30 protein-coding genes and 1 pseudogene (1 of these 31 running past the window's edge) are annotated in these 57,671 nt (G+C 61.3%); 14 read left to right on the top strand and 17 right to left on the bottom strand.

Translation table 11 applies throughout. The annotated features are described in order from the left end of the window. From peaA to peaD, 4 genes are all read left to right on the top strand, one after another. A protein-coding gene (peaA, locus tag QF010_RS30475) for a quinohemoprotein amine dehydrogenase subunit alpha (protein ID WP_429510714.1) crosses the window boundary here: on the top strand, positions 1 to 852 show its 3' portion. 729 nt of this gene lie to the left of the window's left edge; the window shows 852 of its 1,581 coding nt (coding positions 730-1,581); its start codon lies beyond the left edge, outside the window; the stop codon is at positions 850 to 852. 81 nt (positions 853 to 933) lie between these two features. Further along, positions 934 to 2,364 (top strand): quinohemoprotein amine dehydrogenase maturation protein, encoded by a 1,431-nt coding sequence (gene peaB / locus QF010_RS30470; RefSeq protein WP_010458403.1) that lies wholly within the window; start codon positions 934 to 936, stop codon positions 2,362 to 2,364. A gap of 1 nt (position 2,365) precedes the next feature. Next, the gene (gene qhpC, locus QF010_RS30465; protein ID WP_008027961.1) at positions 2,366 to 2,689 is read left to right on the top strand and encodes a quinohemoprotein amine dehydrogenase subunit gamma; all 324 of its coding nucleotides are present in this window, start codon (positions 2,366 to 2,368) and stop codon (positions 2,687 to 2,689) included. Positions 2,690 to 2,714: 25 nt separating this feature from the next. Next, entirely contained in the window at positions 2,715 to 3,833 is a 1,119-nt protein-coding gene (gene peaD, locus QF010_RS30460; RefSeq protein ID WP_033061171.1) for a quinohemoprotein amine dehydrogenase subunit beta, read from the top strand. 166 nt (positions 3,834 to 3,999) lie between these two features. Here peaD and QF010_RS30455 read toward each other — a convergent pair whose 3' ends face one another. The 3 genes and pseudogenes from QF010_RS30455 to QF010_RS30445 all read right to left on the bottom strand — a co-directional run. Next, positions 4,000 to 4,401 carry a lysozyme inhibitor LprI family protein gene (locus tag QF010_RS30455; RefSeq protein WP_429534558.1) on the bottom strand — a complete coding sequence of 134 codons (402 nt, stop codon included), beginning with the start codon at positions 4,399 to 4,401 and terminating at the stop codon, positions 4,000 to 4,002. A gap of 60 nt (positions 4,402 to 4,461) precedes the next feature. Continuing rightward, positions 4,462 to 4,860, bottom strand: a complete 399-nt coding sequence (locus QF010_RS30450; protein ID WP_033061168.1) for a GFA family protein — start codon at positions 4,858 to 4,860, stop codon at positions 4,462 to 4,464. Between the two features lie 55 nt (positions 4,861 to 4,915). Further along, positions 4,916 to 5,062, bottom strand: a pseudogene (locus tag QF010_RS30445) (ADP-ribosylglycohydrolase family protein); the annotation flags it as partial. Positions 5,063 to 5,259: 197 nt separating this feature from the next. On the opposite strand from QF010_RS30445, the gene QF010_RS30440 reads away from it, so the two are divergent. Beyond that, on the top strand, positions 5,260 to 5,748 hold the full coding sequence (locus QF010_RS30440; protein ID WP_429534557.1) for an SRPBCC family protein: 489 nt from the start codon (positions 5,260 to 5,262) through the stop codon (positions 5,746 to 5,748). A 658-nt stretch (positions 5,749 to 6,406) separates the two neighbouring features. Here QF010_RS30440 and inhA read toward each other — a convergent pair. Next, complete coding sequence (inhA, locus tag QF010_RS30435; RefSeq protein ID WP_429534556.1) at positions 6,407 to 7,102, bottom strand: isonitrile hydratase; 696 nt, start codon at positions 7,100 to 7,102, stop codon at positions 6,407 to 6,409. 90 nt (positions 7,103 to 7,192) lie between these two features. Between inhA and QF010_RS30430 the strand changes: the two genes are divergently transcribed. Then, the gene (locus tag QF010_RS30430) at positions 7,193 to 8,176 is read left to right on the top strand and encodes a GlxA family transcriptional regulator (RefSeq protein WP_429510709.1); all 984 of its coding nucleotides are present in this window, start codon (positions 7,193 to 7,195) and stop codon (positions 8,174 to 8,176) included. Here QF010_RS30430 and QF010_RS30425 read toward each other — a convergent pair. The 5 genes from QF010_RS30425 to QF010_RS30405 form a co-directional block, all read right to left on the bottom strand. Next, positions 8,145 to 9,047, bottom strand: a complete 903-nt coding sequence (locus tag QF010_RS30425; protein ID WP_429510708.1) for an alpha/beta fold hydrolase — start codon at positions 9,045 to 9,047, stop codon at positions 8,145 to 8,147. The two genes, QF010_RS30430 and QF010_RS30425, sit on opposite strands and share 32 nt — an antisense overlap. Positions 9,048 to 9,075: 28 nt before the next feature. After that, positions 9,076 to 9,708 (bottom strand): BRCT domain-containing protein, encoded by a 633-nt coding sequence (locus QF010_RS30420; RefSeq protein WP_429510707.1) that lies wholly within the window; start codon positions 9,706 to 9,708, stop codon positions 9,076 to 9,078. An 11-nt stretch (positions 9,709 to 9,719) separates the two neighbouring features. Next, positions 9,720 to 10,103: a hypothetical protein gene (locus QF010_RS30415; RefSeq protein ID WP_429534555.1), complete on the bottom strand. Its 384-nt coding sequence runs from the start codon at positions 10,101 to 10,103 to the stop codon at positions 9,720 to 9,722. Between the two features lie 290 nt (positions 10,104 to 10,393). After that, positions 10,394 to 12,220, bottom strand: coding sequence for a glycoside hydrolase family 15 protein (locus tag QF010_RS30410; protein ID WP_429534554.1), 1,827 nt, complete (start codon positions 12,218 to 12,220; stop codon positions 10,394 to 10,396). Positions 12,221 to 12,369: 149 nt separating this feature from the next. Beyond that, on the bottom strand, positions 12,370 to 13,893 hold the full coding sequence (locus QF010_RS30405) for a family 2 encapsulin nanocompartment cargo protein terpene cyclase (protein ID WP_429534553.1): 1,524 nt from the start codon (positions 13,891 to 13,893) through the stop codon (positions 12,370 to 12,372). 200 nt (positions 13,894 to 14,093) lie between these two features. Between QF010_RS30405 and QF010_RS30400 the strand changes: the two genes are divergently transcribed. The 5 genes from QF010_RS30400 to QF010_RS30380 all read left to right on the top strand — a co-directional run bounded on the left by QF010_RS30400 (position 14,094) and on the right by QF010_RS30380 (position 40,197). Further along, positions 14,094 to 15,266 carry an MFS transporter gene (locus QF010_RS30400; protein ID WP_429534552.1) on the top strand — a complete coding sequence of 391 codons (1,173 nt, stop codon included), beginning with the start codon at positions 14,094 to 14,096 and terminating at the stop codon, positions 15,264 to 15,266. Between the two features lie 81 nt (positions 15,267 to 15,347). Continuing rightward, complete coding sequence (locus tag QF010_RS30395; RefSeq protein WP_033061154.1) at positions 15,348 to 16,082, top strand: thioesterase II family protein; 735 nt, start codon at positions 15,348 to 15,350, stop codon at positions 16,080 to 16,082. A 254-nt stretch (positions 16,083 to 16,336) separates the two neighbouring features. Beyond that, positions 16,337 to 27,310, top strand: a complete 10,974-nt coding sequence (locus QF010_RS30390; protein WP_429534551.1) for an amino acid adenylation domain-containing protein — start codon at positions 16,337 to 16,339, stop codon at positions 27,308 to 27,310. Beyond that, on the top strand, positions 27,310 to 39,072 hold the full coding sequence (locus QF010_RS30385) for a non-ribosomal peptide synthase/polyketide synthase (protein WP_429534550.1): 11,763 nt from the start codon (positions 27,310 to 27,312) through the stop codon (positions 39,070 to 39,072). Before QF010_RS30390 ends, QF010_RS30385 begins: the two co-directional genes overlap by 1 nt. A 168-nt stretch (positions 39,073 to 39,240) precedes the next feature. Then, a complete protein-coding gene (locus QF010_RS30380; RefSeq protein WP_429534549.1) occupies positions 39,241 to 40,197 on the top strand; it encodes an alpha/beta hydrolase in 957 nt (318 codons plus the stop codon). Between the two features lie 353 nt (positions 40,198 to 40,550). Here QF010_RS30380 and QF010_RS30375 read toward each other — a convergent pair whose 3' ends face one another. The 5 genes from QF010_RS30375 to pvdM all read right to left on the bottom strand — a co-directional run bounded on the left by QF010_RS30375 (position 40,551) and on the right by pvdM (position 48,719). Then, positions 40,551 to 43,028 carry a TonB-dependent siderophore receptor gene (locus QF010_RS30375; RefSeq protein ID WP_429534548.1) on the bottom strand — a complete coding sequence of 826 codons (2,478 nt, stop codon included), beginning with the start codon at positions 43,026 to 43,028 and terminating at the stop codon, positions 40,551 to 40,553. 251 nt (positions 43,029 to 43,279) lie between these two features. Then, positions 43,280 to 44,929, bottom strand: coding sequence for a cyclic peptide export ABC transporter (locus QF010_RS30370; protein ID WP_033061147.1), 1,650 nt, complete (start codon positions 44,927 to 44,929; stop codon positions 43,280 to 43,282). A gap of 105 nt (positions 44,930 to 45,034) precedes the next feature. Then, positions 45,035 to 45,913: a dihydropyoverdine dehydrogenase gene (pvdO, locus tag QF010_RS30365; RefSeq protein ID WP_429534547.1), complete on the bottom strand. Its 879-nt coding sequence runs from the start codon at positions 45,911 to 45,913 to the stop codon at positions 45,035 to 45,037. Between the two features lie 145 nt (positions 45,914 to 46,058). Then, entirely contained in the window at positions 46,059 to 47,339 is a 1,281-nt protein-coding gene (pvdN, locus tag QF010_RS30360) for a pyoverdine-tailoring periplasmic protein PvdN (protein ID WP_429534546.1), read from the bottom strand. 30 nt (positions 47,340 to 47,369) lie between these two features. Continuing rightward, positions 47,370 to 48,719 (bottom strand): pyoverdine-tailoring dipeptidase-like protein PvdM, encoded by a 1,350-nt coding sequence (gene pvdM, locus QF010_RS30355; protein ID WP_429534545.1) that lies wholly within the window; start codon positions 48,717 to 48,719, stop codon positions 47,370 to 47,372. A gap of 267 nt (positions 48,720 to 48,986) precedes the next feature. Here pvdM and pvdP point away from each other — a divergent pair, with 267 nt between their 5' ends. After that, a complete protein-coding gene (pvdP, locus tag QF010_RS30350) occupies positions 48,987 to 50,606 on the top strand; it encodes a pyoverdine maturation tyrosinase PvdP (RefSeq protein WP_429534544.1) in 1,620 nt (539 codons plus the stop codon). A gap of 139 nt (positions 50,607 to 50,745) precedes the next feature. Here pvdP and QF010_RS30345 read toward each other — a convergent pair whose 3' ends face one another. Genes QF010_RS30345 through QF010_RS30335 form a run of 3 tightly spaced genes read right to left on the bottom strand, consistent with a single transcriptional unit; the run spans position 50,746 to position 55,294 of the window. After that, positions 50,746 to 52,140 carry an efflux transporter outer membrane subunit gene (locus QF010_RS30345; protein ID WP_429534543.1) on the bottom strand — a complete coding sequence of 465 codons (1,395 nt, stop codon included), beginning with the start codon at positions 52,138 to 52,140 and terminating at the stop codon, positions 50,746 to 50,748. A gap of 7 nt (positions 52,141 to 52,147) precedes the next feature. Next, a complete protein-coding gene (locus QF010_RS30340) occupies positions 52,148 to 54,121 on the bottom strand; it encodes a MacB family efflux pump subunit (protein ID WP_429534542.1) in 1,974 nt (657 codons plus the stop codon). Next, positions 54,122 to 55,294 (bottom strand): efflux RND transporter periplasmic adaptor subunit, encoded by a 1,173-nt coding sequence (locus tag QF010_RS30335; RefSeq protein WP_429534541.1) that lies wholly within the window; start codon positions 55,292 to 55,294, stop codon positions 54,122 to 54,124. A 293-nt stretch (positions 55,295 to 55,587) separates the two neighbouring features. Here QF010_RS30335 and QF010_RS30330 point away from each other — a divergent pair, with 293 nt between their 5' ends. Both QF010_RS30330 and QF010_RS30325 read left to right on the top strand, forming a co-directional pair. Continuing rightward, positions 55,588 to 56,070 carry a sigma-70 family RNA polymerase sigma factor gene (locus QF010_RS30330; protein WP_033061135.1) on the top strand — a complete coding sequence of 161 codons (483 nt, stop codon included), beginning with the start codon at positions 55,588 to 55,590 and terminating at the stop codon, positions 56,068 to 56,070. 145 nt (positions 56,071 to 56,215) lie between these two features. Next, entirely contained in the window at positions 56,216 to 57,553 is a 1,338-nt protein-coding gene (locus QF010_RS30325) for a lysine N(6)-hydroxylase/L-ornithine N(5)-oxygenase family protein (RefSeq protein WP_429534540.1), read from the top strand. Positions 57,554 to 57,671: the final 118 nt, after the last annotated feature.

Raw genomic sequence — 57,671 nt, 5'->3', positions numbered from 1 at the left:
AAAGGCCAATACGCCGATGGCAGCCCGTTCAACGGCGATGGCAGCGCGATTCTCTACACCGGCTACGAATGGCGCGGCAACGTGACCATCGACGGCGTGACCATGCGCCAGGTGTTCGCCGCCCAAGGCAACGCGATGCAGGGCCGGATGTTCGAGGCCGAGCATGATGAGCGAGGCCTGGACTTCGTCGCCGCCAAGCAGGGCAGTAGTCGTTTGCTGGCGGTGCAGCCGGGTTACCTGAAGGCTGGCGCCGAAACTGAAGTGACCCTTGTCGGCAGCGGTCTCACCGGCAAACCGAACTTCGGCAAAGGCGTGGAAGTGGTCGAAGTGCTGGAGCAAAGTCCGGAGCGCATGCGGGTCAAACTCAAGGCCGCAGCCAATGCCCAGCCTGGTTTACGCGCAGTCTCCGTCGGCGCGCTGAAAGGCCCGACCTTGTCGGTCTACAGCAAGATCGCTGAAGTCAAAGTCGTGCCTGAGTTCTCGGTGGCGCGAATCGGTGAGGGCGGTGGTTCGACACCGAAAGTCCAGGGCCGTTTCGATGCCGAAGCCTGGGGCAAGGGCACCGACGGCAAGCCATATCGCATCGGCGTGTTCCCGGCGCAGTGGTCGGTCGAAGCCTTCGACGACCGCGCCAAGGAAGACGAAGACGTCAAGTTCGCCGGCACCATGCAGGCTGACAGCGGCGTGTTCACACCGGGCGATGCCGGGCCGAACCCGCAACGCAAGATGTCCACCAACAATGCCGGCAACCTCAAGGTGATTGCCGCCGTCGACGACGCAGGGAAATCCCTGACCGGCGAAGGCCACATGATCGTCACCGTGCAACGCTGGAACAATCCACCCATTCCATGAGTTGGCTGATTTCAAACGATTCAGACACTTTTTCGGAATGATCGCAGGCCCCGCCAATCGGGGTTTGCACAGGAGGTTGCAATGGGCGCTATTTTGAATCTGGTCGAACGGAACCTGCACGAAGTGCACGTCGATGCCGACCGCATGCTGTTTCACATCCCCAGCAGTTCGCTGTTCGCCAGCGATGAGCTGACGGGCACCATCATTGATACCTTGCGCGGTCCCGGCTGTTCGTCCGAGGACCTGATCCAGCGTTTGGCTTCGCGTTTTAACGGCGAGGAAATCACCGAGACCCTGCGCGAGTTGATGTCTCTGGAACTGGTCAGCGACGGCTCGCCGCTGACCCCCGACATCGGCACCAAGCGGGTCGAGCGCACGGCGATCAATACCGTGGTGCTCAACGTCAACACTGGGTGCAATCTGAGCTGCACCTACTGCTACAAGGAAGACCTGGACAAGCCGTCGGCCGGCAAGAAAATGGACGTGGAAACGGCCGTCGCCTCTGTAGAAATGTTGCTGCGTGAATCCCCGGACGAAGAGCGTTTCACTGTGGTGTTCTTCGGCGGCGAGCCGCTGAGCAATCGCAAGCTGATCGAGTACATGGTCGACTATTGCGAGAAGCGTTTCCGCGAGGCGGGCAAGTTCGTCGAGTTCGTCATGACCACCAACGCCACGCTGCTCACCGAGGAGACCGTGGACTATCTGAATGCCCACCGTTTCGGCCTGTCAGTCAGTATCGACGGACCGAAAACCGTGCATGACCGCAACCGCATCACCGTGGGCGGGCAGGGCACGTATGACGTGGTGCGACGCAAGGCTGAAATGCTGCTGTCGCGCTACAACAGTCGTCCGGTGGGGGCCCGCGTCACCTTGACCACCGGCGTCACCGACGTCGAAACCATCTGGGATCACCTGTTCAACGAACTCGGTTTTGCCGAAGTCGGCTTTGCCCCGGTGACCTCCGGCGACATCAGCACCTTCAACCTGTCCAGCGACGAACTGATCGAAGTCTTCGCCAGCATGAAGAGACTCGGCCGGCGCTATCTGGAAGCAGCACTGGAGCACCGCAACATCGGTTTCTCCAACCTGCACCAGTTGATCACCGACATCCACGAAGGCCACAAAAAAGCCCTGCCTTGCGGCGCTGGCCTGAAGATGTTGGCGGTGGATCACAAGGGCGAATTGAATCTGTGCCACCGCTTTACCGGCTCATCGTTGCCGACTTTCGGCAACGTTCATAGCGGGGTGAAACAGGTTGAGTTGAACGACTTCCTATCCCAGCGCCTGGACCGCACCAACACCGGTTGCGAGGACTGCCAGATCCGCAATCTCTGCTCCGGCGGCTGCTACCACGAGAGCTATGCCCGTTACGGTGACCCGACCCACCCGACCTATCACTACTGCGAACTGATGCGTGACTGGGTCGACTTCGGCATCGAGGTCTACACCCGGATCATGGCCCACAACCCTGCGTTTATCAGCAGCTACATCACTCCGCGCAAGGCTCACTGATATGAAACATCTCAAGGCAATCAATAATAAAGCGCTGAAACTGGATGAGGCCGCGGCCGAAAACCGCATCGAAGAAGTGGTGGCGATGAGTTCCGTCGCCGGCTGCGCCTCGACCACCGACCCGGGTTGGGAAATCGACGCCTTTGGCGGTGTGTCGTCGCTGTGCCAGCCGATGGAAGCTGACCTTTACGGTTGTTCCGACCCTTGCTGGTGGCCGGCCCAGGTGCCCGACATGATGAGCACCTACCCGGACTGGAACAAGGATGCCCAGGCGTCCAACGACAACTGGCGCAACCTTGGCACTGTCTTCCCTAAAGACAAGTGATCGGACAGAGAAGAAGGATTCCAGCATGCCTAGCATCAAAGCCTGCGGCCTGGCCGCGTTCGCCGTCCTGAGCGCCTGTTCGCTCACTGTTCTGGCCGATGAAAACACTGCTCTCGAAACCGGTCACGAGTACATGTTGACCACCAATTACCCGAACAACCTGCACGTCATCGACGTGGCTACCGACACCTTGTTCAAGACCTGCAAAATGCCGGATGCCTTCGGTCCCGGCACCGTTCAGTTGTCGCCGGACCGCAAGACCGCTTACGTGCTGAACAATCACTACGCGGATGTCTACGGCGTCGAACTCGACAGCTGCAAGCAGGTATTCCACGCCAGCATCACCCAGAAACCGGGGGAGAAAGCGCGGTCCATGTTCGCCTTCACCCTCAGCCACGACGGCAAGGAACTGTTCACCATTGCCAACCCGACGTTGATGCTCAACGACCGCTACGAAGTGCAGCAACCGCGGCTCGATGTGTACGCCACCGACGCCGGCATGGACGCCAAACCCGTGCGCAGTTTCCCGGCGCCACGGCAGTTGACCATCATGCAGAGCGGTGACGACGGCACGCTGTACGTGGCGGGGGCGGATGTCTACAAGGTCGATGTGAAGACCGGCAAGTTCGACGTGCTGATCCCCAGCCGCCACTGGAAACGCCCGGGCTATAGCGCGCCGGACGTGCTCTACGTGTGGAACCAGCAGACTTATCGCCATGACTTCTCGCTGCTCTACACCGCGGCGAAATTCAAGGACAAAAAGCAGGACCCGCTGACCGCCGAGTACCTCTACGGGCTGTTCAGCATCGATCTGAAAACCGGCAAGACCGAAACCACCGACTTCGGCCCTCTGACGGAAATCTACTTCAGCGGCATGCGCTCGCCGAAGGATCCGAACCTGATGTTCGGCGTGCTCAACCGTTTGGCGAAGTACGACATCAAGGAGAAGAAAATGCTCCAGGCGGCGACGCTGGATCACTCCTACTACTGCATTTCGTTCAACAAGGACGGCAGCAAGATTTACCTGGCGGGGACGTTTAACGATGTGGCGATCTTTGATCCCGAGAGCATGAAGCAGATTGGCAGCATCAAGTTGCCGGGTGGGGATATGGCGATCACGACCGCACAGCTATTTGTCCGATAACCTCGGTGCCTGAACTGGCGCCTTCGTCGGATCGCCGCCCGGAGCAAGCCCGCTCCCACATGGGTTTATGTTGAACACAAAATTTGTGTACGACGCAGATCCACTGTGGGAGCGGGCTTGCCCCGGGCGGCGTTCCGACGATGAGGCCCTCAAGGTCACAGAATCATCAAACCCCAGGCACAGGACAACTCAAATCCCCCTCCTGACACTTCAAATAATTCTTGAAAGTCTCAACCCGCGCCTTGGTCAACTCAGTCACACAGTTGCTGTAGATCAGCGGATACACACTCCCGCCTTCCACCCCGGCGCTCGCGAACTTGCACTCGGCATCCCGAAACGCAACCCACGACCGCTGCGCCCCGATCAGCAGCTTTTTGCTTTCGGGGTTGCTCTTCAAACGCTCGTTGATCTGCTGGTAAAGCGCATTCAACTCCTTGTCCGCCGTCTTGTGCTGCTGCGCCGCGCACTGATTCATCGTCGCCTGATCGGTGGCGTTGTCGCAGTCCACTGCATAAGCGGCAGTAGTGAACAGCAGAGGCGTCAGTGCCAGGAGAAAGCGTGGGAGCATGGGAATTCTCGCTTTGACGTGGAAAGTTGGGGGGCAGTGTAGCGCTATGTATGGGCCTGGCTATGCCTGCCATTCAGGGCATTTTTTAATCGATTCATAGCCAAGCCATGGCACATCATGTGATGTCCAGATATGCGCCTGAGGCGTCATTTTCGGGTCATTATCCAGTGTCGCCACACGAACAATGACGTGGGGTTGGGCCAAGCGTTCAGCCATCAAGTGTGAACCGCAGACCGAACAGAAATGCCGAAGCTTGCCCGGCGACGATTCGTAGCTGCTCAGGCGGTCCTGCCCTTTGGTCCAGCGAAAATGTTCGCGCATGACCCCCGCTGTCGAGGCGAATGCCGCCGCGTGCGCCTTGCGACAGGTTTGGCAGTGGCAATGACTGATGGGCATGTCGAGGCTATCGAGTTCGTATTCGATGGCTTTGCACAAGCAACTGCCATGCAGGCTATTCATCGCGTGCTCCTGATTGCGTGAGGGTGGCTGCCCGCAGCAAAGCGTCAGCCGTGGCCTCCAGATTGAAAGGGCCGCCACCCACCATGTCGGTCAGGTGCTTGAACGAGCCGCGTGGCTGGAACTCGACGCTGGTGCCAACGGCATCACCGCAGGCCAGGCCCAGCAGGGCTCCGCGATAACGCTCCGTCAGTGAAAGCTGCATGAATCGTCCTTGTCTGAGTCAATTTCGTTTTTTCACGTTAGCAGTTTCGGTCTACTCGTTTGGTTTTCAAACCAGCAGTTACACTTTGAAATGCAGCTGAATATTTCGTACAGGGTTGATTGCGATACCCGATTGATACAACTTTAGGGTTGGTCTTGTGGTCTTACAGGCCTACTGTTCAGTACAGGAGGTGACTTATGAATCCAGCATCAGATCGCATCGAAAGGAAGATCCTGCTCAAAACGCCGCGCTCGCAGGTCTGGCGTGTGCTGGCCAATGCCGAAGCCTTCGGACAGTGGTTTGGCGTGGCGCTGGAGGGCAAGCGTTTTGTCGCCGGTGAGTGGACCCAGGGGCAGATTACGTACCCGGGTTATGAGCACTTGTTGTGGAATGTACTGGTGGAGCGGGTCGAGCCCGAACGGGTGTTTTCGTTTCGCTGGCACCCGTATGCCGTGGAGCCTGAGCTCGATTACTCCCAGGAACCCACCACGCTGGTGAAGTTCGAGCTCGAAGACATGGATGAAGGCACGTTACTCAAGGTCACTGAGTCCGGTTTCGATCACATCCCCCAGACGCGCAGGCTCAAGGCGTTCCGTATGGACAGCCGCGGTTGGGATGAACAGATGAACAACATCGAAGAGTTCCTCAAAGTCAGTGCCAGGCAACGCGAGCGTCAGGAAGAGTGATGGCTGCATGTTCGAACCTTGGTTGAAACGCTGGGCGTTTATCGACGACGATACCCTGGCGGAAGCAGGTCAGCTGCAGGCCGCTAAACTCGCGGGTTTAATGCTCAAAACCTGAGTCGTCTAAGGGTTTTCGGAAGGGTAGGTATAGCGAATGTCCTACACGCGATGGTAGCTATGTCGTCTATTGCACATTGGATCCGAAGCGTAATCTGGCTTCATCAACCGAAGCACAGGAAGTGCTCGGGATCATGGATGATCGACCATAAGCAAGGAATCGCTGCCGACAGGGAGTCGTAATGGTCTTGGGAAACCCGCTTCGGCGGGTTTTTTTTGGTCTGTCGAAAAGGCCTTGGCAGATGAGTTTCGTGTAGCAGAAGAGAGCTTCATGGCTGAATGGGCAATGGCTTACACCAGAGCGCTGGTATGTCCTCTGTTTACCCTTCACCGATGTGTTTATTCTGGATCCATCAACTGAGTCGCAGGAAGCGCTCAGGATCACGGATGATCGACCATTGGCCAGGATGGCTGCCGACAGGATGTCGAAATGGTCTTGAGAAACCCGCTTAGGCGGGTTTTTTTGTGGGCGATGGAAAATCGTCGGCGCATCATTTTTGGCCGGGGAAACGGCAACCAGGCAGTGGCTGCCGGTCGGGATGGATCAGCGTGCTGACAACTGATCGAGTTTCGCCGCTACACGTTCAGTGATTTCCGAGCGCAGTTTCAATGACCCGGCGGCACGTTTGCGGGCCTCCTCCAGCACACTGACCGGAGCCGTCTCAGGGCTGCCCGACACAAACGGCGGCGCCGGGGCATATTCCAGCTGCAACTGCACCAGCTCTGCCGTGTCTTTATCGAACAGCTCCGCGGCCAGCGTCAGGGCAAAATCGATGCCCGCCGTGATCCCGCCACCGGTCAACAGATTGCCGTCGCGCACCACCCGATCCTTCACCGGGATTGCCCCCAACGGCGCCAGCAATTCGTGATAAGCCCAGTGAGTGGTGGCGCGTTTGCCCTTCAGCAAACCTGCCGCACCTAGCACCAGCGCGCCGGTACACACCGACGTGACGTAACGCGCGGTGGCGGCCTGCACCTTGATGAAGGCCAGTGTCGCTTCATCTTCCATCAACGGCCCGACGCCGCTGCCACCGGGAATGCAGATCACATCCAGCTTCGGGCAATCATCGAACGTGGTGGTCGGTTTCAGCACCAGGCCCGTGCTCGCGGTGACCGGCATCAGGTCCTTCCAGATCAAATGCACCTTCACGTCCGGCAGCGAGGCCAGTACGTCGTAAGGGCCGGTGAGGTCCAGTTGCTGAACCTGTGGAAACAACAGAAAACCGATCTGCAACGTCATGGCATTTTTCTCATGAAGTGGGTGGACGGCTTCACTTTAGGCTCGTAGGATTTGGCGTATACGCCAATAACCCCACGAATTACGCCAATCATGCCGAAAACCATTCACGTGCTCGCGTTTGCCAATGTGCAATTGCTCGACGTCACCGGGCCGTTGCAGGTGTTCGCCTCAGCCAACGATATTTCCCGCCAGCAAGGTTTTCCGCCACCTTATGCGCCGTCGGTGATTGCCAGCGGCGGTGGGGCGGTGATGTCGTCGGCGGGGCTGGCGCTGTTGGCCGAGCCGTTGCCCGAGGAGGGCAGTGACACATTGATCATTGCCGGTGGCTGGGGCGTTTACGACGCGGCGCAAGACGAACCGCTGGTGACGTGGGTACGTGAACACGCGACGGGGTGTCGACGGGTAGCGTCGGTGTGCACCGGGGCATTTTTGCTGGCGGCCAGCGGCTGGCTCGATGGCCGGCGGGTGGTCACTCACTGGACCCGTTGCGAGCAGTTGGCGCAACAGCATCCGCGGCTGCAGGTTGAACCCAATCCGATTTTTATCAATGACGGTCCGGTCTGGACGTCGGCCGGGGTCACCGCCGGTATCGATCTGGCGCTGGCCATGGTCGAAGAAGATCTTGGCCGCACGATGGCCCTGGAAGTCGCCCGGCAATTGGTGGTGTTCCTGAAACGACCCGGCGGGCAGTCGCAGTTCAGCGTGACCCTCTCTTTGCAAAAGGAAGGCAACCGTTTCGACGAACTTCATGCCTGGATCAGCGAAAACCTCACCAAGGACTTGGGCATCCCGACCCTCGCCTTGCAAGCCGGCATGAGCGAACGCAGCTTCGTCCGCCATTACCGCGCCGACACCGGCCAGACTCCGGCCCGGGCCATCGAACTGATTCGGGTCGAGACCGCCCGACGTTTGCTCAGCGATACCGGCGTGCCGATCAAACGGGTGGCGGTGCAATGCGGTTTCGGCAGTGAAGAGACGCTTCGACGCAGTTTTCTGCGGGCCATGGGCGTGACCCCGCAGGCCTATCGCGAGCGTTTCAGCGTCAGCCCTCCAGCAGATCCAGTAATGCTCTGACCGTCGCCTCGGGCGCTTCTTCGGGAATGTTATGCCCGACGCCCGCCAGCACTCGCCGCTCATAACGCCCCGTGAAATGGACGATGTCTTCGTCTATCTCCGGTGCCGGTCCGACGCCATCGTCGGCACCGCACAGCGAAATCGTCGGTACGCTGATCGGCGGCTGTCGGGTCAGCGCTTCTTCGATCCACTCCAGCGCCGGGTCGCCGGGCGCGTACATGAACCGGTGGCGGTAGGAGTGAATCACCACCTCGACGAAATCCGGGTTATCGAAGGCCGGTGCACTTAACGGATACAACTCAGGACCTTTTGCCCAAGTGGGTGACCACAGCTTCCAGAGTAATTCGCACAAATCCCGGCGATTTTTCGTCAGGCCTTCGACGCCGCGTGGCGAGTGGAAGTAGTACTGATACCAGAGGCGGTGCTCGGTTTGGGGGGCCAACGGTTCGGTGGCATGGGGAATGTCCTGAAGGTTGTAACCGTCACCGGTCACCAGGCAACGAACCCGCTCAGGCCATAGCGCCGCCACAATACACGCCGCCCGACCGCCCCAGTCATAGCCGCACAGAGCGGCTTGTTGAATGGCCAGCGCATCCATCAGGTCCAGCAAATCCTGAGCGAGGGCGGCTTGTTGTCCGGAGCGCAGGGTGTCGGGGTGGTTGAACCGGGTCGGGCCGTAACCGCGCAGGTACGGGACGATCACGCGGTAGCCCTTGGCGGCCAGGGCTGGGGCGATTTCGTCGTAGGCGCGCGGGGAGTAGGGGAAGCCGTGGAGGAGGATGATCGGGTCGCCGGTGGTGGGGCCGTGTTCTTCGTAGGCGAGCGACAGACTTGGAGTTTTGGTGAAGTGGATCAGCGCTTCATTGTTCATGCGACACTCCAGAGTGACTGCATTGGCCTTACCCGAAGAGCACCTTTTGCCAATGCTCTTCACTGATGATGGCGATGGGGACGCCGTTTTCTCTCAGCTCAACGGCTTTTTTGATTTTTGTTCCATAAGTGCTGTGAAGCCACTGCTCATTGCCGATGCTTCCCACTATCAAGTAGTGGATCTTCTTGCTGACGGATCCACCGATTAGCCCACCACGCTCAATAATCAGTGATTCGCAGTCCTTGCGCGGTCCGTACGCCATGACTCCGGTAAAAAGGAAAACTCGCTCAGTCCAACTCAATGTGGGCGCCGGGTTGTCGAGGGGAAGGCTGCTCGGTGTAGTAAAGGTTTGAGCCGAGCCAAGTGATAGGCCCGCGAACTGATGAAGCATCTCCAACAATTCTGCGGACTCCTCGGTATCAAGCACTCCGTCGCTCAGCATGCTGGCGAGGCGTTTGTAGAGGATGTTTACGACCGGATCGGAAAGATGGTCCAGATGGGTTTCGATCCAAGTCTTAAGAAACTCGGATTCCTGCTGGTTGATCGTGCCGTCGGCAGCGAGCCCCGCGGCGATCCCCACTAGGGCGTCTGCTGAGCGCCGGTCGATTCGTGCTTCGTGGAAGAATCTGCTGTTCTGAAATTCCTGATGTAAATCGACCATGTCCTTTCTCCCTAGACTTCCGCAACTTGATTGAAGTACTTCGACCGATCCGGCGTAAACGTCACCACCATGTGGGTCCGCGAACAGGTCAACGCCCGTTCTTCACCCAAATCAACATCCAGATCTTCCCCGCGCAACCCTTGCCACTGAGCGAGGTATTTGAGGGATCCATACTTTTCGAGTTTTTTCAGGCTGCGGCTGACGCCACCTTTCCAGCCCAGTACCGGCAGTTCGCCGGCAAGGCAGCGTTGGGCGAGTTCGGGGAAACGGGCGGCGCGTTGGCGGCCGATTTCCCAGCATTTGATCAGGCCTTTGTCTTGGGCTTCCCACAATTCGTCGCGGTTCAGTCCGGACCTGAGAGGGGTGTCAATGCTGCGGTGGATGCGCTGGGTCATTCTGGTTCCTTGAATTCGGGTTTTGTTGGACAGCTCCGCTGTACCCGTTGACGGTCGATGGTAGGGGGGGATGTAACGGCTGGCAACAAAGGATTTTCCGGTGGCGGATGCGGGTCTTGTTTAAGCAATGTAAGGCTTTGGCCTACGCAAAACCTGTGGCGAGGGAGCTTGCTCCCGTTCGGCGGCGAAGCCGTCGTAGACTCCGCCGCTGCGTTTTATCTGACACACCGAGTGAGGCTGCTTCGCAGCCCAGCGGGAGCAAGCTCCCTCGCCACAGGGGCTACCTGGTTTCACGGCTGCCAGAAACTCTTCTCCCCACTCAATTTCCGATCCAGAAAACACGCCGCACTGATCAGTGCCAAATGCGTCAGCGCTTGCGGCGTATTGCCCAGATGCCGCGCATGGCTGTCGAACTCTTCGGCGTACAACCCCAGCGGGTTGGCGTACCTCAGCAACTGTTCAAATTCCAGATGGGCCTTTTCCACCCGGCCGGCGCGGGCCAGGCATTCGACGTACCAGAATGAGCACGCGGCGAAGGCGCCTTCGGTGCCGTCGAGGCCGTCGATTCGGGTGTCGTCATTGCGATAGCGGTAAACCATGCCGTCGCGCACCAGATTCTTTTCGATGGCGTCGAGGGTCGCGAGCCAGCGCGGGTCTTTGGCGCTGACGAAGCGCACCAGCGGCATCAGCAACATTGAACCGTCGAGGGCGGTGCCGCCGATGTACTGGACGAAGTGGCCGCGTTCTTCGTTCCAGAAGTTTTCCCAGATGTCAGCGTAGATCGCCTGTCGGGTCTGGTCCCAGCGGGCGAACGGGGCGGGCAGTGAGCGTTTTGAGGCGAGGCGAATGGCCCGGTCCAGTGCCACCCAGCACATTAGTCGCGAGTGCAGGAAGTGATGCTGTTCGCCGCGCATTTCCCAGATGCCGACGTCTTTTTGCTCCCAGGTTTCGCAGACCTGATCGACCACTTCCACCGTGTGTTTCCAGCCTTCATGGGAGATGGCGTCGCCGTATTTGTTGACCAGATACACCGCGTCCATCAATTCGCCAAAGATATCGAGCTGGACCTGGTCGTAAGCCTGATTGCCAATGCGCACCGGTGTTGCGCCGCCATGGCCGCAGAGGTGCGAGAGTTCGGTTTCCGGCAGTTCCTGACGGCCATCGATGGCGTAGAGGATGTTGAGTTTCATGGACTTGCCGTGGCAATCGCTGACCCGCCCGCGCAGCCAGCGCATGTATTCATTGGCTTCCTGAACGAAGCCCAGGCGCATGAACGCGTATACCGTGAATGACGCGTCGCGGATCCACGTGTAGCGGTAGTCCCAATTGCGCTCGCCGCCAGGTGTTTCTGGCAGACCGAAGGTGGCGGCGGCGAGGATTGCGCCATGCTTGCGCGAGGTCAGCAGCTTCAACGCCAGGGCCGAGCGGTTGACCATCTCCCGCCAGCGGCCGCGGTAGTTGGATTGGCCGATCCAGTCACGCCAGAACTTCAGGGTCCGTGCCAGGCAGATCGCGGCGGCGCCTTCCTTGAACCGTGGGTCATCGATACCGCCCAGCATGAACTCGGCGGTCTGGTCCTGTTCGAGGATGAATTCGGCGACTGCCGCATGGCCGTCTATGCGTAAAGCCTGATCCGAAGACAGACGCAGGGACGGCTGATCGGCGGCCTCGAAGGTCACGTCTTCTTCATCCATGCGTGCGCGGGTCTTGGCACGAGCGTAGTCATGACGCACGGCGCAGCGCATGTGAAACGTTGCCTGGCCGCTGACCACACGAACCCGGCGCATCAGCACCGGCGTGTCATCTTCGCTGTCGCCGATGGGCAGCAGGTCGGTGACTTCGACGACTGCGCGGTCGCTGAGCCAACGGGTTTGCAGCACATTGGTGTCGGGCAGGTAAATCTGCTCGCGGCGAGCGTCGGGTAAATCCGGGGACAGTTGGAAAATCCCGGCCTCGGGCGTGTCCAGCAGCGAGCAGAAGATCGACGGGCTGTCGAATTCCGGCCAGCAGAAAAAGTCCACACTGCCCTTGTCATTGACCAGTGCCGCGCTGCGCATGTCGCCGATGATGCCATGGGCATCGATAGCGCTTTGTCGTTCGGGATGATGATCAGCCATTGCCGCGAAACTCCGGATAAAGGCCTTGAATAGAGGGCTTAACTAGCTGACTGGCACGCGGTGGCGAGAGTTCAGAGACGGCCATGAAAAGATCTTCATCTGCGACCACAGGCCTTATCCCATAGGGCAGATAGTCATGTACTCATAGCTTAGATCCGGTAGCGGCCACTGTGGCGATGCCACTCCAGACTTCCTGCCACCCAGCTTTTCACGCCGGCCAGAAAACGCTTGAGCAAGGGCGAAGCATCCACGAGCAGCTCCTTTTCGGCGGCTTCATACAGGCGCATGACGTCGTCATGAAGGGTCGCGCTCAGCTTCATGGCTTGTTCGATAGTGCATTGCCTCTCGTTTGCCAGCAGCAACGGCAGATTGAAGTCACCGACTTGGGCAAGGTTTTCCTTGGGCGCCGAATACAGGTCGTTGGCGATGATTGTCGCACTGGCCGCCAACGTGGTGACGCGGCGCACCGCGGGAGAGAAATAGACATTGGCCGGCAGTTCATAGCCGCCGATGACGTCAATCAGCGACATGCAGGGCAGAAAACTATTGGTCTGGCGCTGGGCCAGATATTCCCAGAGGGCAGGTGTGATGCCATTTAAGCGCCAGGCCGCTTCGGCGGTCATGGTAACGAACATGGCGATGATTTCATGACGGACCCTGGCGATCTGGGTGAACGTGGCGAACTCGGCGACGCGTGCCATGTACGCGCGCAGGCCTACCAGCACCGGGTCGCTTTCCAGGGCAGTTTCAAGTTTCAGGTGATAGTCCTCGGTCAAATGCACAGGTTCCAGCGCGGCGAGCGCGACGGACAGGCGAGGACCGACCAGTGCCGGTATGGATCCGGTACGTTCATCGTCGCAGTAGTAGTCGTCTACGGCGAATAACGCAGCGATGCATTGAGCGGATAAAAGCAGGCGATCAGGATTATCAGTATCCGTGTGGCACAACATGGCGAACCGGCCGAATCCCGAAGCACGAATTTTTTGCTGTTGACCAGCGAAAATGCCGATTTTTTCAATCCAGTGCATGAGCCGGTCATCGACTTCTGTCGCGAGTGTTTCATTGATTCGCAAAGGCGCCACGCAATGCAGTGGCGGTACCTGCCAGTTCGAGACTGCCTGGCTGCGCCGTGCGCCGCTCCGTGCGAGCTCATGCCATTGGCGTATGCCGTTCAGGCCGAATTGTTCGAATATCTTGCGAAACCAGGCGGTGAATGCCTGTGGTGCCTCATCAATGGCGGCAGGGATCTTCGAGAGATCCATCCATCGCCAGTTTTCGGCCTCTTCGGGGTTGGCAATGGGATCGATATCGCAGACGCCAGCAAATACATGATCGTATTCGTGCTCGATAAGTTGGTTCGAGACGGGCTCGTGATAGAGAAGTGTCGAGACCTTGAACAATTTGCAGGTGATGCCCATTTCTTCGCGCAACCGCCGTTGCGCCGCTGCGAGCGTTCGCTCACCCAAGCGAGGATGACCACAACAGGTATTGGTCCACAGCCCCGCCGAATGGTATTTGCCAAGCGCACGTTGTTGCAGCAGCAGGTGCCCGTTACGATCGAAAACGAAAATGGAAAATGCGCGGTGTCGCAGGCCTTGTTGATGGACCTGCAACTTGGGGGCGAAGCCGGTCTGGCGATCTTTCGGGCTGACCAGAATCAGTAACTCTTCCATAGCAAGACTCCTGCGTGCCTTCGCTACCGGACATTACTTCGGACCAGACTTCGTAGTGAACTTCAGACTAGTTTTCGGGAATAGAAAATCTAGTTCAGTTCCGATAGCCCCGCAAGGCGTTGCAGACGCTTACGCCCGGGTACTTTTTACTGCCAGTCGGGTTTGTGGCACCGTGCATCCGCAAAGGATGAGAGGATTCCATGGCAAACCCCTACCGCGAACTATTCAACGCCCCAGGCGCCCGAGCATTTGTACTGGCCGGGATGATCGCGCGCATGCCGATTTCCATGACTGGCATCGGCCTGATCACCATGCTCTCGCAATTGCAGGGTGGCTACGGACTGGCTGGCGCCGTGGCGGCGACGTTTGCCCTGGCCACGGCGTTTTGCGCGCCGCTGGTCTCGCGGCTGGTGGACCGTTTCGGGCAGCGTCGGATCTTGCCGGTGTCGGCGCTGATCGGTGGCGGGGCGTTGTTGCTGGTGTTGCTTTGCACCCGCTTGCAGGCGCCGCAGTGGACGTTGTTTGTGTTTGCCGCACTGGCCGGTTGCATGCCGAGCATGTCGGCGATGGTGCGGGCGCGCTGGACCGAGGTGTATCGCGGCCAGCCTGAGCTGCAAACCGCTTATGCACTGGAGTCGGTGCTGGACGAGGTCTGTTTTATCGTCGGGCCGCCACTGTCGGTGGGGTTGTGCGTGGTGGCGTTCCCCGAGGCCGGGCCGTTGGCGGCGTTGCTGATGTTGGCGATCGGGGTGACGGCGTTTGTGCTGCAACGTGACACCGAGCCGGCGATTCACCCCCATGAAGACCATCATCAGACCTCGATCATTCGTTCCAGCGAGATTCAGTTGCTGATGCTGTTGATGGTCGCCATGGGCACCATCGTCGGCGTGGTGGACGTGGTCAGCGTGGCGTTCGCCCAGCAGCAGGGCCAGCCGGCGGCGGCGAGCATTGTGTTGTCGGTGTATGCCATCGGTTCGTGCCTGGCCGGGCTGGCGTTCGGCGCGTTGCGCTCGAAACTGCCGTTGCCGCAACTGTTCCTGTACGGCGGGGTGGCGACGGCGGTGACCACGCTGCCGTTGCTGCTGGCGACGAACATTCTCGGGTTGTCGCTGGCGGTGTTCATCGCCGGGCTGTTCTTTGCGCCGACCCTGATTGTTGCGATGGCGTTGGTGGAGCGCATCGTGCCGCCGGCCAAACTCACTGAAGGCCTGACCTGGCTGGTGACCGGGTTGAGCATTGGCGTGGCGATCGGCGCGGCCAGTTCCGGGTGGCTGGTGGATGCGTTCGGCGCGCGTAGCGGGTTCTGGGTGGCGATTGCGGCTGGCGCGGTGGTGCTCGGCTCCGCAGTCCAAAGCTTCCGCCACCTCAAGTAAATCAAACACAGTCCGGTGTCCTACTAATTCCCCTCGGCGCTCATCCGTTCTCTTAACAGACAACTTTTTGAGGTAAGCCCGGTGACCCAGCTGACATTGCTCTGCCTGCCCTATTCGGGCGCGAGTGCCATGGTCTACAGCCGCTGGCGGCGCAAACTGCCGGAGTGGCTCAAGCTGCAACCCGTGGAACTGCCGGGGCGTGGCGCCCGGTTTGGCGAACCGTTGCACACCGACATGCGGCGCCTGGCGCTGCAACTCGCGCAGGAACAAAAAACCACGCTCAAGACGCCATACGCGCTGTTCGGTCATAGCCTTGGTGCACTGCTCGCCTGTGAGATGGCCCATGCGTTTCGCTCGCTGGGTTGCCCCGAACCGGTGGCGCTGTTCGCTTCGGGCACTGCCGCACCGACCCTGCGTGCCGACTACGACCGGGGTTTCGCCGAGCCCAAAACCGATGCCGAATTGATCGAGCAATTGCGCACCCTCAACGGCACCAGTGAAGAGGTGCTGGCCAACGAAGAGCTGATGAGCCTGACGCTGCCGGTGCTGCGCGCGGACTTTCTCCTATGCGGGCGCTTCGAACCGCAGCAGCGCCCGTTGCTCAAGTGCCCGATTCATGTGCTTGGCGGCAAGGCTGACCGCGCCACCACTGAGCAGCTGATCGGCTGGAGCAAGGAAACCCACGGTAGTTTTTCGGTGGACATGCTTGCTGGTGGACATTTCTTTATCCACGAGCATGAAGCCAAAGTGTTGCGGGTGATCAAGGATCAGCTCGACGTTCATCATCGGCGGCATGGGTTGATGGCTGTCAGCTAAACCATTCTGGAGCATCACCCAAAACCTGTGGGAACGAGCTTGCTCGCGAAAGCAGTGTGTCAGTCGACGTTTCTAAACCTGACACGCCGCTATCGCGAGCAGGCTCACTCCTACAATGATTTTTGACTCACTGACACTCCGCGTTCTACCTCCTTTCTGATACTTGTTCTCATTCGCTAATTTTTCCGGTCTGCATTCGTTTTATAGGGACGACGTGCCTTTGTGCTTCCCGCCACTGATCCGGATGCTTAGAAATGAATGCTGAAGACTCCTTGAAACTTGCTCGCCGGTTTATCGGGTTGCCCCTGGAAAAGCGCCAGATGTTCCTTGCGGCCTTGCAAAAGGAAGGCGTTGATTTCGCCCGGTTTCCCATTCCTGCTGGCGTCGAAGCCGAAGATCGCCAGGCGTTGTCGTACGCCCAGCAGCGCATGTGGTTTCTCTGGCAGCTGGACCCGCAAAGCGGCGCCTACAACCTGCCGGGCGCGGTGCGTCTGACCGGGCAGTTGAACCTGTCCGCGCTGGAGCAAGCCTTCGCCAGTCTCGTTGAACGCCACGAAACCCTGCGCACGGTGTTCCAGCGCCAGGCCGATGACACCTTGCTGCAAGTGCCAACCAGTGCGTCGTTGGTGATTGATCAGGTGGATTTCAGCGCATTACCGGCCACGGAGCGCGAAAGGTCCGTTGCCCAAGCGGCCGAGCAGCAATCCGTGCTGCCGTTTGATCTGGCAAACGGCCCGCTGTTGCGCGTCACCGTGCTCAAACTCGCCGAGCAGGAATACGTCCTCCTGCTGACCCTGCACCACATCGTTTCCGACGGCTGGTCGATGAACGTGCTGATCGACGAATTCATCCGCTGCTACGACGCCTTTGAGGCGGGCGCACAACCGCAACTCGCGCACTTGCCGATCCAGTACAGCGACTACGCGTTGTGGCAACGCCGCTGGCTGGAGGCGGGCGAGCAGGCGCGTCAACTCGACTACTGGCAGGCGCAACTGGGCGACGAGCACCCGGTGCTGGAACTGCCCACCGATCATCCGCGCCCGGCGATGCCGAGCTATCGCGGCACCCGTTACGAGTTCGCCGTCGATGGCCAACTGGCCGAGCAACTGCGGGCCACGGCGCAGAAACACAACATCACCCTGTTCATGCTGTTGCTTGGCGCCTTCAACGTGTTGCTGCACCGTTACACCGGGCAGACCGACATTCGCGTCGGCGTGCCAATCGCCAACCGTAACCGCGCCGAGATCGAAGGCCTGATCGGCTTCTTCGTCAACACCCAGGTGCTGCGCACCCAGCTCGACGGCCAGACCCGCGTCGACGACTTGCTGCGTGCCATCAAGGAAACCGCCCTCGGTGCCCAGGCCCATCAGGACTTGCCGTTCGAACGCCTGGTCGAAGCGCTGAAACTGGAGCGCAGCCTCAGCCACACGCCGCTGTTCCAGGTGATGTACAACCACCAGCCGCAGGTCGCGGACATTTCCACGGTCAGCACCGCGTCGGGTCTGGCGCTGGGCGTGATCGAGTGGGAAGGGCGCACCACCCAGTTTGACTTGACTCTCGACACCTATGAAAAGGGCGGAAAACTGCACGCCGCGCTGACCTACGCCAACGACCTGTTCGACGCCCCGACCATCGCGCGCATGGCCCAGCACTGGACGCATTTATTGCAGGGCATGGTCGGTGATTCGCAGCAGCGCATCAGTGATTTGCCGCTGCTGGAGAACGCCGAATACCAGCGGATCGTGCATGACTGGAATCGTGCTGACGAAAGCTTTCCGCAAGACCTGTGCATTCATGAACTGATCAGCCAGCAAGCAGCGGCCAGCCCGGATGCACTGGCAGTGACCTTCGCGACCAAACAGCTGACTTACAGCGAACTCGACACTCAGGCAAATCGCCTTGCCCACAAACTGATCGAACTGGGCGTTGGCCCGGAAGTTCGTGTCGGCGTGGCGATGCAGCGTTCCGACAGCTTGTTGGTCGCGTTGCTCGCGGTGCTCAAGGCCGGTGGCGCTTACGTGCCGCTGGACCCGGATTACCCGGCCGAGCGCGTGGCCTACATGCTCGAAGACAGCCGCGCTTTGGTGCTGCTGACCGAGCAAGCTGTCGCCGCAACATTGACCGTCACCGCCGAAACCCAAGTGTTGCTGGTGGACGATAGGGCGTGGGCCGCTTACCCAAGTAACGCGCCGGTGACTCGCGTCACACCGGACAACCTCGCCTATGTGATCTACACCTCCGGCTCCACCGGCAAACCCAAAGGTGTGGCCATCGCCCACCGCAACGTGCTGGCGCTGATCGACTGGTCGAAATCGGTCTACAGCCGCGATGACATTCAAGGCGTATTGGCCTCGACGTCGGTGTGTTTCGACCTGTCGGTGTGGGAACTGTTTGTCACCCTGGCCAACGGTGGTTCGCTGATCATCGCCCGCAATGCCCTGGAATTGCCGCAACTGGCGGCCCGGGATCAAGTGCGCCTGATCAACACCGTGCCGTCGGCGATCAATGCGTTGCAGCGCGACGGGCAGATCCCGCCGAGCGTGCGCATCATCAACCTCGCCGGCGAACCGTTGAAGCAGAGCCTGGTGGAGGCGTTGTATCAGCAGTCGACCGTCGAGCATGTCTACGATTTGTACGGTCCGTCCGAAGACACCACGTATTCGACCTGGACCCGCCGCGAGGCCAGTGGCCGAGCAAACATCGGCCGACCGCTGAAACACACCGCCAGCTATTTGCTCGATGCTGACCTGCAACCGGTGCCGCAAGGCGTGTCCGCCGAGCTGTTCCTGTCAGGCGCCGGCATTACCCGCGGTTACCTGGCTCGACCAGGCATGACCGCCGAAAAATACGTACCGAACCCGTTCGCCAGCAACGGCGAACGCCTGTACCGCACCGGCGACCTGACCCGTTATCAGGCCGACGGCGCGTTGCAATACGTCGGTCGCATCGACCATCAGGTCAAGGTCCGTGGTTTCCGTATCGAACTCGGTGAAATCGAAGCACGGCTGTTGCAGCAGGACGCCGTGCGTGAGTTGGCGGTGCTGGCGCAGGACGGCATCAACGGCCAACAACTGGTCGCCTATATCGTTCCGGCCGATCCAGCGTTACTGGACGACATCGACGCTCAAGCAACTCAGCGTGAAACCTTGAAAGCCGCGCTGCGCCAACACTTGCCGGACTACATGGTCCCGGCGTTCCTGCTGTTCCTCGAGCAGTTGCCACTGACCCCCAACGGCAAACTCGACCGCAAGGCCCTGCCGGCTATTGACGGCACTGAGCAACAACGCGAACACGTCGCGCCGCGCACTGCGATGGAAAAATCCCTCGCGGCGATTTGGCAGGACGTGTTGGCCATCGAAAACGTAGGACTGGAAGACAACTTCTTCGAACTCGGCGGCGACTCCATTGTGTCCATGCAAGTGGTCAGTCGTGCGCGTCAGGCTGGCATCGTGTTGAGCCCCAAAGACTTGTTCCAGCACCAGACCATACGCAGCCTGGCCCAGGCGGCCCGCTGCGGTGAGCAATCGTTGATCGATCAAGGCCCAGCGGTGGGCGCGGTGGCGTTGGCGCCGGTGCAACAGTGGTTCTTCGAACAAGCCATCCCCGAGCGTCAGCACTGGAACCAGTCGCTGCTGCTGGTGCCGCGTGAAGCGTTGAACGTCGAGACGCTGGATCGCGCTCTTGAGCAATTGCTGACCCATCACGACAGCCTGCGCCTGCGTTATGAGCAGACCGCCGAAGGTTGGCAACAAACCTACGCCGTGCCGACCACTGCATCAGTGTTGTGGCAGCGTCACGCGCAATCGCTCGAAGAACTCACCGCTCTGTGCGACGAAGCCCAACGCAGTCTCGATGTGCAAAACGGCCCGCTGATGCGAGCGCTGCTGGTCTCGATGGCCGACGGCACTCAACGTTTGCTGCTGGTCATTCACCACTTGGCGGTGGACGGCGTGTCCTGGCGCGTGTTGCTGGAAGACCTTCAGCAGTTCTACAGCGGCAGCCATGCATCGATGGCGAAAACCAGTAGCTATCAACGCTGGGTCGTCCGTTTGCAAGCTCATCTTCCAGCCTTTGAAAACAGCCTCGGTCATTGGCAATCCCAGCTGCGCGACGCACCGAACGATCTGCCCTGCGATCGCCCAACCGGCGCGCTGGAAAACCGCTTCGAACAGAAACTCGAACTCAAACTCGACGCCGAGCAAACCCGCAAACTGCTGCAACAGGCTCCGGCGGCCTATCGCACCCAGGTCAATGACCTGCTGCTGACCGCACTGGCACGCGCGGTTTGCCGCTGGACCGGACAGGGCAGCACGCTGATCCAGCTCGAAGGCCATGGTCGCGAAGACCTGTTCGACGACATCGACCTGACCCGCACGGTCGGTTGGTTTACCAGCCTGTTCCCGGTCAATCTGATGCCTTCCGGCGATCTCGGCGCGTCGATCAAATCCATCAAGGAACAACTGCGCGCCGTGCCGGATAAAGGCCTCGGCTACGGCGCACTTCGTTACCTCGGCACCCCGGCAATTCGCGCTGAACTGGCGGCGTTGCCGCAACCACGCATCACCTTCAACTATCTGGGGCAGTTCGACCGTCAGTTCGACGATGCGGCAATGTTTGTCCCGTCCACTGAAGGCAACGGCATCGCGCAAGATCCATCGGCACCGTTGGGCAACTGGTTGACGGTCGAAGGCCAGGTCTACGGCGGTGAGTTGTCGCTGAGCTGGGGCTTCAGCCGCGAGATGTTCGACACCGCGACCATCCAGCGTCTGGCCGACGATTACGCGCTGGAACTCAACGCGTTGATCGATCACTGCTGCGCCGTTGAAGCGCCGCAAGCCACACCGTCGGACTTCCCGCTGGCGCGCATCAGTCAGGCGCAACTCGATGCACTGCCGGTTGCTGTTTCGACCCTCGAAGACCTTTATCCACTGTCGCCGATGCAGCAGGGCATGCTGTTTCACACTCTGTACGAACCTGAAGTCGGCGCCTACATCAGCCAGCTGCGCCTCGACATTCAAGGCCTCGATCCGCAGCGATTTACTCAGGCCTGGCAAACCGCGCTGGAGCGTCACGACATCCTGCGCAGTAGCTTCCACTGGCAAGGCCTCGACACTGCGCATCAGGCAATTGTCCGCCAGGTCGCGTTGCCGCTTGAAGTGCTTGAAGCGACCGACACTGATGCGCTGGCCGACGCCGAACGCACCCAGGGTTTTGCACTGGGCAGCGCGCCGCTGTTTCGTTTGAAACTGGTCCGCAGGGGCGCCCATGACTGGCACCTGATTTACACCAGCCACCACATTTTGATGGACGGCTGGAGCAACGCACAGTTGCTGGCCGAAGTGATCCAGCACTACGCCGCCGGGCCATCGCTGCCGGCACCGACCGGGCAATATCGCGATTACCTGGGCTGGTTGCAGCAGCAATCGGCCACCGCGGGCGAGCAGTTCTGGAAAGCGGCATTGGCGCCGCTCGAAGCGCCGACGATGCTGGCCGAAGCCTTGCGGCCGCCGGTGGGTGCCGAGGGCAGCGAGGAATACCGCGTCGCCCTCGACAGCCGCGCGACCCAGCGTCTGGCCGAGTTCGCCCGTCAGCAGAAAGTCACTCTCAACACCTTGCTGCAAGCGGCCTGGAGTCTTTTGCTGCAACGCTACACCGGCCAGGATTGCGTGGTGTTCGGTGCCACCGTGGCCGGGCGTTCGGCGCCGCTGCCGGGGATCGAAGAGCAGCTCGGGCTGTTCATCAACACGCTGCCGCTGGTGTGCGCGATGAAGCCGGATCAAACCGTCAGCCAATGGCTGGGCGAGTTGCAAGGGCTGAACCTGGCCATGCGCGAGTTCGAGCACGTGCCGCTTTACGACATTCAGGGTTGGGCGGGGCAGCAGGGCTCGGCGCTGTTCGACAGCCTGCTGGTGTTCGAAAACTTCCCGGTGGCCGAGGCGCTGAAACAGGGCGCCCCGGCCGGGTTGTCGTTTGGCAACCTGCACAACCACGAACGCACGCACTATCCGCTGACCTTGGGCATCGAACTCGGCGAAGGCCTGAGCCTGGACTTTAGCTACGACGCGGCGCGGTTCAGTGCGGCTCAGGTGGCTGAGTTGTCGGCGAATCTGCAGCACCTGTTGGCGCAATTGGTAGCGCTGCCGGACGCGGCATTGGGCACGCTGGAGTTACTCGATGAGGCCGGAAAAAATGCGGTGCTCACTGTCAGCCAACCGGCGGCCGTTGAGTTATCCACAGCACTTTTGGCGCACGAAAAAATCGCGGCTCAGGCCGCCGCTACCCCAGACGCAATGGCATTGCAGGTTGACGGTCAGTCCCTGAGCTACGGCCAATTGAACGCGCAGGCCAACCGATTGGCCCATCGCCTGATCGACAACGGCGCCGGTCCAGGCTCGCGTGTCGGTCTGGCGCTGCACCGTGGTCCGCAACTGATCGTCAGCCTGTTGGCGGTGCTCAAAACCGGCGCGGCTTATGTGCCTTTGGACCCGAAATACCCGGCTGAACGCCTGGCCTACATGATCGGCGACAGCCGCCTCGACGTGCTGCTGTGCGAGTCCGGTCTGCTGGAAGACGTGCCAGGCGTGCTACGTCTCAGCCTCGAAGACAATGTCGGCTACTCCGACAGCGATCCGCAAAACCACGCGCTCGCCGACGACCTGGCCTACATCATTTACACCTCCGGCTCCACCGGCCAACCCAAAGGCGTGGCCATCGCCCATGCCGCGTTGCGCGAGTTTTGCCAGACCGCCGCCGACTATTCGCTGCTGTCGGCGTCGGACCGCGTGTTGCAGTTCGCGACCTTCAGTTTCGATGGCTTCGTCGAACAGTGCTTCCCGGCGTTGTGCGTCGGCGCGGCGCTGATCATGCGTGGCGATGATGTGTGGGACGCCGGCCGCCTCGCCGCCGAAATCGTCCAGCAGGGCGTGACCGTCGCGGATTTGCCGGCGGCTTACTGGTACTTGCTGGCCCGCGAATGCGCGAGCGGTGTGGTGCGAAGTCTCGGTGAGTTGCGCCAGGTTCACGTCGGCGGCGAAGCGATGTCGGTTGAAGGTCTGCGCTTGTGGCATCAGGCCGGTTTGAGCCATGTGCGTTTGCTCAACACCTACGGCCCGACTGAGGCGACGGTAGTTTCCAGCGTTCATGAATGCCGTCTGATCGATGCCAGCGACGCGTTCGGCATTCCGATTGGACGAGCCATCGCGGGTCGGGCCCTGTACGTGCTGGACGCTGCCGGTCAACTGCTGCCCAACGGTGGCGTCGGTGAACTGTGCATCGGTGCCCCGGCCAGCCTGGCTCAAAGCTACTTTGATCGCCCGGCGCTGACCGCTGAACGCTTCCTGCCGGACCCATTCGCCCGTGAACCGGGCGCGCGGCTGTACCGCAGCGGCGATCTGGCGCGCTACAACGCTGACGGGAATCTGGAATACGTCGGCCGCATCGATCATCAAGTGAAGATTCGCGGTTTCCGCATTGAAATGGGTGAGATCGAAGCCTGCCTGCAAGCCCGTGAGGACGTGCGCGAAGCGGCGGTCATCGCTCAGGACGGCACCCAACTGGTGGCGTACGTCGTGGCCAGCGGCGCGACGGTTTCTCAGGCCGAATATCTGGAAGGACTCAAAGCCGTTCTGCGTCAGTCGCTGCCGGAATACATGGTGCCAAATCACCTGATCCTGCTGGCCAAACTGCCGCTCAACAACAACGGCAAACTCGACCGCAAAGCCTTGCCGCGCGCTGAAGCTGGCGATGTGCAACGGGAATTTGTGACCCCGGCCGAAGGGCTGGAAACGCAACTGGCGCTGATCTGGCAGAACGTGTTGCAGGTCGAGCGCGTGGGCCGTGACGACAACTTCTTCGAGCTGGGCGGGCACTCGTTGCTGGTGCTTCAGGTGATCTCTCGGGTGCGTCAGCAGTTGCAACTCGAACTGTCTATAAGCAGTCTGTTCTCCGCGATGAATCTGGCGGAATTTGCCGAGCGTGCCGCGCTGGCGAACGTCAGCGGCCAACCGGCGCTGCAACGGGCAACGGTCGATCAGGCGCAGATCCTGTCGTACGCCCAACAGCGCCAATGGATTCTCTGGCAGCTTGACCCACAAAGTTCGGCCTACAACATTCCCGCCGCACTGCGTCTCAAGGGCTCGCTGAACCGCGAAGCCCTGCGTGAAGCGTTTGCGCAATTGCAGGCCCGTCACCAAACCTTGCGCACAACCTTTGAGCAGGACGGCCAGCAGGCGCGTCCGGTGCTGCACGACAACCTGGCGCTGCAACTGGATGAACGCACACTCGATCAGTCGTCGATCGACAATGCCGTAGCCGAAGAAATCGCCCGGCCGTTCGACCTGCGCAACGGCCCGCTGTGGCGCGTGTTGCTGCTGCAAGTGAACACCGACGAACACGTGCTGGTGCTCACCGTGCATCACATCGCCGCCGATGGCTGGTCGATGCAGGTCATGGTCGATGAGTTCAGCGCGCTGTATCAGGCTGCCGTTGCAGGCAATGCCGCGAACCTGAATAGCCTGCCGGTGAACTACAGCGACTACGCCCGTTGGCAGCGTGACTGGCTGGAAGCAGGCGAGGGCGCTCGTCAACTGGCGTGGTGGCGCGAGCAACTGGATGGCAGCCAGGCACCGCTGGAATTGCCGAGTGAACTGACCCGTCCGGCCCGTCGCACCGAACGCGGCGCCAGCCTGGTGCTGAACGTTGATCGCGAGTTGCTCGCCGGTTTGCGTCAACGTGCCCAGGAACAGCAGGTGACCTTGTTCATGCTGTTGCTGGCGAGTTTCCAGACCTTGCTGCATCGCCAGAGCGGGCAGTCGAGCATCAGCGTCGGCGTGCCGAGCGCCGGCCGTTCGCGCCTAGAAACCGAAGGCCTGATCGGCTTCTTCATCAACACCCAAGTGCTGCGTGCCGAGATCGATGGTCAGCAGTCCTTCAGCACGTTGTTGCAACAGGTCAAACAGGTTGCATTGGGCGCGCAGGCCAATCAGGACTTGCCGTTCGAGCAGTTGGTCGACGCCTTGCAGCCGGACCGCAGCCTCAATCACAGCCCATTGTTCCAGGTGCTCTACAACCATCAGCAGCAGTTGGGTGCGAGCGTTGAACGCAGCGTCGCCGGCTTGCAGGTCGAGCGTCTGCACTGGCAGCAACACACCACGCAATTCGATCTGGTGCTGGATACTCAGGAGCAGGGCGAAACGCTGGACGCCAGCCTGACCTACGCCACTGATTTGTACGACGAGGCGTCGATGGACCGCCTCGCCGAGCAGTGGCTGAGCCTGCTGCGAGCGGTAGTCGAAGATCCGCAGCAGCGCGTCGCCGAACTGCCGTTGCTCAAAGCAACACAACGCGATGCGCTGATCCAGCACTGGAACCCGACGTTCCAGGCGCAGCCGCCGTCGCCTACCTTGCACCACGTGTTCGAAGTTCGAGCCGCACAACGGCCGAACGCAATCGCGCTGGTCTACGAAGGCGAGCACCTGACCTACGCCGCGCTCAACGCTCAGGCCAACCGACTGGCGCGCAAACTGCGTGAACAGGGCGTCGGCCCAGAGGTGCGGGTCGGCATCGCCACCGAACGGGCGATGCCGCTGGTGGTTGGATTGCTGGCGATTCTCAAGGCCGGCGGCGCCTATGTGCCACTCGATCCGCAATACCCGGCCGAGCGCCTGAGCTACATGATCGAAGACAGCGGCATCACGTTGCTGCTGACCCAACAACACTTGATCGACGGTTTGCCGGCCCGCGACGGCGTGCAAGTGCTAAGCCTGGAGTCGTTGCAACTGGATGCCTTCGGCGCCGACAACCTGCCAGCGCTGGCAACCCCGGACAACCTTGCCTACGTCATCTACACCTCCGGCTCCACCGGTCGGCCGAAGGGTGCATTGCTCAGCCATGGCAACGTCGGGCGTCTGCTCACGGCCACGGCTGCCGAGTTCAAATTCGGCCCGGACGATGTCTGGACGCTGTTTCATTCCTACGCCTTCGACTTCTCGGTGTGGGAGCTGTTCGGCTCGCTGTGCACTGGCGGGCGTCTGGTGATCGTGCCGTATTACATCAGCCGCGAGCCGCAAGAATTCCACCGTTTGCTCTGTGATGAAGGCGTGACGGTGTTGAACCAGACCCCGACCGCGTTCCGCCAGTTGTTACCGATTGCCTGCGCCAGCGAGCGAAACCTGGCGCTGCGTCAGGTGATTTTCGGTGGCGAAGCGTTGGAAGTCGCGAGCCTGCGTCCGTGGTTCGAACGTTTCGGCGACCAACAGCCAACCCTGGTCAACATGTACGGCATCACCGAAACCACGGTGCACGTGACCTACCGCGCCATCCGCCTCGCCGATCTCGACGGCAAGGCCCAAAGCCCGATCGGCCTGCCGATCCGCGACCTGCGCTGGTACTTGCTCGACAGCCAGTTGCAGCCGGTGCCGGTGGGCGTGGCGGGCGAGTTGTACATCGCCGGCGCTGGTCTGGCGCGCGGTTATCACGGGCGTTTCGGCCTGACTGCCGAGCGCTTCGTGCCGAGCCCATTCGAGGCGTCCCAACGCCTTTATCGCAGCGGCGACCTGGCCCGCCAGCGTGCCGACGACAGCATTGATTACCTCGGCCGGATCGACCAGCAAGTGAAGATCCGCGGCTTCCGCATCGAACTGGGTGAAATCGAAGCCGCGCTGCTGGCTCAACCGGGTGTGCGCCAAGCGGTGTTGAGCGTGCATGCCGGCGACGGCTGTCCACAACTGTGCGCCTACGTGGTGGCCGAGCAAACCCCGCATGACCCAATCGCCTGGCGCGACAACCTGCGAGCGGCGCTCAAGGTCGATCTGCCGGACTACATGGTGCCGAGCCACTGGCTGTTGCTCGACGCCTTGCCACTGACCGGCAACGGCAAGCTCGACCGCAAGGCCTTGCCGGTGCCCGACGCTCAGGAATGGCAGCGACCGTTCGAAGCCCCCGAGGGCGACCTCGAACGGCAGCTGGCGGCCATTTGGGCCGTCGTGTTGGGTGTGGTGCAGATCGGCCGACGCGACAACTTTTTTGAATTGGGCGGGCACTCGTTGCTCGCCGCCCAGGCCAGTGCCCGTGTGGAACTGGAACTGGGCATCGAGCTGCCGCTGCGCGCGCTGTTCGAATCCACCGACCTTCAGGCTTATGCCGCCATGGCCGGGCAACACGCCCCGGCTGACAACGATGCACGTCTTGATGCGCTTGAGTCGCTTCTCGACGAGATGGAGATCAACTGATGGAACACACCACTGCCCAGCGTATCGCCACTCGCTTCGCCGGCTTGCCGGCTGACAAGCGCCGCGAGTTTCTGACACGCATGCAAGAGCAGGGCGTGAGCTTCGGCCAACTGCCGATTCCGCCTGCTGCCGAACCGCAAGCGACGTTTGAACTGTCCTATGCGCAGCAGCGCCAATGGTTCCTCTGGCAGCTTGATCCGCAGAGCTCGGCGTACAACATTCCAGCCGCATTGCGCTTGTATGGGCCGCTGAATGTCGCGGCGTTGCAGCAGAGTTTTGATGTGTTGCTGGAGCGTCATCAGAGCCTGCGCAGCCGATTCGTCGAGGATGACGGTCAGGTGGTGCAGACACTGGCCGGGTTCACCTCGCTGCCGATCGAACTGATTGACCTGCGCGATGAACCTCAGGAACAGCGTCTTGATCTGGCCATGAAAGCGGTCGAGCAGGACATCGCCCGGCCGTTCGATCTTCAGCACGGTCCGCTGCTGCGGGTCAGCCTGTTGCAGCTCGATGCCGAAGACCATGTGCTGTTGCTGACTCTGCACCACATCGTCACCGATGGTTGGTCGATGGGCGTGTTGGTGGAGGAGTTTTCCCGACTCTACGCCGCGCATTGCCAAGGGCAGAACGCTGCACTGGAGGCGCTGCCGATTCAGTATTCCGACTACGCCCTGTGGCAGCGCCGCTGGATGGAAGCGGGGGAACTGGAGCGTCAACTCAACTGGTGGCGTGAAACACTGGGCAACGAGCAACCGCTGCTGGAATTGCCGACTGATCGCCCACGCCCGGCACAACCGAGCCAGCGCGGTGCGCGTCTGGATTTCGCCCTCGATGCGACCTTGGCCAGCGGTCTGATGAGCCTGGCCAAACAGCGTGGCGTCACGCCGTTCATGCTGTTGCTGGCGAGTTTCCAGGCATTGCTCTATCGCTACAGCGGCCAGTCCGACCTGCGCGTCGGCGTGCCGATTGCCAACCGCAATCGTGCGGAAACCCGTGGCCTGATCGGCTTCTTCGTCAACACCCAAGTGATGCGTGCCGAGCTGGACGGGCGTCTGCCGTTCAGTCAGCTGCTCGACCAGACCCGCACCGCGTCGCTCAATGCTCAGGATTATCAGGACTTGCCGTTCGAGCGTCTGGTGCAGGCGCTGCAAGGTGAACGCAGCCTGAGCCACAGCCCGCTGTTCCAGGTGATGTTCAACCACCAGCAAGCCAAACCGGCGGCAGTCAGCGGTTTGCTCGCCGGGTTGCGCGTCGAGGCGCTGAACGCGACGGCGCACACCACGCAATTCGATCTGCAACTGGACACGCAGGAAGAGGGCGACAAGCTGTTCGCCAGCCTGACATATGCCACCGATCTGTTTGACGCCGAGCGCATCGAGCATTTAGCGCGTCATTGGCGCAACCTGTTGGCCGGCGTGCTGGCGAACCCGCAATGCCCGCTCGCCGAGTTGCCATTGCTGGATGCCGACGAGCGTCTGCGCATCCTCGATGACCTGAACAACACCGCTCAGGCCTATCCAGGCGAAGTCTGCGTGCAGCGCCATTTCGAAGCGCGCGTGGCTGAAAACGGTGAGGCGACAGCGCTGGTGTTCCAGGGCCAGCGCCTGAGTTACGCCGAGCTGAATGTGCGCGCCAACCGTTTGGCCCATCACTTGCGCGCCCAGGGCGTTGGCCCGGAAGTGCTGGTGGGGATTGCCTGCGACCGCTCGTTTGAAATGGTCGTCGGCCTGCTGGCGATTCTCAAGGCCGGCGGCGCGTATGTGCCGCTGGACCCGGAATACCCGCTTGATCGCCTGAGCTACATGATCGAAGACAGCGGCATTTCGCTGTTGCTGACCCAGGAACATCTGCTGGCGCAATTGCCGACGCCGGACAACGTGCGCACCCTGAGCCTGCATGCCGAGGCCGATTGGTTGAGCGACTTGCCGGGCACTGATCTTGCGAACCTTGCTGTCGCGGAAAACCTTGCCTATGTGATTTACACCTCCGGTTCCACCGGCAAACCCAAGGGCGCGGGTAACCGCCATGTGGCGCTGCATAACCGTCTGGAGTGGATGCAGCAAGCCTACATCCTGCTGCCGAGCGACCGCGTGCTGCAAAAAACGCCGTTCAGTTTCGACGTGTCGGTGTGGGAGTTTTTCTGGCCGCTGATGAAGGGCGCGACCCTGGTGATCGCCGCGCCGGGCGAGCACCGCGATCCGCAACGCCTTGCTGCGCTGATCGTCGAACAGGCGATCACCACGCTGCACTTTGTGCCATCGATGCTTTCGGCGTTTATCGCTGCCGACGAGGCGCTGGCCTGCACGTCGTTGCAACGGATCATTTGCAGCGGCGAAGCATTGCCGATGGAGTTGCAACGCCAGACCCTGCGCAGCCTGCCGCAAGCCAATCTCTACAACCTCTACGGCCCGACCGAAGCGGCCATCGACGTGACCCACTGGAACTGCGTGGAAGAGGGCCGCGACAGCGTGCCGATCGGTCGGCCGATCGCCAACCTGCGCACCTGCATCCTCGACAGCGAACTGCAACCGTTGCCGTTGGGCGCGGTGGGCGAGTTGTACCTCGGTGGCGTCGGTCTGGCGCGCGGTTATCACCGCCGTGGCGCGCTGACGGCCGAGCGTTTCGTGGTCGACCCGTTTGGCAGCGGCGAGCGTCTGTACCGCACCGGTGACCTGGCGCGTTACCGCGCTGATGGCGCCATCGACTATTGCGGGCGTATCGACCATCAAGTGAAGATTCGCGGTTTGCGCATCGAACTGGGTGAAATCGAAGCGCGTCTGCAAGAACATGCCGACGTGCAGGAAGCCGTGGTGCTGGCCATCGATGGCCCGAGCGGCAAACAACTGGTTGCGTACATCGTGCCGCAAGATCGAGCCTTGGTCGGCGCCGATGCCGAGCAGCAAGGCGCATGGCGCGAAACCCTGAAAAGTCATTTGCTGGCGAGCCTGCCGGACTACATGGTACCGGTGCAGACCGTGCTGATCGAACAAATGCCCCTGAGTCCCAACGGCAAACTCGACCGTAAGCGCCTGCCTGCGCCGACCGCACACGTCAGCCAACGCACCTTCGAAGCACCGCGCAGCGAACATGAACAGGTGCTGGCGCAGATCTGGCAGGACGTGTTGGGCGTGGAGCAGGTTGGGCGTCAGGACAACTTCTTTGAGCTGGGCGGCGACTCGATCATTTCGATTCAAGTGGTCAGCCGTGCACGCCGTGCCGGCCTGAGCCTGCAACCGCGCGACCTGTTCCAGCAGCAAACCTTGCAAGCGCTGGCCGCTGTGGTCAAAGAGCAGGCGGCACCGCTGGCGCAACAAGGACCGGTGGACGGTGTGCAAACACTCACGCCGATCCAGCGCTGGTTCTTCGACGAACCGATCCCGCAACGTGCGCACTGGAATCAGGCGGTGCTGCTGGTGCCGCGTGAAACCCTCGAATTGCCGCGCCTGCAAGCCGCGCTGCAACGTCTGCTCAAGCAGCACGATGCCCTGCGTTTGCGCTTCAGTCAGGTCGATGGCCAATGGTCAGCGCGTTATGTCGGGGCTGACAGCGCCGACGTGATCGACATGCTCTGGACCGCCCGCGTGGCCAGCGATGCCTCGCTGGAATCGGTGTGCGACGAAGCCCAGCGCAGCCTCAGCCTGCAAGACGGCCCGCTGCTGCGCGTGGCGTTGATCGCTCAGGCCGATGGCTCGCAGCGGTTGCTGTTGGTGATCCATCACTTGGCGGTGGACGGTGTGTCCTGGCGGGTGTTGCTGGAAGATTTGCAGGCTGCTTACCAAGGGCAAGACTTGCCGCTGAAAACCAGCGCCTTCCAGGCCTGGGCCGACAAACTCGATGCTTATGCACGTTCTGAAACCGCCGCCAGCGAACTGAGCTGGTGGCAGACGCAACTGGGCGAGGCGAATGATTCGCTGCCGGCGGCCAACGCCCAAGCCAGTCAGGCCGGGCATCTGCGACAAGGCGTCAGCATCGGCCTGGACCGCGAGCAGACCCGGCAGTTGCTGCAACAGGCTCCGGCGATCTACCGCACCCAAGTCAACGACCTGCTGCTGACCGCACTGGCCCGCACCCTCAGCCGCTGGACCGGCCACGCATCGGCGCTGATTCAGCTCGAAGGCCATGGCCGCGAAGAGCTGTTCGACGACATCGACCTGACCCGCACCGTCGGCTGGTTCTCCAGCCTGTTCCCGGTACGCCTGACGCCGACCGCCGACCTCTCGGGTTCGATCAAGGCAATCAAGCAGCAACTGCGCGAAATCCCCGGCAAAGGCATGGGCTACGGGCTGTTGCGCTACATGGGCGATGCGTCGACCCAAGCGGCATTGGCTGCGTTGCCGCAAGCGCGCGTGACCTTCAACTACCTCGGCCAGTTCGACCAGAGCTTTGCCGAAGACGCGTTGTTCACTCCGGCCCGGGAATCCAGCGGCGCCGCGCAATCGGCAGACGCACCGTTGCCGAACTGGCTGTCGGTGGATGGCCAGGTCTATGGCGGTGAACTGAAACTCGACTGGACTTTCAGTCGCGAATGTTTCGATCAGCGTGAAATCGAAGCGCTGGCCGCGGATTACCAAAGCGAGTTGCTGGCGCTGATCGCCCATTGCCTGAGCGATGGCGCGGGCGGCGTGACCCCGGCGGATTTCCCGCTGGCACGCCTGACCCAGTCGCAACTCGATGGCCTGCCGGTGCCTCCGGCGCAGATCGAGGACCTGTATCCGTTGTCGCCAATGCAGGCCGGTTTGCTGTTCCACAGCCTGTACGAGTCCGATTCCGGTGCCTACGTGAACCAGCTCAGCGTCGAAGCCCGCGGCCTTGATGCCGAACGGCTCGGCCGCGCGTGGCAAGCGGTGCTCGACACTCATCCGATCCTGCGCAGCAGTTTCCACTTCCCCGACGGCTTCGAAGCGCCGGTGCAATTGGTCCATCGTCACCTGCAATTGCCGATGACCTGCCTCGACTGGCGCAACCGCAGCGATCAGGCCGAAGCATTGGTTCAACTGATCGACAGCGAACGCCTGCAACTCGATTCGACTCGGGCGCCGTTGATGCGCCTGACCCTGGTGCGCCTCGACGATGAGCGTCAGCAACTGATCTACACCCACCATCACTTGTTGCTCGATGGTTGGAGTAACTCGCTGCTGTTGAGCGAAGTCCTGCAGCGTTATGCCGGGCAAGACGTGCAAGCGCCAACCGGGCGTTTCGCCGATTACATCGGCTGGCTGCAACGTCAGGATGCGCAGGCTGATGAACTGTTCTGGCGCGAGCAACTGGCGACCCTCGACAACCCGACCCTGTTGGGGCAGAGCCTGGCCCATGGCGACAGTAAAAATCTGTCGACGACGGAGTTTGCCGACCACCGACAGACCTTCGATGTCGCCACCAGCAAACGCTTCGGCGACTTTGCCCGTCAGCAAAAAGTGACGCTCAACACCTTGGTCCAAGGTGCCTGGGCACTGCTGCTGCAACGCTACAGCGGTCAACGCAGCGTCGCGTTTGGCGCGACCGTGGCGGGGCGTCCGGTGGACTTGTCGGGGGCTGAAAGCCAACTTGGCCTGTTCATCAACACCTTGCCGGTGATCAGCAGCCCGGACGCCGTCGAAAGCGTCGGCCAGTGGCTGACCCGCTTGCAGGCGCAGAACCTGGAATTGCGTGAGCATGAATTCACCGCCCTCGGCGACATTCAGCGCTGGGCCGGGCGTGTCGGTGAGCCGCTGTTCGACAGCCTGCTGGTGTTCGAAAACTTCCCGGTGGCCGAAGCGTTGCAACAGGGCGCGCCGGCCGGTTTGAGCTTCTCGATCCCGCAGAACCATGAACGCACCAACTTCCCGTTGACACTGGCGGCCACTGCCGAAAGCGAGCTCAGCCTGAACTGGAGCTACCAATGCGCCCACTTCAGCGCCGAGGCGATTGCCCGCATGAGCGAGCATCTGGCCGCGTTGCTGGCGGCGATGGTCGCCGCGCCACACGCTGCATTGAGTGAACTGGACCTGCTGACCGCGCCGGAACGTGCGCAACAATTGGTCGAGTGGAACCCGGCATTCACCGCGACGGAAAAACCGCTCTGCGTGCATCAGTTGATTGAGGCCCAGGCCGTCATCCGACCGGACGCCACCGCGTTGATCTTCAACGATCTGGAATTGAGCTTCGACCAACTCAACCGTCGTGCCAACCTATTGGCCCATCGCCTGCGCGAGTTGGGCATCGGCCCGGAAGTGCGGGTCGGCCTGGCGATGCAGCGTTCGCCGGAGATGATCATTGGCCTGCTGGCAATCCTCAAGGCCGGCGGCGCGTACGTGCCGCTGGACCCAGCGTACCCGGCCGAACGCCTGCGCTATCTGATGGAAGACAGCGGCATTTCGCTGCTGCTCAGCCAGTCGTGGTTGCGGGAAAAGCTGCCGTTGCCGGAAGGCCTGTCGGTGCTGGAAATCGACCGCGAGCCGCTGGAGCACATGTCGGAAACCAACCCGGTCAACCTGACCTGCGGCGAAAACCTCGCGTACCTGATTTACACCTCGGGCTCCACCGGTCGACCGAAAGGCGTCAGCGTGGCCCACGGTCCGCTGGCCATGCATTGCCTGTCGATCGGCGAGTTGTACGGCATGACCCCGGACGACCGCGAACTGCAATTCGCTTCGATCAGCTTCGACGGCGCCCACGAGCGCTGGCTGACGCCGCTGGTGTTCGGCTCGGCGGTAATGCCCCGCGACGACGAGTTGTGGAGCGTGGAGCGCACGTGCGCCGAGATCGAAAAGCACGGCATCACCATCGCCTGCTTCACCCCGACCTATCTGTCGCAGATCGCCGATTTCATGGGCGAAGCGGGGCGTGATCTGCCGATCCGTTCCTACACCCCGTGCGGCGAAGGCATGGCCAAGCACGCGTTCGATGAAGTGCAGCAAGTGCTGCAGCCCAAGCGCCTGATCAACGGCTATGGCCCGACCGAAACGGTGATCACGCCACTGATCTGGCTGGCGTATCCGGATACCGAATTCGACTCGGCATTCATGCCGATTGGCCGGCCGGTGGGTAATCGCAGCGCCTATATTCTGGACGGCGGTTTGCAGCCGTTGCCGGTTGGTGTGGCGGGCGAGTTGTACCTGGGCGGCGAGGGCGTCGCCCGGGGTTACCACCAACGGCCGGACCTGACCGCTGAACGCTTCGTGCCGGATCCGTTCGTGCCGGGTGCGCGTTTGTACCGCAGTGGCGACCTCGCAAGGTTCCGTGCCGACGGCGTCGTTGAATACCTCGGCCGTATCGACCAACAAGTGAAGATTCGCGGGTTCCGTATCGAGCTCGGCGAAATCGAAGCCTGCCTGCTGGAACACGAAGGCGTGCGTGAAGCGTTCGTGATCGATCGCGAAGGCCCGGTCAGTCGCCAGTTGGTTGGCTACGTGGTGCCCCGCGATCCGCTCGCCGACGAGCAGGATTTGCGTGAAGCGCTGACCTTGCACCTGCGCAGTCGATTGCCGGCGCACATGCTGCCGGCGCATTTGATGTGCCTGGCCGCGTTGCCGCTGACGCCGAACGGCAAGCTTGATCGTCAAGGCCTGCCAGCGCCGGAAGCCACTCGACAGAACCACGATCAAGTGGCCGCCGCGTCGCCGGCCGAAACGTTGCTGGTGGAGATCTGGCAGGAACTGCTGGGGCTGGAGTCGGTGGGCGTCACCGAGAACTTCTTCGAACTGGGCGGTGACTCGATCATTTCCCTGCAAGCGGTGAGTCGTGCCGGGCAGCGCGGGCTGGTGTTCAGTCCGAAGCAACTCTTTGAGCAACAGACCATTCGGGCACTCGCTGTAGTGGCGACCAGCCGTGAAGCAGCGTTGGTTGAAGCGCCGAAAGTCCCTGCTTTTGCGCTGGTGCCGCACATCGACATCGCGGCCCGTGAAGGGCTGCAAGACCTGTATCCGCTGTCGCCGATGCAGCAAGGCATGCTGTTCCATTGCCTCGATTCGCCAGAGCTGAACCCGTACGTCAACCAGTTGAGCGTGGCGGTCGACGGTTTGCAGGTGCCGCGTTTCCGTGCCGCTTGGCAAACCCTGGTCGAGCGTCATGAAGTGCTGCGCGCGGCGTTCCGCTGGCGCGATGGTTTGGCCGATCCGCTGCAAGCGGTATTCGCCGACGTCGAGTTGCCGATAGAAGAACTCGACTGGCGCGAGCGCACCGACACCGAGCAGGCGCTGAACGAACTGGCCGCAGCAGAACAAGCCAAGGGCTTCGACCTGAGCTGCCCGCCGTTGATGCGTTTCATCCTGGTGCGCCTGGGTGATGACCGTTACCAGATGATCTGGATCTACCATCACCTGTTGCTGGACGGCTGGAGCGCCTCGCGTCTGTTGGGCGACATGTTGCGCCTGTACCACAACGACACTCTGCCGACCCTGACCGGTCGCTACGCCGACTACATCGCCTGGCTGCAACGCCAGGACGGCGCGCAGGCCGAAGGCTTCTGGCGCGAGCGCCTGGCGTTGCTCGAAGAACCGACCATTCTGGCCAAGGCTTCGGGGGCTGCGGGTTCCGGTCACGGCGTGATGTACAGCAACCTCGACGCCGAGGTGACGCGCAAATTGCACAGCTTCGCCAAGCGTCAGCGCGTGACATTAAACACGCTGGTGCAAGGCGCGTGGTTGTTGCTGCTGCAACGCCACAGCGGCCAACGCAGTGTCGCGTTCGGCGCCACGGTGGCGGGGCGTCCGACCGGGCTGGCCGGCGCGCAGGACATGCTCGGCCTGTTCATCAACACCTTGCCGGTGATCCAGACCCTCGATCCGCAACAGCCGTTGGGCGAGTGGCTGCGCGATTTGCAGGACTACAACCTGATGGTGCGCGACTACGAGCACACGCCGTTGTCGGACATCCAGCGCTGGGCCGGGCAGGGTGGTCAGGGCTTGTTCGACAGCATCATCGTGTTCGAAAACCATCCGGTGGACCGCGCCTTGAAAGGAGGCGAGGAAGGTGAATTGCGCTTTGCCGAAGTTGGCAGCGGCGGGGTGACCAACTTCCCGATGGACTTGATGGTCAGCGCTAACGAAGAAGGCCTGGAAGTTGAGTACCTGTTCCTGCGTGATCGCTTCAGTGATGTGGAAGTTGAGCGGATTCGTGCGCAGCTTGAAGGGTTGCTGCGTGTGCTGCCTGAAGATGCTGCTTGTCTGCTCGGCAACATTGGCTTGCCGGAAGCGCGTTTGAGTCTGCCGCAGGTGTCCGACGACAATGCCGATTTGCTGCACGCGTTCAATCAACACGTAAAAGCGCAGCCACAGAAAATCGCCTTGATCTGCGAGGATCGGCAAGTCAGTTATGCACAACTAGAGGCGCAGGCCAATGGGCTGGCACAGCAACTGATCGGTCGCGGTATCGGGCCGGAAAGTCTGGTGGCGGTGGCGTTGCCGCGTTCCGAGCGCACCATCGTTGCGTTCCTTGCGGTGCTCAAGGCCGGGGCGGCTTATTTGCCTTTGGACTTGGCGTACCCGGCTGAGCGATTGGCCTACATGCTCAATGATTCGGCCGCCAGCCTGTTGCTTTGCGACAGTGATCTGGGCGAACGACTGACCCTGGCCGACAGCCTGCCACGGCTGTTGCTCGATCAACTGAGCATTGCCGACAACGCCGAGTGCCCGGTTTCCCGACCGCTGCCGGGGCACCTCGCGTACCTGATTTACACCTCCGGTTCCACCGGCCAACCGAAAGGCGTGGCCGTGGCGCGCGGACCGATTGCCCGGCATTGCCGCGGCATCATCGAGCTCTACGAACTGGCACCGCGCAGCCGCGAGTTGCACTTCATGTCGTTCGCTTTCGACGGTGCTCAGGAGCGTTGGCTGAGCGTGCTGTTGGCCGGCGGCAGCCTGGTGATCCGCGATGACAGTTTGTGGACCCCGGAGCAAACCCTGGAAATGTTGCATCGTCACGCCGTGACCGTGGCCTGCTTCCCGCCGGCGTACCTGCAACAGATGGCCGAGGTGGCTGAACGTTTGGGCAATCCACCGGCGGTCGAGGTGTATTGCTTTGGCGGTGATGCGGTGCCGGAGGCCAGTTTCGAGCAGGTCAAACGGGCGCTGCGTCCGCAGCGACTGGTCAACGGTTACGGCCCGACCGAAACCGTGGTCACGCCTTTGTTGTGGCGTGCCGAGGTCAGCGAAACCTGCGACGCGGCGTATGCGCCGATTGGTCGTGGTGTGGCCGGGCGTGGCTTGTACGTGCTGGATGCCGACCTCAATCCGTTGCCGGTCGGTGTCAGCGGCGAGTTGTACCTGGGCGGCGAATGCCTGGCGCGCGGTTATCACCAGCGTCCCGGCATGAGTGCTGAACGCTTCATCCCCGATCCGTTCGAGGCCGGAGGTCGCATGTACCGCACCGGCGACCTGGTGCGCCAGCGTGAGTGCGGGTTGATCGACTACCTGGGGCGTCTCGACCAGCAAGTGAAGATCCGTGGTTTCCGCATTGAACCGGGTGAAATCGAAGCCCGCCTGCGCGACTGCGCCGAGGTGCAGGATGCCGCCGTGGTGGTGCACGACACGCCGACCGGCAAACAATTGGTCGGTTATGTGGTGGCGGCCGGTGCTGTTGGGCTTGATCGTCGCTTGAAGGCTGAACTGCAAGCGCAGCTGCCGGATTACATGGTGCCGGCGCGAATCATGGTGCTGGAGGGTTTCCCGCTGTCGGCCAACGGCAAGCTCGACCGTCGCGCACTGCCTACGCCTGAATGGGCGCTCGGCGGTTATCGCGCGCCGCGCAACGCACTGGAAACGGCGCTGACCGCAATCTGGCAAGAGGTGCTCGGCGTACCGCAAGTGGGTATCGACGACAACTTCTTCGAACTCGGCGGCGACTCGTTGCAGGTGCTTAAAGTCATCTCGCGGGTACGCAGTCAGCCACAACTGGGCTTCGAATTGAAGCTGCGGGACTTGATGCAGAAGCCGTGCATCGCCGAACTCAGCGGCTATCAGGCGGCCGAGCCGGCGTCTGCGCCGGACCCGTTGCTGGCGCTGAATGCGCGGATCCCCAACGTGCCGGCGCTGTTCTGCCTGCACGCTGGTTTCGGCACGGTGTTTGACTACGAACCGCTGGCCCGTCGACTGGAAGGCCGGCGCACGGTGTACGGCCTGCAATGCCGGATGCTGCTTGACCCGCAGTGGCAGGACGAGTCGCTGTTGGCGATGGCTCACGCCTATGCGCAACGGATTCGCAGTCAGCAGGCCAATGGGCCGTATTACTTGCTGGGTTGGTCATTGGGCGGGGCGTTGACGCAATTGGTCGCTCACGAATTGGAAACCCAGGGTGAAACGGTCGCGTTTGCCGGGCTGGTCGACAGCTACGTGGCGGGCACCGCAGAGGCGGGGGACTGGCGCGAGGACCTGGGCGATTTCCTGACGTTTGTGCTCGGTCTGCCGGCCGATGAGGCTCAAGCGCTGATTGCGCTGAAAGCCGCTGATTTGAATGAGCGCGAGGGTTCCACGGCGGTGATCGAGGCGGCGATGCACGGTTCCAATGAGCAAGCCGCGTTGGGTGCGGGGGAACTCACGCAGATCTTCGCCACTGGCTCACGCCTCAAGCAACTGGCGCTGGCGCAGCGGCAACTGCCGGCGATCCAGGTCACGGCGCATCGCTGGTGGGTGGCCGAGCGCGACGACGAACGTCGGGTGTTTGAAGCCCAGGTTGGCAGCCACGGCGTTGATCGCTTGTTGGCGGGCGGGCATTACGAACTGCTGCGCGGTGATGAGTTGCTCGACGAGCTTGAAGACTTGTTGGAACACCACATGGTCGCTGCATAAAAACAACTGTGGCGAGGGAGCTTGCTCCCGCTGGGTCGCGAGGCGGCCCCCAAAAGAGGGACTGCTGCGCAGTCCAGCGGGAGCAAGCTCCCTCGCCACAGGGTTCTCGCTGATTTGAAGATTGTGTGTTGCCTGATTACTGACCCTTTTGTGTAGAAGGATTTTTCCATGGCCGTGTTGCCAGAACTTGAAGCTTTTCTAGAACTCGCCGAGTTCGGCCGGATGACCGGCAAAAGTCGCGCGATGCATGAACAGTCGCCACAACAGGCTCGCATCGATTTCGAAGCGTCGTCAGGGTTTCTCGATGTGCCGCTGGACAGCGTTGCCTGCGAGGACTTCACCCTCGTCGCGCGAGATGGCCACAACCTGTCGGCCAGGGTGTATCGCAGCGGGCAAGCGGTCGATGGGCTGCAACCGGTGGTGTTGTATTTCCATGGCGGCGGGTATGTGGTCGGCAGTCTCGATTCCCATGATGCGCTGTGCCGGCGGCTGGCCTCCCAAGGAAGTTTTGCCCTGTTGACGGTGGATTATCGTCTGGCGCCGGAATGGCGGTTCCCGACGCCGGTGCAGGATGCTTGCGATGCGGGGAACTGGCTGGTGCGCGAGGGCGCGACGCATGGTCTGGACGCAACGCGAGTGGCCGTGGCGGGTGACAGCGTGGGGGCGACGCTGGCGACGGTGTTGTCGATCATGGCCGTGCGTGAGCCTGAGGAACTGGCGTTGAAACCCAAGGCGCAATTGTTGGTGTACCCGGTGACGGATGCCACGACCCAGCGTGCGTCGCATCGGGATTTTGCCGAGGGTTACTTGCTGGAGACACCGACGCTGGATTGGTTCTATGCACATTACGGGCGCACGCCGCAGGATCTGGCGGATTGGCGGTGCTCGCCGTTGCTGGCGGAGGATCTGTCGGGTGTGGCGCCGGCGCTGGTGTACCTGGCCGGGCATGATCCGTTGCATGACGAAGGGTTGGCGTATGCGGATCGGTTGCGTGCGGCGGGGAATGAGGTGACGTTGCTGGAACAGCCTGGGATGACCCATGACTTTTTGCGTATGGCGGGGTTGTTGGGGGAGGTTGAGGGGATTCATGCGGAAGTGGCGGAGTGGGTACGATTGCGGGTTTGAGGTGAAATGAAGAAGCCTGCCATCTCTGTTGGAAGGGGGGGCGGGTTTTTTGTTGTTTGAGAAGTGGTAGTCACAGGCTGAAATCCACCCCTCACCCCAGCCCTCCCGAAACGTCGGACCGCCCCAGAGGGGAGAGGGGGAAAGGGAGCAGATCTGTATGCTTATCAAAACCTGAGTTCGACTTGATATCTCAGGTCGCAGTACCTCAAAAGAACGCCTCGGTCAGCTCCCTCGCCCCTCTGGGGCGGTCCGACGTTTCGGGAGGGTTGGGGTGAGGGGGCTTTTGATTTTTTGCACTCATAAAAAATGCCCATATCTCGCGATACGGGCATTTTTCAATTCAGCTCAGCCACTCAGAAATCATATTTCGCAGTGATCTGCAGGTTACGTGGCTCGCCGTAGAACGTGGTGCCGAAGTTGCCCAGGCCCGTCAGGTACTTCTTGTCGAAGACGTTGTTGGCATTGGCGGTGAAGCTCAGGTGTTCGTCGTATTGAAAACGGGTCATCAAGTCCACGAGGGTGTAGCCACCTTGCTTGAGCATGGTGCTGCCGCCTTCGCCATTACCCACGTTGGGGCTGTAGCTCTGACCGTAAAAAGCGCTCTGCCAGCTGATGCCGCCACCGACGGTGAACTGGTCCAGCGCGCCGGGCAGACGGTAGGTGGTGAACGTACGAATCACGTGCTCCGGTTTGCTGGTGGCCAGCGGGAAACCGAAGATGCGTTGTTCGTCCTTGTCACGGGTGCGGGCGTAGGTGTAGCCGGCAGACACGTTCCAGTCCTGAGCCAGTTCGCCGGCCAGTTCCAGTTCCACACCGTTGGTGGTGGCGCCGTCGGTGGCTTTGAAAATGCCATCGCCGGTGACCTCATTGGTGCCGATCGATTGAGCAACGTTGTCCTGCTCAATGCGGAAGAAGGCCAGGCTGGCGTTCAGTTTTCCTTCGAAGTAAGCCGCTTTCAGGCCAGTCTCGTAGCTGTTGCCTTCAACGGGTGCCAGGGTCGAACCGTTGGCGTCCTTGTTTATTTGTGGCTGGTAGATGCTGGTGTAGCTGCCGTAGACCGAGTAGGTATCGTCCAGGTCATAGACCACACCGGCGTAAGGTGTAACGACGCCATGTTCCTTGTAGCTGGCGTGGGTGTCGGTCTGGCCGGTGCCTGGATAGTAGGCGTAATCCTCGTTGTACTTGTAGGTGCTCAAACGGCCGCCAAGGATGAACGACAGGTCGTCCGTCGGACGCAGGCGCGTGGCCAGGTAAGCGCCGTTCTGGCTCTGGGTGCGCTCGTACTTGCCGTTTTTCGGGAAGTCCTGTTTCGCCAGATGGCCTTCCCAGTCAAAAATGTTGCCCGTCACCTGTCCGAAGGCGCTGCTGTCGAAGGTCGAACCGGTCTGACGGGAGTGGGAGGCCATGAAACCTGCCACCAGTTCATGCTCGCGCCCGCCCAGGCTGAACGGGCCCGAGACGTTCACGTCAGCCGTGTTCTGCACGCGATGGCCTTCCCAGCGACCCCAGTAAAAGAACATGCCTTCGCCGGTGGCGCGGTCCGGGCTGCCACCGCTGGCCGAAGCCAGTTGGGTGTCGTGATCGGTGGTTTTCTGGTCGAAGCTGGCCTTGAATTTCCAGTCATTGGCCAGCGCTTGTTCCAGCGATGCGAAGTAAGTGATGCTGTCGAAATCACGACGGCTCCAGTCAGCACCCGGGTTGAAACTGCGAGAGAAGTCGGTGCGGCCACCGTCGGTGAAGTACGGCGCGTTACCGGTCCAGGAACTGCCGCGCGGGGTGGCACTGGACTTGTCGACGCCCAGGGTCAACAGGGTGTCATCGGTCAGGTCGGCTTCGAGGATGCCGTAGTACAGGTCTTTCTTCTGGCTGTAGTGGTCGATGTACGAATCTTTGTCCTGATAGGCACCCACAAAACGGCCGCGCACGCTGCCGGAATCGTTCAGCGAACCGGAGATGTCGCCTTCGGTGCGGTAGTTGTCCCAGTAACCGGCGGTGGCACTGACCGACGCCTTGAAGTCCTTGGTCGGTTTCTTGCGAATCAGGTTGACGGTGGCGGACGGGTCGCCCGCGCCGGTCATCAGGCCGGTCGCGCCTTTGATGACTTCGATGTGATCGAGGCTGGCCGCGTCGTCGCTGTTGTTAGGGTTTTCACCATAAACGCCGTCGTAGGGGATGTTGACGCCGTCGTACTGAAAGTTGGTGATGGCAAACCCTCGGGCGGAAAACTCGGTACGGTCACTGTCGTACTTCTGTGTCGTAACGCCGGGGGTGTTGCGCAACGCGTCGGCGACGCTGGTGACACCGCGATCGTCCATTTGCTGACGCGTCACCACGGTCACCGATTGCGGCGTTTCACGCAGGGTCAACGGCAGCTTGGTCGCGGTGGTGGTGGCGCCGGTGGTGTAGGAATGGGTGTCTTCAGTGGTCAGGCCCAGGGCCTGCCCGGAAATGGTGGTCGCACCCAGTTGCAGGCTCGAGCCGCCACCGGACACCAGCGTGACGGTATTGCCGCTGATCTGGAACGAAATGCCAGTGCCTTTCAGCAGGGCGGCGAGGGCGTCGGACGGTTCCAGCGAGCCGGACACTGCGCGAGACTTGATCCCTGCAACCTGATCCGGGCTGTAGAGGATTTGCAGATTGGTCTGCATGCCCAGTTCGGTCAGCGCGTTGGAAAGCGATTGACCTGCAATATTCACTTTTACAGGTGCAGCATTGGCCATCGAGCTCCCCAGCAAGGTGGCGGTCAGCAGTACGCTAGTGAACAGGGTGCGATGCAAAGTCGGGCGCTGTACGGCCAGCGCGAGAGGTGTGCGGCGTGTATGAGGTCGCATTACTTACCTGAGCTCCTGAAAAGTGTTGTGCAGAGTTTTTGTTAATAAGAATGATTATTAGACGCGGCACGAACGAGAAACCGGAAAGAAACCGGGAAAATAAAATTCCGAAAGGTGGAAGGAGTTAGGTTTTTCGCGGTCCTGTGGCGAGGGAGCTTGCTCCCGCTGGACTGCGTAGCAGTCCCATTTTTTGGGGCCGCTTCGCGACCCAGCGGGAGCAAGCTCCCTCGCCACAAAGATGTGTTCAGCGATCAGGCGGGAGCGAACTCAGTGACAACCCGTCCGCTTTCCATGCGTACCAGTTGGTCCGCCACGTCGAAATAACGGTCATCGTGGGAGATCACGATGATGGTCTTGCCCAGACGCTTGAGGTCCGGCAGCAGCTCGGTATAGAAAATCCGGCGGAAGGTCGGGTCCTGGTCGGCCGCCCATTCATCGAACACCAGCACCGGACGTTCCTCCAGCCACGCATTGACCAGGGCCAGGCGTTTGCGCTGGCCGGTGGAGAGGTCGGTGGTGGTGAAGTTGCCGTCCTTGACGCTGACCTTGTGCGCGATCTCCAGCCGTTGCAGGTATTTGTTGGCATCTTCGGGGATGTGCGTATCGCCTTGGACCACGTCGTCGAACAGGTAATAGTCAGCAAAAATCGTGGTGAACAACTGGCGATAGTCATCGCGGTTGGCGGCGTCGATCACTTCGCCGTTAACGTGGATTGCACCCTGCTGCGGCGTGTACAGGCCCAGCAGCAGTTTGATCAGCGTGGTCTTGCCGCACCCGTTCTCGCCGACAATAAAGGTGATGTCGCCTTGCTTGATCGTCAGGTTCACCGGCCCGAGCTGGAAGGGCGCAGCCCCTTCGGCAGCCGGGAAGCTGAAACGTACATCGGCCAGTTTCAGTTCGTGCACGGCTTGCTTGACGTTGCCTTTGTCGCTGAGCAGCAGATGCGGTTCGGGGGTGGAAAACTGCTCCGACAGTTCGGCGATGCGGCGGAAGGCGATCTGCGCGCGGCTGACAATCGGCAAGGTGCTGATCAAATGCTCCAGCGGGCCTTTCATATAAAGCAGCACCAGCACGAAGCCGCTCATCACGGTTTTGTCGGCGCTCGGCCAGAAGGTTTGCAAGGCCAGGGCCAGGCCGATGACCACGAAGAACAGCATCGAACCAAACGTCTTGGCGATCACGAAGGTGTTGATGGAACGCACCTGGGTGTTGCAGATGAACTCGGCCGTAGCCTTGATGCCCGAGACGAACATGCGTTGGCGGCGTGGACGATGAATGCGCAGTTCCTTGGCGCCTTCGGCAATCGCGTTGTAGTGCTTTTGCAGTTCATCTTCGGCCTCTCGGGCGGCCATGAAACCCTGTACCCCTTTGCTCTGGGCGTAGGCCTGAATGGCGGTGCCGATCAGGATGGCGGCGACCATGATCAGGAACATCGGCCACGACAGAATGGCCAGGTAGCCCATGCAGCCGAGGGTCACGGTGACGGAAATGGCCAGCGGCGCGAAGGCGAAGGCGAAGTCGCTGATGGTGTCGACGTCGTGGGTCAGTACCGGGATCAGGCGGTGGCTGCGATAGCGTTCGATCTGCTCGATCGGGGCCGACAGGACTTTCTCGCCCAGCTGTTTACGCAGCTTGGCGATGATGTGCTGGCCGACGTAGTTGGTGCCGATGTCCGAGCAGATCGAACTGGCCAGCGCCAGCAGGCACAGGCCGGCGAACAGGGCGACGACGCCTTGGGTCAGGCCGGTGTCCGAATGCAGGGCGTTGTTGATGGTCGCCAGCAATACCGTGACGCTCAGGCCGCCGACCATGCCCAGGAAAATGGACGCGGCGACGATGAGCCGAAAGGGTTTCAACAGGGCGAACAATTCGCCGATGGCGCCACGGGTAGGCTGGGTCATGGAAGACAGTTCCTTGGGTCGTGAAGGCAGATACCCAGTAGAACGTCTGGTGGAAGACTTAATTTAGCCGGCCGCCGACTGGCGGCGACCGGTTGAGGCGACGGCTTACAGGTCGCGCACGATGCGGAAACCCATCCAGTCGCCACGCTCTTGCGGGTACTGGCTGTTGCGGTTGCCGGAGCGCGAGAACACCGGCGCTTCACCCCAGTCGTTGCCACGAATCCGTACGGCTTCGCATTTGGGCTCGACCCAGGCGCTGCCATCAGTGGGCGCACCGACGTAATCAGGGTGTTCGCAGTCCTCGACCCATTCGTAAACGTTGCCGTGCATGTCGTACAGGCCGAAGGCGTTCGGCGGGTAGCTGCCCACTGGTGAGCTGTAGCTGTAACCGTCCGCCGGGCCATAGGTGTTGGCGTGTTTGCTGATGCTGTATTCCTTGCCCACATCGAACGGGAAGGGGAACGGCCCTTTGCTGCCGCCGCGCGCGGCATATTCGCGTTGGGCTTCGCTGACCATGTGGTACGTCTGCCCGGTTTTTTTCGACAGCCAGGCGACGTAGTTTTTCACGTCGTCGAAGTTCATGCACACCGCCGGCTGACGCGGGCTTTGCGGATAGCGCGGCTTGCTGGCGACGCACTCGCGACCCGGCCGGGTGTCGCCGTTGGCGATGGTCACGCCACTCTCGCGCACGTAGCTGTCCCATTCACCGGCGGTGACCTGGAAGCGGCTCATGGCGAACGGTTTGGCAAAGGTCACGCCATGCATCGGACCTTCATCGGGTTCGCGACCGACTTCATCGTCCGGGGTGCCCATGGTGAAGGTGCCGGCGGGCAGCACGACCATTTCCGGGCAGTCCCGACAGTCTTTGAACACCTTGCCCGGTTGCGTCGTTGCCGCGGCTTGCGCGGCAGCCGGCAGCAGGCCAGCGAGGAGGGCGGACAAGGCGAGTGCCTTGAACGGCAGTGTTAGTGGATTACTGTTCATGAGGTGTCTCGTTCAAAGAAAAAACTGGAGTCTTGTAAGGTCCAATGTAGGAGTGAGCCTGCTCGCGATAGCGGTGTATCAGGCGAAGTCGATGTCGACTGATACACCGCTATCGCGAGCAGGCTCGCTCCTACAGGGTTCTGCGTTAGGCGATCTTGCTCAGCAAGGCCATGAAGCGGTCGATCTGCTCTTCAGTGTTGAGCAGGCCAGGGGCGATGCGGATCACCGGGCCGACGTCACGGTCCACCGAGTCGCAGACCACGCGGTTCTCCATCAACTGGACGGCGACTTTTTCGCAGTCGCGATCCTTGATCCGGAAGAAGGTAAAACCAGCCGACAGGTCCGGGCTCTTTGGCGTCATCAGTTCGATCTGCGGGTGCTCCAGCAAGCGGTTTTTCGCATAGGTATTGAGCGCATGGATGCGCGCCTGCACCTCGGCTTTGCCCAGGTCCAGGTGCAGCTTGAAGGCTTCGTTCAGGGCCCAGCGATGTTCGAAGCTGTGATAGCCGCCGGGGGTCATGATGGTCGAGAAGGTGGTGGCTTCGGAGAACGTCGGGATGGTCGGCGTCACGTCCTTGATTTCGGCCGAACGCGCGCAAATGATCCCGGTACCGCGCGGGCCGAACATCCATTTGTGGGTGCCGGCGATGAAGAAATCGCAGTGCATGTCGGGGAAGTCGAGGTCCTCGACGCCGAAGCCATGGACGCCGTCAACCACATACAGGATGCGGTCCTTTTCTGCGCGGTTGCGGTTCTGTTCGTCCACCAGTTTGCCGATCTCGCCGATCGGCAGTTTCACGCCGCTGCCCGATTGCACCCACGTCATGCCGAGCACTCGGGTTTCGGGGCGAATGCCTTTGGCAATCGAGCCCAGCACTTCGTCCACGGAAATGCTGTGACTGTGCTCGAACAGCTTGAGCTTGCGAACCTTGACCCCGTCCTTTTGCTGGCGGTAAGCCAAGGCATAGTTCGTCGCGTAATGTTCGTGTTCGCTGGTGAGAATTTCCTGGTCGGGGCGCACATGAATGCCGCCGTAGATCAGTGAAAGGCCTTCGGTGGTGCTGCCGGTGAGGGCGATTTGCTCGGGCTTGGCCTTGAGGTAGCGACCGGCCCAGATGCGTACTTCCTGCTCGCGTTTTTCGGTTTCCCCCAGGTCCCAATCCATGGCCCGGCCGGGGTTGCGGTCGAGGTTGGCGCGGTGCATGTCGATCGCTTCACGCACCGGTCTTGGGTGTGAGGTCACCAGAAAGTTGGCGAAGTGCAGGTAATCCGGGTCCTGATTGAACATCTGGCGTAGTTGCGCCCACTTATCCTTCGGCAGCGGCGCCGGATTGGCGGCCAGCGCCGGCAGGTTCACGGCTGCGCCCAAGGGCAGGCCGGCCGCGAGAATACCGGCCTGCTTGAGGAATGAACGACGGTTGGTCATGTGCTCGGTTCGCTTCTGCAAAAGAGAGAATCAGTTTTTCGCCACAGGTTTGGAAGACTTCTGCACCTGGTCCCAGACCCGCAGGAAGTTGCCGCCCCAGAGCTTGGCGATATCGGCCTCGCTGTAGCCGCGACTGATCAGCTCGGCCGTCACGTTGCGGGCCTCGCTGACGTCTTTCCAGCCGTCCAGACCGCCGCCGTCGTTGAAGTCGGAACTGATGCCGACGTGGTCGATGCCGATTTTTTTCACTGCGTAGTCGATCGCGTCGCCATAGTCCTTGAGGGTGGCCTTGGGCTCTTCGTCGACGATGGCATAGAGCTGACTGGCGTACTCGCCGAAACGTTGCTCGGACCAGACGGTGATCACCGGGTCGCCCGGCATCAGCGCCATCTCCAGACTTTGCAACGGTTGCAGGTCGAAGCGTGCGCGCAGGGCGTTGAGTTTGTCCTGGGTGGCCTGGCTCAGCGGGCGGATGTAGGTCGGGAAGCCGACAATCTGCACCACGCCGCCGCTGTTCTTGATCAGCTGCATTTCCTGATCGCTGAGGTTGCGCGGGATGTCTACCAACCCTCGCGGCGCCGAGTGGGACGCGACCATCGGCGCACGGCTCAACTGGGCGACTTGCTCCAGCGCCTTGGTCGACATCTGAGAAACGTCGATGATCACGCCGAGATCGTTGAGTCGGTGCACGGCCTGCTTGCCGATCTCCGAGAGGCCGCCAAGGGCGTCGCGGGAATCGTTGAAAAACGGCAACGGCCGGGATGAGTCAGCCCAGGCGTTGTTGCCCACGTAGCTGAAGCCGAACATGCGCATGCCGCGCGCCGCCCACTTGTCCAAAGCGTTGAGGTCGTTGCCCAGCGGATAGGCGTTGAGCATGCTCATGAAGATCGCGAACTTGCCTTCGCCGTGCAGGCGTCGGAAGTCGTCGGGGGTGTAGGCGATGGCAACCTGATTGGGGAAGTCGCGAACCAGGGTGCTGATGATTTTGTAGCGGGTTTCCTGTTCGAACTGTGCTTCGTCGACGAAACCGGCGGTGGGGCGGTGCGGGGCGTTGGCGCCGTTCCAGATTTCCGGCCAGCCGAAAATCGTCAGCGCCGCGCCGGACAGGCGTCCGCGCCCGGTCTTGACCAGGTCGAACTGCCCGGTGCCATCCTTGTCCGCTTCATTGCCGGCGGTGCCGAAGTCCAACGGGACGGTGACGTGGCTGTCGAAGGAGAGGATTCGCTCGTGCAGCTCATCGGCCTGTTTCATCACCTTGACCGGGTAGCCGGGATTGTCCTTGAACCCGTAATCCCAGACCGCAAAGCCTGCACCGGCGCTGATCGCCAGGGCCAGCGGCAGGCCGATGTAAAGAGCCTTTTTCGAACGTGGTTTTGTCATTGCCGTCTCAGTCAGGTTCGCCGTTGGGGGCAGGCGCAGGGGCCTTTGCTATCTGGGAAGAACGAGTGGCCCAGTTAGAAATTTAGTGGGGTAGATGGCCTCTTCGCGGGCAAGCCTCGCTCCTACAGGTGTTGTGTCGTACCCAAATCATGCGGTAACCACAAAACCTGTAGGAGCGAGGCTTGCCCGCGAAGCTCTTAAATTTCCAGACTCAACAGACGTTCTAGCTTGGATAAAGCCTGCTTCATGGCTGACACAGGTAGGGCAATGACGATTTCTCGACGATGGTTCATGGCAGGCCTGGCGCTGACCGGCGCCGCCGTGCCTGCGGCTTTTTATGGGCATCGTGAATGGACCAAACCGGATCCGACGATCACCCCCGGCGAAGCGTCTTTCGATGTGGCGGATGTTGCCGGCCAGCACTTGGCGAACACCTTGCGCGGTGTCTGGCAGATTCGTTTCGACGGTCATGATGCCGGCATCGAAGGCCTGCCACGGGACGGGCTGGAGGTGTTTCTCGACATCGGCCACAAAGGTCGCGGCTTGAGCGGGTTCCTCGACACCGCCGAGCGTTTGCGTTCGAACGAAACGCCGCGTTACCGAGTGCTCGGCGACCTGGCCGGCGCGAAACCGGCGCAGTTGAGCTGGCGACTGCTCAGCGCCAGTGGCACAGCGGATTATGAATTCAGCCTGTTGCTGGACGAAGTCTGGGCCGGTTTCGGCAACGCTGGCAGCGGCACCCTCAGTGGTCGGGTGGTGAATCTGAACCGTCCGCTGATGTTGACGGCGCAAGACAATCGCTTCATTGCCGTCAAGCGCGTGTTCCCCGAAGCCCGCGAGCGCGCCGGTCTCAATCCATCGTTGCTGGCCTGGCTGGTTTCGCCTGAGCATCGGTTGTTTCACCAGCTCTGGCATGCCTCCCGGGACAAGTGGCACACCCTGTCCGAAGACAAGCGCGGCGCCCTGCGCGGCATTGGCTGGCAGCCTGGTCCGCGAGACAAGGAGCGTGATGCCCGTGGCGCGCGCAAGGATCGTAACGGCTCGGGCGTGGACTTTTTCTTCATGCACCGGCACATGCTCGGCAAGGCGCGCTCCCTGCAGGACTTGCCATCCTGGCAACACTTCCCATTGCCGCAGCCTGAACTGGCGCGAGATCGCGTTGGCTTCGCCAATTATTTTGACAACCACGACGGCACCGCGCTGCCGCCGACCTGGCTGGCCGACGACGATGCCGAGTACTCGCAATGGGTCAGTGACATCAAGACCGCCGAGACCTACCACAGCAATTTCCAGGTCTGGGAATCGCAGTACCGCGATCCGCGTTACCTGTCGAAATTGACCTTGGGTCAGTTTGGTTCAGAGGTCGAATTGGGGCTGCACGACTGGCTGCACATGCGCTGGGCTTCGGTGCCGCGTGATCCGTCCAACGGTCATCCCGTGCCGTTTGCCCGGGATCCGGCGGACTTTTCCGCGCGCTGGTATGCGCCGGAAAACGACTTTCTCGGCGACCCGTTTTCGTCTCATGTAAACCCGGTGTTCTGGCATTTCCATGGCTGGATCGATGATCGACTGGAAGACTGGTTCCGTGCGCACGAGCGCTTTCATCCGGGGCAGGTCAGTCGGCTTGAGGTCAATGGCGTGGCGTGGTTTGCGCCTGGGCGTTGGGTCGAGATCGACGACCCGTGGCTCGGCCCGAGCACCCATGGTTGCAGCACCACGCCGGGGTTGCAGACCGGCAAATCGGTGGAAATGGACCCGGAAACCATGAAGCTGGCGTTGCGGATTACCTTTGGCGATGACGAGAAGAAACTGGCGGATCTGTTCCGTAAAGTGCCGCAACGGCCTTGGTATGCGCGGCATTTGAAGGCCAAACCGATTTCCAGTTAATCAATAAGACCGCGTTATCGTTCAATCGCGGGCAAGCCCGGCTCCCACAGGGTTTTATGTGTGCCGCATATTTTGGGCACGACATATAACCTGTGGGAACCGGGCTTGCCCGCGATGGCGTACTCACTGGCACCGCAATTTACAAAGTCTGCCACCCGCCGCCGAGCGCTTTGTACAGCGCAATACTCGCCTGCAACCGCGACAACCGCAGTTGCACATTCAGATCCTGCGCCGCATACAGCGTGCGCTGTGTCTCAAGCACCGTCAGCAAATCCTCGGCCCCGGCCTGATAACGTCTTTGCGCAATGTTGAATGCGGTCTGCGCCTGGTTCAGCTCTTCACCTTGCCATTGCCGCTGTTCGTCCAGTCCGCGAATGCTGTTCAACGCTTTTTCCACATCGGCGAAGCCATTGATGATCGCCCCGCGATACGTCTCCAGCAGTTCTTCCTGACGGGCCGTGGCCTTGTCGCGCTCGGCGCTCAGGCGACCATTGTTGAAGACCGGCGCGAGCAGTCCGGCGGTGAGGTTGTAGAAGGGTTTGCGCAGGACGTCGGCGGCGCGGTCGGCACCGGAGCCGATTTCTGCGCTGAGGGTCACAGTCGGCAACAGGGCGGCGCGGGCGACGGTGACGTCGGCTTGTGCGGCGGCCAATTGCGCTTCGGCGCGGGCGATGTCCGGGCGACGGCTGATCAGCTCGCTGGGCAGGCCAGCGCCAATGGTTGGCCATGACAATTGATCAAAGTGTTCCTGACCCAAAGAAAATGCCTGCACCGGCCGGCCGAGCAGGGCGGCAAGGCTGATCTTTGCATCCTGTGCCTGTTGCTGCACCAGCGGCAATTGTCGCTGTTGCGCGGCGACCAGACTCTTTTGCTGCGCCAGTTCCAACGCCGTCGCCGAGCCTGAGTCAAAACGCGTCTGCACCAGTTTCAATACATTTTGCGCGTTCGCCAGATTCAGCGCTGCGATGCGACTTTGCTCACGCAACGACAAGCTTTGCGCGTAGCTGTTGGCCACGCCGCTAAGCAGCGTCAACTCCACCGTCGCCTGATCGAATTCGCTGGCCTGCAAGCCGAATTGCGCACTGTCGCGGGAAGCGCGTTGGCCGCCCCAGAAGTCGACTTCGTAAGTGGCGGTGAGGTTGGCGTTAAAGTAATCGACGGCCTTGTTATCGCCGTCGGCATCGAGCTGGCTGTAGCCGTTGCCGCGCAATAGTTTCTGCCGGTTGGCGTTCAGGCCGGCCTTGACCTCCGGCAATAGAGAACCGCCGGCAATCACGGTGTCGGCTTGCGCTTGACGCACCCGAGCGATAGCGGCGGCCAGGTCGTAACTGCCGACCCGCGCCTGTTCGATCAACTGATCAAGCTGCGGGCTGCCGAACTGCGTCCACCATTGCAGGTGGCTGCGAGTAGCGCTTTGAGTGTGTGGCGATTGCCAGGCGGCGGGCGGCTGGAGGCCGCTGTCCGGACGCTGGGCGGGACTGCCGCAGGCGCCGAGCAACAGGCAGAGGGTCAGCAGGCTAAGTGGCGGCTTCATAGATCGATCATTCACTGGTAAGGGCCGTGACCGGGTCGAGTCGGGCAGCTTTGCGGGCCGGCATGAAGCCGAAGACAACACCGGTGACCAGGGCGCAGCCGAAGGCGCCGAGCACCGCTATCAAGGAGAACGCGACGGCGACTTCGCTGAGGATCAGCACACCGCCGACGATCAGCGCCAGAGCAATCCCGGCAAGCCCGCCGACCACCGAAAGCATCACCGCTTCGGTGAGAAACTGGCGCAGGATGTCGCGTTGGCGGGCGCCGGTGGCCATGCGAATACCGATCTCGCGGGTCCGTTCGCGCACGGTCATGAGCATGATGTTCATCACGCCGATGCCGCCCACCAGCAACGAAATCGCGGCAATCGAGCCGAGCATCAGCGACAGCGTATTTTGCGTGCGTGCCTCGGCCTGGATCATTGCCGCGTTGTTGGTCAGTTCGAAATCCTTCTTGCCGTTGTGCAGGCGCAGCATCAATTGTTCGATGGCTGTTTCGGTCTCTTTGACCTTGCGCGCATCGGCGGCGGCGATGGCCACGTATTCGGGATTATGGGTGCCGAATAACCGCACACTCGCAGCGGAGTAGGGGATGGCGATGCGGTCGTCGCTGTCGGAATCGCCGGAGCTGGCGCCTTTTTCCGCGAGCACGCCGACCACCTGGAACGGCACGTTCTCAATCAGGATGTACTGGCCGATCGGGTTGGCGACGTCCTTGAGTAACTTGGTCCGCACCTTGTGGCCGATCACCGCGACCGCCGCCGCGTTGCGTTCATCGTCCTGGGTGAAATAGCTGCCTTCCACCACCGGCCAGTTGAAAATCGCCGGGAAGTTGGTGTCGTTGCCGCCGACGTAACTCAAGTGGTCGAGGTTGCCGAAACGCACCCCGGCCTCCTGGCCGTTGACCGGCATGATCCGTGTCACTTGCGGCAGGCTTCCCACCGCCGCGACGTCATCCAGGGTGACGATGCCCAGCGGCGTACGCGGGTTTGGCGACGAGCCACTGAGGTAAATGATGTTGGAGCCGAACGCGCCCATTTGCGCCATGACCTGGCGCTTGCTGCCTTCACCGACGGCCAGCATGACCACCACCGACGCGACGCCGATGATGATCCCGAGCAACGTCAGTGCGGTGCGAAAGCGGTTGATCCACATCACCCGCCACGCGGCGTGCACCGCATCGACCAGTTCGCCTTTCCAGGCCCCGGTGGCTTCGGCGCCTTCGGTCAGACGCTTGCGTAAGTCCACCGCTTGCAGCGCACCAGGGTTGGCCGAGGTCTGTGCATCGGGGTTGTCCTGGGCGCTGTCGCTGATGATCAGTCCGTCGCGAATTTCGATGATGCGTTTGGCCCGGGCCGCGACTTCGCGGTCGTGGGTGATGAGGATCACCACGTGGCCCTGGCTCGCCAGTTCGTCGAGCAGGGTCATGACCTCGGCACCGCTGTGGCTGTCGAGGGCGCCGGTGGGTTCGTCGGCGAGGATGATGTGGCCGCCGTTCATCAAGGCGCGGGCAATCGACACCCGTTGTTGCTGGCCGCCGGAGAGCTGGTGCGGACGGTTGCCGGTGCGCGAGGCCAGGCCGAGGCGGTCGAGCAGGGCGGCGGCGCGGGCGTGGCGTTCGGCGGCCGGCAAGCCTGCGTAGATGGCCGGCATCTCGACGTTTTCCTGGGCCGAACCGGACGGGATCAGGTGATAACCCTGGAACACAAAGCCGAAGGCTTCGCGACGCAGCCAGGCCAGTTCGTCGCTGTCGAGTGCGGCGACGTTTTCCCCGGCGAAGCGATATTCGCCTGAGGTCGGACGGTCAAGGCAGCCGAGGATGTTCATCAGCGTCGACTTGCCGGAGCCGGAGGCACCGACGATCGCCACGAACTCCCCGGCATGGATCGACAGGTCGATGCCGCGCAACACGTGGACTTCCGGTGAATCGCCGCCGCCGTAGGCTTTGCGGATGTCGTGCAGGTCGATCAGGGGCGTCAGCATTCAGCCGCCACTCCCATCAGTCGGGCCGATCAGCAGGTGATCGCCTTCCTGCAAGCCGTCGAGGATCTGCACACGCAGGCGATCGCTGATCCCGGTGCGCACGTCGCGCTGCTCGATGCGGCCGTTTTTGGCGACGACTTGCGCGGTCTGATTGTCCGCTCCAGTGCCGGCTTGCAGGGCTGCGATAGGTGCGGTGAGGACGTTTTTCGCCTGCTCGGCGACGAAGAAGACTTGCGTGGTCATTTCCGCCATCAGCGCGTTGTCGGCGTTGTCGACGTCGAGCAGTACGGTGTACAGCACCACGCGAGCGCTGCCGCTTTTGCTCGAACTGGCCGGGCTGCCGCCACCCTGGCTGGTCTGGTCCAGCGGCTTGGGCGGCACCGGCAGAATCTGCCGCACGGTGCTGTTCCAGCGCCGGTTGCCGCCGCTGAGGGTGGTGAACCAGGCCGTCATGCCGGGTTTGACGTGACCGATGTCGGCTTCCGACACCTCGGCCCAGACGGTCATCGGCGACAACTTGGCGATGCGCAGAATCAGGGGCGTTTGTTGCTGGGCGTTGAGGGTTTGGCCTTCCCGGGCGTCGAGCGCGACGACGGTTCCGCTCATCGGCGCATAGATGCGGGTGTAACCCAGTTCCGCCTGATCACTGCGCAGGCTGGCCTGGGCCTGGCGGATCTGCGCCTGGAACATGTCGATGCGGGCCTGGGTGGCGCGCAGTTCGGCCTCGGCGGTCTGCACGTCTTCTTCGCGGGTGGCGCCACCGGCCTTGAGGTTCTGTTGGCGCTGGAATTTCTGCCGGGCGAGGTCGTGCTGCGCCCGTTGCTCCTGCAGCTGCGCCTTGAGGTTTTCGATGGAGAAACGCCCGGCGTCGAGTTTGGCCTGTTGCGTGGACGGATCGATCTCCACCAGCAACTGGCCTTCCTTCACCCCATCACCGACTTCCACGTGGATCTTGTGGATCTGCCCGGACGCCTGGGCACCGACGTCGACATAACGTCGAGGTTGCAGGGTGCCCAAGGCCGTGACGCTGCTTTCGATGTCGGCGCGGGTGACCTGAACGGTGGCGAACTGGTCGCGGCCGGGCGGGATGATCTGCCAGGCGGCCAGGGCGATAACGGGGATCAGGCAAAGTGCTACAAGCAGGGCGCGTCGGGTCTGTCGGGGACGTTTCATGCAGGGTTCCGGCCAATGAATATCGGCCCGTCGTTCAAAGGGACGGGGAGCTGTCCTGTAAACGATGAAAGTGGCGGGGAATTTAGCCGGGGGACATATGGCGCAACACCTGTGAAGGGGTGTGCAGGTGCTCGAGCAGGACTATTTTTCGGGCAAGATGAAGCAATACTTTAAATCTATATGAGAATTACTATAAATTACGCGCCTCAAACTGCCACTATCGTGCCACTGCCTGTTTCGGCGGTTGCCGGTCTGGCTCAAGGACAGAAACCGCACCCCTGCGGCCGGGAGTCATGTTGGAAAACTACTATCGCGAGCTGGTGTGTTTTTTGAACGCCAAGCTGGGCAACCGTCAGGTGGCCGAAGATGTGGTGCATGACGCTTATCTGCGGGTATTGGAGCGCTCCAGCGACACGCCGATCGAGCAGCCTCGCGCGTTCCTGTATCGCACCGCGCTCAACCTGGTGATCGACGACCATCGGCGCAATGCCCTGCGTCAGGTCGAATCGCTGGAAGTGCTCGACAACGAAGAGCGCTACTTCACCCCATCCCCTCATCACAGCCTCGATCACGGTCAACGCCTGGAAATGCTCCAGCGCGCATTGGCGGAATTGCCACGGCTGTGCCGCGAGAGTTTCCTGCTGCGCAAGATCGATGGCCTGTCGCACCCAGAGATCGCCGAACACCTGGGCATTTCCCGGGCCCTGGTGGAGAAACACATCGTCAATGCGATGAAGCATTGCCGGGTGCGGATGCGGCAATGGGATGCCCATTGATCCGACCCGATCAATCAAGCTGCATTAAATTTTTTTTCATTGTCCTCGTTCCCTTCAACAGACGATCTGCTGTCCTGCTCAAGGCCGGTCAGGTCACTTAGGCTTACTCCCGCTGCTTCGGGGGTTCATCCAGAGGACACTGGAAATGACACAGGCAATTGCATCGCCCATCGTTCACGACCTGATCGGCGTCGGTTTCGGCCCTTCGAACCTGGCGCTGGCCATCGCTCTGCAAGAGCGCGGGCCGAGTCAGGGCGAGCTGGATGTTCTGTTTCTCGACAAGCAGGCCGACTACCGCTGGCACGGCAACACCCTGGTCACCCAGAGTGAGTTGCAGATTTCCTTCCTCAAGGACCTGGTGACCCTGCGCAACCCGACCAGCCCGTACTCCTTCGTCAACTACCTCAAGCACCACGGTCGTCTGGTGGACTTCATCAACCTGGGCACCTTTTATCCGTGCCGCATGGAGTACAACGATTACCTGCGTTGGGTCGCCGGGCAATTTGAAGCGCAGAGCCGCTACGGCGAAGAAGTGCTGACCATCGAACCGGTGCTGCACAATCAACAGGTCGAAGCGCTGCGGGTGATCTCGCGCGATACCCACGGTCAGCAGCACGTTCGCACCGCCCGTTCGGTGGTGGTCAGTGCCGGCGGAACACCGCGTATTCCCGAAGCGTTCAAGGCGCTCAAGGGGGACAGCCGGGTGTTCCACCACTCCCAGTACCTGGCGCAGATGGCCAAGCAGCCGTGCGTGAACAACCAGCCGATGAGCATCGCGATCATCGGTGGCGGGCAGAGTGCGGCGGAAGCATTCATCGATTTGAACGACAGCTTCCCGTCGGTGCAGGTGGACATGATCCTGCGGGGCTCGGCCCTGAAGCCGGCGGACGATAGCCCGTTCGTCAACGAAGTGTTCTCGCCGGAGTTCACTGATCTGGTGTTCCAGCAGGCGAGCAGCGAGCGCGAGCGTCTGGTCAACGAGTACCACAACACCAACTATTCGGTGGTGGACATCGACCTGATCGAACGCATCTACGGCATCTTCTATCGCCAGAAAGTCTCGGGCATCGCGCGCCATGCGTTCCGTACCCTGACCACTATCGAAAAAGCCACCGCCACCGAGCGCGGCATCGAGTTGGCCGTGCGCAACAACGCCACGGGTGAAGTCAGCGTCCGTCATTACGACGCCGTGGTGTTGGCCACCGGTTACGAGCGTCAGATGCACCGCAAGCTGCTGGCGCCGCTGGAACAGTACCTGGGCGATTTCGAGGTAGACCGTAATTACAAACTGATCACTGACGAGCGCTGCAAGGCCAGCATCTATATGCAGGGCTTCTGCCAGGCGAGCCATGGTTTGAGCGACACGCTGTTGTCGATCCTGCCGATTCGCGCCGATGAAATTGCCGGTTCGTTGTATGACCATGGCAAGGCTCGTGGGCATGGTCGGTCGGTGATGGATTTACTGTTGGCGACTGCCAGCTAATTTGCGGAGTTTGTAAGGCCGTCATCGCGAGCAGGCTCGCTTGTATGTTTAGACTTGAAGGGGTGGGTGGGACTACAGACTCGATTCTGACTCTGACCAGTACAGACCGTGGGAGACT

The sequence above is a fragment of the Pseudomonas silensiensis genome (assembly GCF_050434865.1).
Taxonomy (GTDB): domain Bacteria; phylum Pseudomonadota; class Gammaproteobacteria; order Pseudomonadales; family Pseudomonadaceae; genus Aquipseudomonas; species Aquipseudomonas fluorescens_W.
The sequence above is the reverse complement of the archived record's forward strand: the minus strand, read 5'-3'. Positions and strand labels throughout refer to the sequence as shown.

Bases quoted from the DNA above. Each gene is read 5' to 3' on its own strand.
- peaB (WP_010458403.1), top strand. From the start codon at position 934: ATGGGCGCTATTTTGAATCTGGTCGAACGGAACCTGCACGAAGTGCAC.
- qhpC (WP_008027961.1), top strand. From the start codon at position 2,366: ATGAAACATCTCAAGGCAATCAATAATAAAGCGCTGAAACTGGATGAG.
- peaD (WP_033061171.1), top strand. From the start codon at position 2,715: ATGCCTAGCATCAAAGCCTGCGGCCTGGCCGCGTTCGCCGTCCTGAGC.
- QF010_RS30455 (WP_429534558.1), bottom strand. From the start codon at position 4,401: ATGCTCCCACGCTTTCTCCTGGCACTGACGCCTCTGCTGTTCACTACT.
- QF010_RS30450 (WP_033061168.1), bottom strand. From the start codon at position 4,860: ATGAATAGCCTGCATGGCAGTTGCTTGTGCAAAGCCATCGAATACGAA.
- QF010_RS30440 (WP_429534557.1), top strand. From the start codon at position 5,260: ATGAATCCAGCATCAGATCGCATCGAAAGGAAGATCCTGCTCAAAACG.
- inhA (WP_429534556.1), bottom strand. From the start codon at position 7,102: ATGACGTTGCAGATCGGTTTTCTGTTGTTTCCACAGGTTCAGCAACTG.
- QF010_RS30430 (WP_429510709.1), top strand. From the start codon at position 7,193: ATGCCGAAAACCATTCACGTGCTCGCGTTTGCCAATGTGCAATTGCTC.
- QF010_RS30425 (WP_429510708.1), bottom strand. From the start codon at position 9,047: ATGAACAATGAAGCGCTGATCCACTTCACCAAAACTCCAAGTCTGTCG.
- QF010_RS30420 (WP_429510707.1), bottom strand. From the start codon at position 9,708: ATGGTCGATTTACATCAGGAATTTCAGAACAGCAGATTCTTCCACGAA.
- QF010_RS30415 (WP_429534555.1), bottom strand. From the start codon at position 10,103: ATGACCCAGCGCATCCACCGCAGCATTGACACCCCTCTCAGGTCCGGA.
- QF010_RS30410 (WP_429534554.1), bottom strand. From the start codon at position 12,220: ATGGCTGATCATCATCCCGAACGACAAAGCGCTATCGATGCCCATGGC.
- QF010_RS30405 (WP_429534553.1), bottom strand. From the start codon at position 13,893: ATGGAAGAGTTACTGATTCTGGTCAGCCCGAAAGATCGCCAGACCGGC.
- QF010_RS30400 (WP_429534552.1), top strand. From the start codon at position 14,094: ATGGCAAACCCCTACCGCGAACTATTCAACGCCCCAGGCGCCCGAGCA.
- QF010_RS30390 (WP_429534551.1), top strand. From the start codon at position 16,337: ATGAATGCTGAAGACTCCTTGAAACTTGCTCGCCGGTTTATCGGGTTG.
- QF010_RS30385 (WP_429534550.1), top strand. From the start codon at position 27,310: ATGGAACACACCACTGCCCAGCGTATCGCCACTCGCTTCGCCGGCTTG.
- QF010_RS30380 (WP_429534549.1), top strand. From the start codon at position 39,241: ATGGCCGTGTTGCCAGAACTTGAAGCTTTTCTAGAACTCGCCGAGTTC.
- QF010_RS30375 (WP_429534548.1), bottom strand. From the start codon at position 43,028: ATGCGACCTCATACACGCCGCACACCTCTCGCGCTGGCCGTACAGCGC.
- QF010_RS30370 (WP_033061147.1), bottom strand. From the start codon at position 44,929: ATGACCCAGCCTACCCGTGGCGCCATCGGCGAATTGTTCGCCCTGTTG.
- pvdO (WP_429534547.1), bottom strand. From the start codon at position 45,913: ATGAACAGTAATCCACTAACACTGCCGTTCAAGGCACTCGCCTTGTCC.
- pvdN (WP_429534546.1), bottom strand. From the start codon at position 47,339: ATGACCAACCGTCGTTCATTCCTCAAGCAGGCCGGTATTCTCGCGGCC.
- pvdM (WP_429534545.1), bottom strand. From the start codon at position 48,719: ATGACAAAACCACGTTCGAAAAAGGCTCTTTACATCGGCCTGCCGCTG.
- pvdP (WP_429534544.1), top strand. From the start codon at position 48,987: ATGACGATTTCTCGACGATGGTTCATGGCAGGCCTGGCGCTGACCGGC.
- QF010_RS30345 (WP_429534543.1), bottom strand. From the start codon at position 52,140: ATGAAGCCGCCACTTAGCCTGCTGACCCTCTGCCTGTTGCTCGGCGCC.
- QF010_RS30340 (WP_429534542.1), bottom strand. From the start codon at position 54,121: ATGCTGACGCCCCTGATCGACCTGCACGACATCCGCAAAGCCTACGGC.
- QF010_RS30335 (WP_429534541.1), bottom strand. From the start codon at position 55,294: ATGAAACGTCCCCGACAGACCCGACGCGCCCTGCTTGTAGCACTTTGC.
- QF010_RS30330 (WP_033061135.1), top strand. From the start codon at position 55,588: ATGTTGGAAAACTACTATCGCGAGCTGGTGTGTTTTTTGAACGCCAAG.
- QF010_RS30325 (WP_429534540.1), top strand. From the start codon at position 56,216: ATGACACAGGCAATTGCATCGCCCATCGTTCACGACCTGATCGGCGTC.